Here is a 55,900-nt window from a genome sequence, read left to right as displayed (position 1 = left end):
TGGGCGGCGGTGTTGATGCGGGTCAGCGCGCGGTGGAGGTTCTCGAGTTCGTCCAGATCGCCGCCGAGACGGGCGACGACGGCGGGTGGGATGCTCAGCGCCCGTTCGCGCAGCGCGATGCCGGCGTCGGTGAGTTCGACGTTCATCGCCCGCTCGTCCACGGTGCTCCTGGTGCGGGTGATCAGCCCGAGGGTCTCCAGCCGTTTGAGCATGGGTGACAGCGTCGCCGAGTCGAGCTGCAGCGCCGCGGCGATCTGCTTGACCGACAGCGGGGCGTCCGCGGTCGAGGTCTTCCGGTGGTCCCACAGCGTCAGCATCACCAGGTACTGCGGGTGGGTCAGGCCCAGCGGCTCGAGCAGCGGGCGGTAGACGGCCAGGACGGCGCGATTGGCGACCGCGAGGGCGAAACAGACCTGACGCTCCAGGGCGAGCGGATCGAGATCCGTGGCGGTCGTGGTGGACATACTTGAAGAGTACGCAAATTGTTAGGGCACTAACAATATGGCAGCGGTCACACGTGCCTCTATCATCGGTGGTCGACTGCGTATCGGTGGAGGTGAGACACCTGGCGGGTTTGCCCGATATCGCCACGCTCGAGCGTGTGCTGGACGCCGCCGCGCATGCGCCCTCCGCGCAGAACGCGCAGCCCTGGTCCTGGCGCGTCACGCCGAGCGGCATCGACCTGTTCGCCGACTGGAGTCGCCGCCTCGGCGACACCGACCACGATCGCCGCGACGTCCTGCTCAGCTGCGGTGCGGTCCTGCACCACTGCGTGGTGGCGTTCGCCGCAGGCGGATGGACTCCACGGGTCCACCGGTTCCCCGCGCGGGACGACAACGACCATCTGGCGTTGATCGAGCTGATCGAGGCGCCGCCGAGCGTTCGCGACGCCGAGTTGTTCGGGGCGATCGCCCAGCGGCGGACCGACCGGCGTCCGTACCGTGCGGAGTCGCTCCCGGAGGGCTCACTCGAATTCCTGCACGTGCGGACGGAGCGCGACGGGGTGCGGTTCGGTGTGGTGCCGAAAGCCGCGTGGGGACGGTCGTCCGCAGGTGACGTCGTCCTGCAGTACGGCAGTGCCGCCGACGCGCCGGCCGATGACGCGGTACTGCTCGTGCTCGGCACCGAAGGTGACGGCGATCTCGCACGACTGCGCGCCGGTGAGCTGATGAGCGACCTCGTGCTGGCGGCCACGTCGATGGGCTTGGCGACGTGCCCGGTGACGACGCCGCTGACCGACACGCGAAGCCGCCTGTCGCTGGCGTGTGAGGTCTTCGACGGTGATGCCTACCCGCAGGTGATGGTCCGGGTGGGGTGGGCGCCCGAGGGCGGCGAGCCGTTGCCGGTGCTCGAGCGGCGTTCGGTCCGGGAGACGACGGTCTGGGCGCTCTGAGGGCCGGTCCGTCAGTCCGGGGGGTGGTTCCACGGTGAGTGCACCAGGAGCGCAGGCACCGGAAGACGCGACTCCGGCAGGGGCGGAACGGCTTTGAGGACCGGGTTGCGATCCAGCGACGCTCCTGCGGTCCGCCCGCGGCCCCAGCCGAGCATCTCGCGGTATCCGCCCAGCAGACCGTGGCGAGTCACCGCGTCCTCGTCCGCGTGCGGACTGCCCGTGCCGACCGGCGCCGACACCGGGGAGACGTAGAGCGCATCGACCGGGCAGTACGCCTCGCACATGAAGCAGGTCTGGCAGTCGGATTGGCGGGCGATCACCGGGATGCCGTCCTCGCCGCGTTCGAAGACATCGGTGGGGCAGACCATGACGCACAGGTCGCAGGCGATGCAGGCGGCCGCGGCGACGATCTCGATCACGCCACCGCCTCCGCCGACATCCGTTGTGGCAGGACCGGATCGGCCGCGGTCCACACCGCCTCGAGCCCGCCGACCAGGATGCGGTGTCCCAACCGGTGGTCGACGTCGGGAAGATCCTCCCGGCGGTGCAGGCCGCGGGACTCCGTGCGCGCCAGCGATGCGGCGGTGATCCACCGCGCCGCCGCGACCATGGCGACGGCCTGCCGCTGCTTGTACGCCTCGCGGGCCGGTACCGGCGCCAGGCCGCCGGCGATCTCACGCCACAACCGTTCCAGCGCCTCGGCCGATTCGGTCAGCCTCTCGTGCGATTTGAGGTGACTGCGCATAGGTGGCAGAACGTGCGCCTGCGCAGCGCCCACCACGTCGTCGACGGTCGGCGCGTCGCGGGGCCCGGGCCGCAGGCCCACCCGGTGGGTCTCGGCGGCCTTGCCGGGGCTGCGCCGCCGACTGAACTCCGCCGCGCCCCGGCCTGCGAACGCACCGGAGGCGATCGCCCACGAACCGTTGTGACTGCCGCCCCCGCTGATCGCACCGGTGATGAGTTCGCGGGTCGCGGCGTCACCGGCGGCGAACAGACCGGGAACCGTTGTCGCACAGTCGGGTCCGGTCAACCGAAGACCTCCGGTGCCGCGCACGGAGCCCTCGTAGACCATGCGGACCGGGTAGGCGGTCACGAACGGGTCGATCCCGGCCTTGTCCAGGGGCAGGAAGTAGTTGGGCTGGGCCTCGCGCATGGTCCGCCGGATGTGCTCCGGTGCGCGGTCGAGCCTGGCGAACACCCGCTCACCGCGGGCCAGCGCCCATTGTGCGTCCCTGCGGCCGCCCAGGCCGCGTTCGGTGGGGAAGGGTCTGCCGTATTGGTCGTAGAAACTGGCCCACTGCAGCATGCGCCCCTTGGTGTGGGTTCCCCACTCGGGCGCCAGCGCGTAGGCGGTGCAGAACTCCATGCCGGACAGATCGGCGCCCATCTCGGCGGCCATCAACAGCCCGTCACCGGTGTCGACGTTGGTGCCGAACGTCCCGGACAGGAATGCGGTGCCGCCGGTGGCCAGGACCACCGAACCGGCAGAGATCCGCCACGGCCGTCCGGCGTCCTGGCGAGCGATCCCGATCGCGCCGTTCACGATTCCGTCGGTGTCCGCGGTGAGTGCGGTGGCCGGGTGATGGTCGAGAATGCGGACCCCGCTGCGGTGCGCCTTGCGCCGCATCCGCCGCATGTACTCGGGGCCCTGAAGGCTGCTGCGCAATTGCCTGCCGTCGTCACCGACCGGGAACGGATAACCCCACCGCGCCAGTTGTTCGATCCGTTCCCACGACGAGGCCAGTACCCGCAGCATCCAGTCGGCATCGGTCAGCCCGCCCGCCGCGGACTCGCGTTCCCTGACGGACTCCTCACGACGCGGCCCTGGTGGAAGCAGCCACAGGTTGTTGCCGCCCGCGGCGGTCGCACCGCTGGTGCCGCAGTATCCCTTGTCCACCAGCGTGACTCGGCATCCCGCCTCGGTGGCCGAGATCGCCGCCCAGGTGGCCGCCGGGCCGCCGCCTATCACCAGGACGTCGGTGACATCGCTGTCCATGTCACCCGCTGCGGTCATGGCCGACCTCCTCCCGCACACCGAGTTCCGCCAGCAGCGCCCGGCGCAGATCGTCGAAGCCGTCGTCGCCCCGGCTGCGGGGGAACGGCAGATCGACGCGGCGATCCAGCGTGACCCGGCCATCGGAGAGCACGACCACCCGGTCGGCCAGCAGGATCGCCTCGTCCACGTCGTGGGTGACGTGGAGGACGGCCATGTGACGGCGCGCCCACAGATCGTGCAGCAGGCGGTACATCTTGAGCCGAGTCAGCGCGTCGAGTGCGCCGAACGGTTCGTCGAGCAGTAGCAGATCCGGTTCCCGCACCAACGCCCGTGCCAGCGAAACCCGTTGCGCCTCACCACCTGAAAGCGACAGCGGCCATGCGCGCGCCTTGTCCGACAGGCCCACCTCGTCAAGGGCGGCATGCCCGCGGGCGGTCCGGCTGGGTGCGTCGGGGCCGGCGTCGGGCAGCGCGAACGTCACGTTGGCCAGTGCGCGCCGCCACGGCAGCAGTCGCGGATTCTGGAACACCACCGCGCGCGACCGGGGCACCACCACCGAACCCCGGGCCTGGTGGTCCAGCCCGGCCAGGATCCGCAGCAGCGTGCTCTTACCCGACCCCGACCTGCCCAGCATCGCGACGAACTCGCCGTCGGCGATGTCCAGGTCGAGACCGTCGAGAACCTGTTGCGCTCCGAATGCGCGCCGTACACCGCGGACCGAGACCGCGCTCATCCCGCAGCCTCGAAACCGGTGAACCCGTTTCGCCAGGACAGCAGCAGGCGTTCCAGGAGCCGCACCAGCGAGTAGGACGCCAGACCGGCCACCGCGTAGATGACGATCACCAGCAGCGAGATGTCGAACTGCAGGTTGGTCTGCGCCCGCGACATCAGGAACCCGATGCCCTCGGTGGTGTTGATCATCTCGGCGAAGATGAGACTCAGCCACGCGCTGGACAGCCCGAGACGCAGCCCGACGAGGAAGTTCGGCATCGCGCCGGGCAGGATCACCTGCGTGATCAGCGTGCCGCGCCGCGCCTCGAGCGTCTGGGCCATCTCCACCAGCTGCTGATCCACGCCGCGGATGCCGGAGTAGGTGTTGATGTAGACGGCGATCGCGACGCCGAGCGTGATCAGCACGATCTTGGGACCCTCGCCGATGCCCATCCAGATGATCAGCAGCGGGGTGAGCGCGAAGTTCGGCACCGCCTTGAGGATCTGCATGGTCCAGTCGAGCAGATCCTCACCGGTGCGGGTCAGCCCGGCCAGCACCGCCAGTGCCACCCCGAGCAGGATGCCCAGCACGGTGCCGGTCAGCACCCGGGTGGCCGACGCCCCGACGTGCAGTGCGAGTTGGCCGTCGGTCAGCAGCCGCCACGCGGTGGTGGCCACGTGCGCCGGCGGCGGAAACAGGTCGGCGTTGAGGAGCCCGGTCGCCGAACCGATGGCCCACGCCGCCAGGATCAGCACGGGGCTCATCATCCTGCGCACCGGTCGCGGAATCCGCGCCCACACGCTGCGGCGGCGGCGGTGCCCGGCGACGACGTCGATCAATTCCGGCGTGCGGACACCGTGATGTACCGGTGCGGCGACGGCCGTCACGACTTGGCTCCGGCCCATTCCCGCACCGAGTAGTGGTTCTCCAGGGAGCCGTCGGCGTTGAGGAATTCGTAGGCGGCCTCGAGCTGGTCGACGCCTTGTGCGGGGAACGGTTCGGTGTTGAACTCGTCGACCTTGGTCGACTGCTCGACGAACTCCAGATCCGTTCCGTCGGTCTGCGCGACCCAGGCCGTGTAGTCGTCGAAGTTCTCGGTGATGTCGCGGTTGACCGCGGTCACCGCCTGGCGCCAGGCCTCGGCGAACTCCGGGTGCTCGTCGGTGAAGGTCGACAGCGCGATGTTGGTGCCCGTGCTGCCGAGGCCGTGCCGGGACAAGCTGTCGATGATGGGGAAACCCTTGTCCTGCAGCTCGATGGCGCTGGCGCCGGTCACGACGGTGGCGTCGATCTGGCCGGAACTCAGACCGGCGATCGATTCAGGAGTGGGTACGTCGCGGACCTGGATCTTGCCGGTGAGACCCGCGGCGTCGATCAGCTGTTTGGCCGCGCGGTCCCGGATGGTGCCCTGCGGGGCGGTGACGTTCTTGCCCACCAGACCCTGAATGTCGGTCGGGCCGCCCTTGGCGCCGACCAGCCAGGCGTCGCTGTTGATCGAATCCAGGGCGAGCAGAACGACTTTCGGGTCCCGGCTGCGAGCCCTGAGGGCGGGGTTGTCACCGATCGCGGCGACGTCGACGGCGCCCGCGAACAAGGCCGACGCGACGTCGCTGCCGGACTGGAAGAACGAGTACTCGATCTTGCCGACCCCCGCGTCCCGGAGTTGCTCGGCGAGGATGCCCTGCTTGTCGCCCCACCCGAGTGAACCGGCCGGGGTTCCGGTCGGCGAGGTGGCGCCGATGCGCAGGGTGTAGCCACCTGAACTGTCGTCGTTGCTGCTGCACGCGACGGCCGAGGCGAGGACGGCGAGAGTCAGTGCGGTGCGGACAAGAGGGCGAAGCATGAGGGGCCTCCGGGAGGTTCGCGTGAAAAGCACGATCGCACTCCAGTAGATCCGAAGGCCTGCGAGGAGGCGACGGTTCGGATCAGTCTGACCGGAAGGCGCCGGTACGGCCGCGCTGATTAAAAGTCAGCCGACGCAAAACGATTGGCGAGATCGGGAGTCGCGGGCACAGTGTCGCGCATGACGACAATCGCCGAACGTCCCGACTCCCGCCTCACGCCGACCCGGATCTCGCGACTCGAGGTGCCCGAGGTCGAGGCGCTGCGCAATCCGGCGGTGAAAGGCTTCTTCACCCGTCAGCGGCGCGAGGAAGGCCTGACCTCGAACTGGTTCCGCGCGCTGTCGCTCAACGAGGACGATCTCGGCCGGCTCAACGGCTACCTGTTGCCACTGCTCGGCGCAGACGGTCGCGGGGGACTGACACCCCGGGAACGAGAGGTGATCGCCACCGTGGTGTCCGGCGAGAACCGTTGCGCATACTGCCATACCAACCACGCGAACAAGCTGGGGAAAGTCGCGGGGGACTGGTCGTTCGGGCAGCGCGTGGCCATCGACCATCACCAGGTCGCCGAACTGACCGACCGGGAACGTGCGCTCGCCGACTTGGCGATCGCGGTGAACAACGATCCGCAGTCGCTACGCGACGACGACTTCGATCGGTTGCGGCAGTTGGGGCTCGACGATCATCTGATCCTGGAGGGGATCTCGATCGCGGCGTTCATCGGCGCGACCAACCGGATCGGTGTCGCGCTGTCGGTGCCGCCCAACCCGGAATACACGGGCGTGCCGCAACATTGACCCACCGCGAGTCGGGCTACCACGTCCCGTCGATCACCGCATCGCTGCCGGCCCCGCCGATGGTGATCACTGTGTTGGGGTCGACAGGGACGAACGGGTTGTCGTCGGTGCCGAGCTTCTCGCCGACACTCTTGACCCGGGACAAGGTGTCCGATGGGGCGAGATCGCGGGCGTCGGCGTCGTAGAAGTCGAACCAGGGCAGGCCGGCGCGCACGTACTCGTCGCGGTCGACCGGTGTCGGGGGCGGCACCTCTCCGGTGATGGCCGTCCACTGAGCCGCCGAGCACAGGTGCACGAACACCCGCCGGGCACCGCTCTCGTCGTAGTCGGCGAGCGGGCGGTCGTCGGCGTACACCTCCTGCCGCATCCGCCCGCCGGCCCCGAGTCCCATGTCCGCAGACGTGGCCAGGAGCGGGCCGCACGGCAGCGCGTCCTCGCAGATCTCAGCGCGCCGGGTCTGTTCCGCGCGCCACTCGGCGAGCGCCTGCTCGGTCAGACCGACGGCCCGCAGTTGCACCCCGCCGTGGGTTTCCTGCCCGGTGACCTGACCTTCGACGGTGGCGCCGGAACCGAGTGGCACGGCGACGAACTGGCGGATGAATCCGTCGCCCGCGTTGATGCCGTCGAGCCACGGCTGGTCGGGCAGCGCCACGTAGTTCTGCGGCTCACCGACAAGACGGTCGATCCAGGGCAGGCCGCTGACCGCACACACCTTGCCCACGCCGACCTGCAGAGCGGCGGGTTCGGAAGCGCTGAACGACAGCCACATCGCCTCACGCTGGTAGATCGGCAGCATGACACCGCCACGAGCCAGCCACTCGGCCGGTGCGGTGTCGGGGTAGTCCGCGACCCGCCGCAGCGGGAACCGGCCGAGGCCGGGCGGCAACGGATGCAGACCCGTCTCCGGGATTCGCAGTGTCCGCTGGAACTTCACCGTCGCAGGGCCCAGCACCAACTGGTCCCTGACGATCTTCACCGGCGCGCTGTGCGTCATGACTACCTCCATCTCGGCTGCGATATGGATAGCACCGGGCACCGACATGTCGAGGCTGCGCGGTGGTCGGGGAGTTCTACCTTTCCGTGGTGGTTTGCAGCGGCGACCGCCGCCGCCGAGCCAGGCGTCGCACCTGCTGAGCAGTTCCCAGCCGATTATCAGAACGATCCGGAAAGCAGGTCCAGCAGTGCCTGGTTGACCTCGTCGGGCCGCTCCTGCTGAACCCAGTGTCCCGCGCCGTCGATGATCAGCTCGCGGTAGGGGCCGCTGATCACCTCTGCATAGCGATCGGTGCGGGTGAATGACAGCACAGGGTCGTCGGCACCGGCGATGAACAACGATGGAACCGTGATCGTGGTGGCCGGCGTGTTCGCGGTCAGTTCCCAGTTCCGGTCGAAACAGCGATACCAATTCAGCGCGCCGGTGAACCCTGTACGGCTGAATTCGCGTATGTAGTGGTCGAGTTCGTCTTGGCTCAACCAGTCCGGCAGGCCCTCAGGTTCCGGTAGTCGCTCGACATAGCCCTCTGGTCCGGGCCGCAGCATTGAAGCGGCCAACTCCTCGCGCGTTGCCTGCCCGGCGAGCACGCGCCGCATCGTTGTGGCCGGGTCGCGCCCCAAATCAGCGTCGGCGACACCGGGCTCCTGAAAGTAGAGAATGTAGAAGAAATTGTCGCCGAAAATGTTGCGCCAGGCCGTTGTCGGCGGCTTGCGTGACCGGGGAACCGGTGGCCCGCTCAAACCTGCGACCGTGGCGACCCGGTCCGGATACAACAGCGGCATGTGCCACGCGACGATCGCGCCCCAATCGTGGCCCACGAACGCAGCGCGTTCGGCGCCGGCGTAGTCCAGCAGGCCGACCAGATCGCCGGTCAGCGCGGAGATGCTGTAGTCATCGACTGCTTGCGGTCGCGACGACCCGCCGTAGCCACGCTGATCGGGCGCCAACACGTGGTAGCCGGCCGCGGCGAGTGCCGGTATCTGGTGCCGCCACGAATAGGCCAGCTCCGGAAAGCCGTGAGCCAGCACGACAAGTGGGTCACCGGTCCGGCCCGCCTCCAGAGTGCGCAGCTGCACACCGTTCGTTTCAATGACGCGCTCAGTGACGATTGCGCTCATAGGTGCACTGAATCACACAGTCAACGGCCCAACAAGCAGTTCAGTCGAGCACGGCGGCTGCCACGGTAATGAAGAGGTGTGGGGCGCCACAACGTCATTAACGTCACGGTGACGAATTGAGTGAGAGGCGCAGGGCTCCGAGGGCACCGGTTGTCCGCCGGTGTCAGGTGGTTCTGGACCGCCAATCGTCCCGGTGCGGCGCTGTCAGATAGTCGCGGGCTCGGGCGCAACGCCAGGGGTCGTTGGGCGCTGTCAGGTTTTCCCGGATCATTCTCGATGGCCAGTTCCGGATCGGACACCGGTGTAGGCAGACGTGCCTGGCGTTACCCAACTACCGATAAGCCACATTATGTCAAGTCGAGTCTTTTGCGGTAAAAGTTGCCCGTTCCCCCAGCGGGTCATCGCGCCGGCTTTCGCTGTGAGGCACGCGCAATAGCGGTGACGAGGCGGCCGGCGGTGTCGACCAACGTGTCACGCTCGACGCTGAGCCGACCGTCGATCCATTCGAGGTAGAGAGAGATCAGAGCCCCAGAAAGCGCGGTCGCCATCACCTCGAGTTCCCGTGAGTCGGGTGGTGCCAGTTTCCTGCCCGTGCTCTCCAGCGCAGGTATCAACGATCGGATGAAGACGGGTTTCTTGCCGGACTGGTGCACGCGCAGCGTCTCGTCGGACATGGGCTCGCGGAGCAGGATGCGTGCCCGGCGAGGGTCCTCCTCGAAGTACTGCCCACAGATCTCGAGGACCGATCTGATCGAGCGCTTCTGCCGCCCTTCCCCTGCTTCGACGAGGCGTTCGAACAACTGTCTCTCCACCTGGTCGTAGGTGGCGATCAGCAACTCCTCGCGGCTGGAGAAGTTTTCGTAGAAGTAGCGCGGGCTCAGCTCCGCCGCTCGGCAGACAGCGCGGAGAGTGACCGACGCCGCGCCGGCGGTCCCGAGGAGGTCCATACAGACGTCGACGAGTTGTTGCCTGCGTTCGGCTGAGCGGTCATCCATCGTTTGACCACGCCAGACCCTTGCGCCACTCACACGGCAATGATGCATGGAGTTGGCCTCCATGGCCGACAGGCACATCGCGCCACGGCACGCCGAGCGGTCTACGTGGGCGTCTGACGGTTCGAGGCGTCGGCGTACGCCGACACAGATCGGGCGATCGCGTCGACATTCTCCGCTCCGATGTAGGCACCGGTGATCAGCCGCCCGACGGCCGGGATCTGCAGAAGTCCGAACAGCGGTAGAACAGCGACATGCACCATCTCGAGCAACGGGTCGGCCACCACCGGTATGTGATGCAGGCGGCGACACGGCCGCGGGATCGCAGAGTAGGCGAGGAACGTGCTCGCCAACAGAACGAGGTCAGCGGCTACGGTGACCGCCGAATCCGCGGACGTGAACCTGAATTGAGTTGCCGCGGTGCGCAATTGATTGCCGAAGTAGCCTTCGCGCGTATGATACTTGTGGGTTTGACCGCGATAGTACTCGTCGACCTTTCGGGCGGTGACCGGTATCCGCTCGCGCGGGACACCCATCAGAACCGCGAGTTCGGCCGTCTCGGCGAAGAACCGGTCCCGCATCTCGGCGGGCAGCCTGGCCGGTAACTTCGATCCACGAAAAGCGTATCGCTCGTAGGCGATCAACGCACCGTGCGAGATCGTCACTGCCGCAAACAGCATCGTGTCCGCGTCGGCTGCCGAGTACGGCCGGCCGTCGTCAGCGTTGATCCCCCGCATGGGCCGGTGGTAGGCGGTGAGACGGTCAGCGCAGCGACGGGCCGCCTCCCGGTCTCCGAAGATGATCGGCAACGGACCGACGACAGTGCGGCGTAGTCGGTCCGTGAGGCGACCACCCTTTCTCGTCGGATCGCCGCGCCATGAGCGTTGCTTCTTCGCATTGGTGGGATACAGCGGATCGTGATCGAGCAGGATCGACTGGAAATCGATGTGCGGCGCCTCGAGCAGGTTGGTGATCTGGGCGATCATCAACGAAACCGCCGGTGCGGCCAGGACTCTCCAGGAGATCGAGTCGGGCCCGAAGAATCCGAAGTCGGTTTGATTGTCGATTGCCCACTCCGAACGGCGCTTCGTGCTCGGCGGTTCGTGTACTGGGTGTTTCGGCGAGGAAGTCGACGCGGTCGTCATAGGAAACGAGTGTTTCCTATGGGTGCGAGGATGTCAAACATGTCGATTCGTCGCTGCGGATCGACCACATAGGCGTTGAACGCACGGGAATGTGCTCGGACCGGCCCGCCGTCGCGCACACTGGGACCCGCGCCCGACGGCAAAGGGAGGAACGGTGCCGGGAACGAGCCCTGTGGCCGACTACGACTTCATCATCGTGGGAGCAGGCAGCGCCGGTTGCCTGCTCGCCAACCGGCTCAGCGCCAACCCCGATCACCGCGTGCTCCTGATCGAAGCCGGCGGCAAAGACAACTGGTTCTGGATCAAAGTGCCGGTGGGCTATCTGTACACCATTGCCAACCCCCGCACCGACTGGTGCTTCACGACCGAACCCGACCCGGGCCTGGCCGGCCGCAGCATCATCTACGCGCGCGGCCGCGTGATCGGAGGCTGCTCCTCCATCAACGCCATGATCCACATGCGCGGGCAGGCCAGCGATTACGAGCTCTGGGCGCAGGCCACCGGGGACGAGCGGTGGCTGTGGGGCGGTCCGGACCATACGGGCGAGACACTGAATATCTACAAGGAGTTGGAGAACTATTTCGGCGGAGCCGACGACTGGCACGGCGCCGATGGCGAGATCCGGGTCGAGCGGCCACGGGTGCGCTGGAAGATCCTGGACGCCTGGCAAGCCGCCGCGGCCCAGTTCGGCATCGCTCCGATCGACGAGTTCAACCGCGGCGACAACTCCGGCAGCGCGTACTTCCACGTCAACCAACGGCGTGGCCGGCGCTGGTCGATGGCCGACGCCTTCCTCCACCCCATCAGGCACCGCCCCAACCTCACCGTCTACACCCACGCCCAGGCTCTACGGCTGCTGATGGACGATCAGGTCCGCGGGGATCAGCGTCGCGGCGCCTGGACCACGGCGCAGCACCGCGTGACAGGCCTACAGCTGCTCAAAGACGGCCAGATCATCGATGTTCGCGCCCGCAGAGAAGTGATCCTGAGCGCCGGCGCCATCGGCTCGCCCCATCTGATGCAGGTCTCGGGTCTGGGCCCGGCCGAACTGCTCACCCAGCATCACGTGCCGGTGGCCGTCGACCTGCCGGGGGTCGGCGAGAATCTCCAGGACCATCTCCAGCTCCGAACGGTCTACCGCGTCCGGCGCGCTCGAACGGTCAACACGCTGTACCGCAACTGGATCACCCGCGCGGGCATGGGAATTCAGTATCTGCTCCTGCGATCGGGGCCGTTGACGATGCCGCCGTCCACTTTGGGCGCCTTCGCCAAGAGCGACCCCGCTCTCGCCAGCCCGGATCTGGAGTGGCATGTGCAGCCCCTGTCGCTGGTGAAGTTCGGCGAACCTCTGCACCCCTTCGGAGCCATCACTCCCTCGGTCTGCAACCTGCGGCCCACCTCACGCGGCCATGTGCGCATGGCCGATGCGGATCCGCTGACCCACCCGAAGATCATGTGCAATTACCTGTCCACCGATGCCGATCGTGACATTGCCGTGCGTGGCCTCCGGATGACCAGGAAGATCATGGCGGCGCCGGCCCTGGCCCGCTACCGCCCGGAAGAGATGCTCCCGGGCTCGCACCTGGTGAGCGACGACGACCTGCAGGCGGCGGCCCGCGGACTGGGGACGACGATCTTCCACCCGGTGGGCACCTGCGCGATGGGCGCCTTCGACACACGCGGGCTGCCTCGGTCGGCCACCACGGTGCTCGACACCGACTGCCGCGTGTTCGGCGTCGCCGGCCTCCGCGTGGTTGACGCATCGGCGATGCCCACCATCACGTCTGGGAACACCAACGCGCCGGTCATGCTGATCGCAGAGCGCGCGGCGCGGGCGATCCTCGGCGTGACTCCACCGCCGCTGTCTGTTTGAGCCCTAGGACGTCAACAGGAGTGCGGCAGTCACGAGCATGACGGCGGCCGTGGCGCCGTGGACGCCCAGGGCGATCGACTTCGAGCCGCCGTTACCCAGCACGATGGCGGTGTCGGCGAGCGGAATGACGGTGGCGGCGAGGATCACCCAGCCGAGCAGGTGGGTCGCGCCCGCGATCATCAGGACCGCGACGAACAGTCCCGACGCGATGTCGCGAACGCCCTTGACGGCCAGATAGGCCCGCGCCGATCCCCCGCCGACATCGATCGGGACCCCGTAGCCGGCTGCGGCGACGCGCGGCGCGACGACGAACCGCGCCCCGATGACCATGATGGCCGCGGCGATGAGTCCGGCCAGTGAGTAGGCGATGGTCGTGGCGCTCATGACAAGCCTTCCGAGATCGGTCAGTGGATCGGTGAGAACGGTGTGGCGTCCAACGGGACCGCTTGCACGTCGACGATCTCGTCGACATCGAATCCGGCCATGTCGGCGGCGAATTCCGGGCTGGCCATGCAGCGCCGCGTGAGCTGATCCGGGTCGGCGTCCCGCGGGTAGCGGATGAGGGCGACGAGCCGGTTCGCGCCGCCGCCTCGCTCGGTCCACACGCCGTGGGTGGTGATGCCGAAGAGTTCGAAGGTCGCCACATGCCGGGCCCAGTGGATCGACGCATACTGCTGCAACGCCCCCGGTGATCGCAGGGTGTAGATCCTGAGCTGGAACATCGGCGTGTCAGACCGTCAACGCCACGCACAGGGCGCCCACTGCGAGGCCTTGAAGAAGTGCGCGAGCGCCGATGACCCTGTCCCACTTCGCCTGCAGTGCACGGCCGTCCGGCGGCATCCGGTCCCCCTCGGCGGCCTCGGTCAGCTGTCGATTGATCGGTGCGCTCACCCGCACGTAGAGGACGGTCCAGATCGCCAGCAGGACCAGTGCGGCACCCGCGGCGATTGCCTGCGCCCACTGCGCGGCGATCGTGGACAGCACGGCGCTCGTCGCGGCGGCCAGGATCCCCAGCACCCCGGGCACCGGCATCCGCCGGTCTCCATAGCGGTGCACCCGTCCGGTCACCGAGACCAGCGTGCGGTCGTCGACCGAGGCCAGGGCCGGGCGCAGCACGATCGCACAGAACGCGTCGGTGCCGTAGACGATCGCGGTGCCCAGCACCGCGATCACGGCCGCGGCACGGGCGACGAGTTCCCACGTCATGAGAGGCCTCCTTCGCCGTACTGCTAGCAACGCTAACCCCCGGCTGAGAGCGTGTCAATAGCGGCGCTAGCGTATCTAGCGGTGCTAACATCGGGCATGGCCATCGACGACCGCCGCGAACGCGAGCGCGCCGCCCGCAGGCAGCTGATCATCACGACGGCCCGCCGGTTGGCCGAGGCCGAAGGCTGGGATGCGGTCACCACGCGCCGGTTGTCCGCGGAGATCGAGTACAGCCAGCCGGTGTTGTACAAACACTTCGCCGGCATGCAACAGATCGCGGACGCCATCGCGGTCGACGGTTTCGGCGAGTTGGCGGAGTTGACCCGGGCGGCGCGGTTGAGTGCCGGAACCTCCGGCGAGGCCATGGCCCGAGTCGCAGACGTCTATCTCGCCTTCGCCCACGACAACCCGGCCGTGTACGACGCGATGTTCACCCGTGCGACGACGTTGCGCTTCGCCGCCGACGACACACCCGCCGAGCTGACCGCGGCTTTCGCCGAGCTTCGCGAGGCGGTCGCCCCGGTCGCCGACGGACAGGACGCGGACACGCTGACAGAACTGTCGTGGGCGGCACTGCACGGACTGGTCACCCTCGGCCGGGCGGGCCGACTGCGCCCCGGCCACGACGTCGACCGTCTGCTACTTCTCCTCGACCGATTCACGGGCCGACGGAGAGAAGTTCACTAGGGCGAGCCGAAGCGGGTACTTCCGAGGTGCACTCACGACACCGCACTCAGGAGATAATGCGACATGGCGAACGGGCGACCGAAGGTTCTGATCATCGGCGGAGGATTCGGCGGTCTGTTCTGCGCCCGGCGCTTCAGACGCGTGGACGCCGACGTCACGCTGCTCGACCGCGCCGCCTGTCACGTCTTCCAACCGCTGCTGTACCAATGCGCCACGGGCACCTTGAGCATCGGTCAGATCAGCCGCTCGCTGCGCGAGGAGCTGGCTGAACACCGCAACGTCACCACATTGCTCGGCGAGGCCGTGCGACTCGACCCCGACGGCCGCCGCGTCACCGCCCGCCGGCCCGACGAGTCGACGTTCGAGCTCGAATACGACTATCTGGTGATCGCGGCGGGTATGCGCCAGTCCTATTTCGGGAAGGAGCATTTCGCGGCGTGGGCGCCCGGGATGAAGACGCTCGACGACGCCCTCAGCATCCGCCGCCGTGTGTTCGCCGCGTTCGAGATCGCCGAAACGCTGCCGCCCGGTCCCGAACGTGACCAGTGGCTGACCTTCGCGGTCACCGGCGGGGGTCCCACCGGTGTCGAATTGGCCGGACAGATCCGAGAACTGGCCACCAGGGCGCTGGCCAACGAGTTCCACAGTATCGAGCCGGAGGAGGCGCGGGTGCTGCTGTTCGACGGCGGTGACCGAGTGCTCAAGAGCTTCGCGCCCGGGCTCGCCGAACGGGCGTCGCGGACGCTCGAAGACCTCGGAGTGGAGCTGCACTTCGGGGTGCACGTCACCGACGTCCGGCGCGACGGGATCACTGTGAGCACCAAAAGCAATGGCGCGAAACAGGATTACGCCACCCGCACGGTGCTGTGGACCGCCGGTGTCGAGGCGGTGCCCTTCGCCCGTCACGCCGCGGAGGTGCTCGGGGCCGAGACCGACCGTTCGGGGCGCATCTCGGTCGACGCCGACCTCTCGGTGCCCGGCCGTCCCGAGGTGTTCGTGATCGGTGACCTGGCGGGCCGCGACGGCCTGCCGGGGGTGGCGGAGAACGCGATGCAGGGCGGTCTGCACGCCGCGGCCTGCATTCGGCGTGAGCTCGCCGGGAAACGCCGGAAGAACTTCAGGTACCGCGATCTCGGATCCGCGGCGTACATCAGCCGAGGGCATGCCCTGCTGCAGGCCGGGCCGGTCAACGTCGCCGGCCTCCTCGGCTGGCTCGGTTGGGGTTTCATCCACATCGCGTTCCTCACCGGCGTGCGCAACCGATTCAGCACGGTGGGAACGTGGTTGGCGACGATCGTCCGCGCCAACCGCAGCGACCGCACCTTCATCCTGGGCGGTTCCGGTCATCCAGAGGAGCCCTACACCTGGGAGTCGCCGGTGCACCAGAGCAACAACTCAGCGCGCGACGACTCACGCGACGACCGGAGCGCGTGACCGCGGTCAGAACAGGTCCGGCGTCACCGGCGGCACGTCGTCGAGGAAGTCGCTCACCATCGGCACCAGAAGCTCGTTCGCACCCGAGACGCCGATGTGCGACATCGCCGGCAGCACGACCAGCCGAGCGGACGGAACGTCCTGCAGGACACCTGTCGCCGCCGCCTGCTCGTCTCCCCCACCGCGCAGCGTGAACATCTGCACCGCATGTTCGAGCGTCACACCGTCTGCGTCCCCGACGATGACCATCGTCTTCGCCGGGATCGAGCGCATCGCCTCGTCGCTGATGTCCTGGTCGTCGATGTTCAACACCTTCATCTTCTCGAGGTAGGCCTCGAATCTCGTGGCGTCGGGGGTGTGCTCCCAGAACATCTTCTCGACCGACGTCCCGGCGAACGCGTCGGCGCCCAGTGTGGCGATCGATTCACCCACCACCGGATACCAGCCGTCCCGGCGAAAGGTCGCCGACATCGAAACCAGCTTGTTGACAAGAGATCCGTGCCGGACGGCGAGTTGCAGCGCGACCCCGCCACCCTGCGAATAGCCCATCACGTCCGCGCGCTCGACGTGCAGAGCACGTAACAACGCCGCGGCGTCGTCGCCGAACTGCTCGTAGGACATGGGGCGCGGCGTGTCGGCGGTGCGGCCGTGGCCCTGCTGGTCGAACACGATCACGGCGCGGTCGCGCGCGAACGCCTCCGCCCACACCGTCATCGAGTCGGTGGCCATGAACGCGCCGGGGATCAACAGCAGCGGCACCTCCCCGGCGCGGAGCTCGCCGTAGATCTCGTAGTAAAGGTTCAGCCCGTTGATCGGTAGGTACCCTCCGCGCGCAGACGTCCTCGTCATCACCACTCCATTCTCGTGTGTGGTCCTGTTTCATGGCAGACACGTCCGGCACCGAGAAGTCATCGCCGAGCCTGATCGGGCCGAAGTGAAACGCCGCCGCGGGGCGGCCGTCGGACGGAGGTCCGTGCGTCTGTACCGTGACCACGGTGAACTCACTTCGCATGCCTTCTTCTGTTGCGGTCGCCACCTGTGCCGCGTCGCTGGTCATGACGCTCGCCGCGTGCGGTTCCGACACGGAGACGTCGTCGACGAGTTCGTCGCCGAGCACCTCCGCGATGGCCGACCTGCTCCCGCCCTCGGCGCCGGTCACGCCGGCGGCGGCCAGCACCTGCCCCACCGCCGCGCCCCCGGCCGGCGGCGCACCCGAGTGGACGTTCCCGGGCGCCACCGGCAGCGTCTCGGTCACCGGATCCACTGATGCGGCGGCGCCCTCGGTCGAGGTGCAGCCCCCGTTCAGCGTGACCGAGACCCAGGTGCAGACGCTGAAGGCCGGCGACGGCCCGGTCGTGGCGGACACCGCGGCGGTCACCGTCTGCTATATGGGGGTCAACGGACGAGACGGCTCGGTGTTCGACAACAGCTACGAACGCGGTGAACCGGTGGACTTCCCGCTCGACGGCGTGGTTCCGGGCTTCCAGAAGGCCATCGCCGGACAGAAGGTGGGCTCCACCGTCGCGGTGGCGATGACCTCCGCCGACGGCTACCCCGAGGGTCAGCCCGCCGCGGGCATCCAGCCCGGCGACTCACTCGTCTTCGCGATCAAGATCCTCGACGCCTCGGGATAGCGGCGTTCACTCCGAGTAGGTCCATGCTCGGTCGGCGTTCCCCCCGCGGAGGCGGCGTCAACCCACCTCCAGCGGGACGGCCATCTCCCTGCCGCCGCCGCGGGCGGCGCCGATCCCGGCGGCGACCACCGCGGCGATGCCGAGAACGCCCGCGACTCCCGGCTCCTGGTCGAGCAGCAGGAATCCGACGACCATCGCGAACGCCGGCTCCAAACTCATCAATGTGCCGAATGCGGCCGTCGTCAACCTGCGCAGGGCCAACAACTCCAGGACGTAGGGCACCACCGGCAGCAGCACCGCCATGCCGAGCCCGATCAACAGCAGTTGCGGGGTCATCCGTTCGAAGACCGCGGTGCTCACGAACAGGCTCGACACCACCCCGGCAACGGGCATCGACACCGCGAGCCCGTTCATCCCGGCCACCTCGTCGCCGACCCGCTGAGTGAGCAGGATGTAGATCGCCCAGCAGATTCCGGCGGCGATCGCCAGCAGCGCACCCTTGAGATCGATGCCGCCGTCGAACGGCTGACACAGCAGCACCACCCCGATCGCGGCGAGGCCGGGCCACACCACCCGGTGGCGGCCCCTGCCGTGCATGACCGCGACGGCCAGCGGGCCGAGGAACTCCAAGGCCGTGGCGGTGCCGAGCGAAATGCGGTCCAGGGACGCCATGAAGAACAGCGTGATCGCCGCGGTCACACATCCCAGCACGACGCACATGCCGAAGGTCCGCCAGGTGAACGCCGACGGCCGCGGGCGGACTACCACGAGGAGCAGCACACCGGCCCACGCCAGCCGCAGCCAGGCGGTGCCGTCCGAGCCGATCCGATCGATGAGGCCGACGGCGACGGCCATCCCCATCTGAACCGAGACCTGCGCGGTGATGGCCATCAGGACGCCGCTGCGGGCCTGGTCTGCGGTCACCACTGCATCTAACTGATCATGGTGCAATGCTGTCTGCCGGTTAACGATAGCCGGATAACGTGTAGCACATTGCTACACTCGTAGCATCCTGCTACGAAAGGTGTGCCATGGCTGACGTCGCCGACCGCGTGACCCGTGTCGCCGCGGATCTCATCGAGAGCGCGGCGGCTGAGGGCGCACGCCAGAGCCGTTCGGCCAAACAACAACTCGACCACTGGGCCCGCGTCGGCCGGGCCGTCTCGAGCCACCACACCGCTGCGCGCCGCCGCGTCGAAGCGGCACTGGCGGGAGAGGCCGATCTCACCACGCTCAGTCACGAAGAGGGCGTGGTCTTCAACGCCGAGATCTCCGCGGCGATCGAGGAGCAACTGGCCGGCGCCGACTACGGTGAACTGCTGGCCGGCCGCGGCATCACCACTGTCGCCCTCGACGACGCCGGGCGGATCGTCGAATACCGGCCCGACGGCACGTCCGTCGTCCTCGACGACCCCTCGGCCTGACCCGGCCGCGCAGGATGCGCCGACTCGACCTCGTCATCGGACCGAACGGGGCCGGCAAGTCCACTTTCGTCGCGTTCACCCTGGCCCCGCTGCTGCCGGGCAGCCCGTTCGTCAACGCCGACGAGATCGCCCGGCAGCGCTGGCCCGACGACGCGGAGCGCCACTCCTACGAGGCCGCGCGGATCGCCGCCGCCACGCGAACCGCCCTGATCGATGCGGGCCGCTCCTTCATCGCCGAGACGGTGTTCTCCCATCCCTCCAAACTGGACCTCATCGCGGAAGCGCACGACCGCGATTTCACCGTCGTTCTGCACGTCCTGCTGATCCCGGAGGATCTGGCGGTCGAACGCGTCAGACACCGGGTGCTCGCCGGCGGCCACCGCGTCGCCGAAGACAAGATTCGCGAACGCCACCGCCGGCTGTGGGACCACGCGGTGCAGGCCATCGGCTCCTGCGACAGCGCAACCGTCTACGACAACAGCCGCCGCCAAGGCCCGCGCATCGTCGCGCAGTTCGCCGGCGGCGAGTCGATCGGGTCTCCGGCGTGGCCGCAGTGGGCGCCGGCGGTGCTGACGCGAAAGCGGTGACCACCATCCACCCGTGCCCGTCATTACGATTGCCGACATGGCCGACGACCTGCTTATCGGTGACGTCCCCTTCACCCACGACCCCTGGGTGGCCAGGCGGGACCGGTACGCCACGATGCCGTACCGGCGGGTGGGCACCTCCGGGCTGCTGCTGCCGGCGATCTCGCTGGGCCTCTGGTACAACTTCGGCGACAACCGGCCCTTCGACGTGCAACGCGAGGTGTTGCGGTACGCGTTCGACCGCGGCATCACCCATTTCGACCTCGCCAACAACTACGGCCCGCCGTACGGGTCGGCCGAGGAGAACTTCGGTCGCATGCTGCGCCAGGACTTCAAGCCGTACCGCAACGAGCTCATCATCTCCACGAAGGCCGGCTGGGACATGTGGCCGGGGCCGTACGGTCAGCTGGGCGGGCGGGCCTACCTGCTCGCCAGCCTCGACGAATCGCTCGATCGTCTCGGCCTCGACCACGTCGACATCTTCTACTCGCACCGCATCGATCCGACGACCCCGCTCGACGAGACCATCGGCGCACTCGACACCGCGGTGCGCGCAGGCAAGACCCGCTATGTCGGCATCTCGTCGTACTCGGCCGCCAAGACCGCCGAAGCGGCCGCGATCGCGCAACGTCTCGGCACTCCCCTGGTGATCCACCAGCCGTCGTACTCGCTGTTGAACCGGTGGATCGAAGGTGACCTCACCGCGCAACTCGGCAAGGCGGGGATGGGTGCGATCGCGTTCACCGCGTTGGCGCAGGGCCTGCTCACCGACCGCTACCTGCAGGCGCCGCCCGCCGACGTCGACCGCGCCACGAGCCGCCCCTCCTTCGACGACGAGCTGGTCACCGACCAGGTGCGCGAGCAGTTGCGCGGCCTCGCCGGCATCGCCGAGCGCCGTGGGCAGACGCTGGCCCAACTCGCGCTGGCGTGGGTGCTGCGCGACCCCACCGTCGCGTCGACCCTCGTCGGCGCGTCGAGCGTCGCGCAGTTGGAGGAGAACCTCGGAGCGCTCGACAACCTCGACTTCACGGCGGACGAATTGGCCGAGATCGACCGGTACGCCACCGAATCCGGGATCGACCTCTGGCGGGAGAGCTCCGATGTCTAGCGGGCTGGCATGGATTCGACCCGCATAGACCGCTGGCTCTGGGCGGTCCGGCTGACCAAGACGCGGCCGGACGCCGCGGCGGCGTGCCGGGGCGGGCACGTCCGGGTCAACGACCGGCCCGCGAAACCGTCGACGACGGTGGCTCCCGGCGACCAGGTGCGTGCGCTGGTCGGTGACCGGACGCGGATCGTCGAGGTCGTGCGGGTGATCCAGAAGCGGGTGGGCGCCGCCGACGCGGTGACCTGCTACCTGGACCGGTCGCCGCCCGTGCCGCGGACCACCGAGGTCCCGGTGGCGGTCCGCGACCGCGGCGCGGGACGGCCGACGAAACGGGACCGCCGCAGGCTCGACAGGTGGCTCTCGGGACAGTGAGCGCGCGCTCGGTCGGAAACTAGGGTGCAGGCATGACCCTCGTCACCTATGACGTCGCCGACCACGTCGCCACCATCACGCTGAACCGGCCCGAGGCCCGCAACGCCATCAACGGAGCGCTGCGCGAAGACCTCAACGCCGCCTGGAACCGGTTCCGGGAGGACGAGGACGCCTGGGTCGGCATCCTCACCGCGAACGGAGACGTCTTCTGCGCGGGAGGTGACCTCAAGGACGGCGAAGGGTCCGTGGGCACCTTCGCCGGAACGTTCTGGGAGAAGCCGACGATCAACTCCTTCGAAAGCGGGATGGAGTTGTTCAAGCCGACGATCGCGGCCGTGCACGGGCCGTGCGTCGGCTACGGCGTGACCGGAGTGTTGTTCTGCGACTTCGTGATCGCGAGCACCGACGCGACGTTCTCATTTCCCGAGGTGTCGCTCGGGGTGCCGACCATCGTCGGTGCGATCCGGCTGCCCGAGCGGGTGCGCTGGGCCGATGCGATGGAGCTCCTGCTCACGGGTAAACCGATGACCGCGCAGCGGGCCAAGGAGATCGGGCTCGTCTGGCGGCTGGTCGAGCCGGCCGACCTGCAATCCGAGGCGCAGGCCTGGGCCCGCACCCTGACCGAGGCGGCGCCGCTGGCTCAGCGGGCGACCAAGGAGGTGGCGTGGCGCACCGCGAACATGGGGTGGATCGAGGCCGTCCGGTTCGGGGAGACCATGCGCAAGGTCGCCGCGGCCACCGAGGACGTGGGCGAAGGCATCCAGGCGTGGCGCGACAAGCGCAAGCCCCGGTGGCGAGCCCGCTGACGCCAAGGCTCAGAACGCGTAGCGGATCCGGCAGTCCGGCAGTCGGTCGCCGATCAGGTCGGTGAGCTCCTGCACCCACCTGCCCTTCCACGGGCTCTTGTAGCGGACGTTCCACTGGCCGCTCTGGCTGCGTTTGAGCTGCTGGAGGTCGGGCCGCCACAGCAGCTCCTCCCCCTTCGGGTGCCAGCCGAGATTCACGTCGTGCAGCCCCTCGTTGTGCGTCAGGAAGATGATCTCCGCCGCCAACTGCCGTTTGGTGCGATCGGTGGTCTGGTCGGCGATCTGATCGAGCAGATCCGCCCAGTCGGCCAGCCAGTTCTCGTGCACGATCACCGGGCTGAAGTTCAGGTGCACCTCGTAGCCGGCCTCGACGAAATCGTCGATCGCCGCGATGCGGTCGGCGATCTTCGAGGTCCGGACGTCGACCTGACGTGAGGTCTCGGCAGGCATCAGGCTGAAGCGCACCCGGGTGCCGCCGCGGGGCTCGTAGGTCAGCAGGTCGCGGTTGACGAGTTTGGTCGCGAAACTGGCCTTGGCGTTGGGAATCCGTCCGAACAGGTCAACCAGGTCGCGCACGTTGTCGGACACCAGCGCATCGGCCGAACAGTCGCTGTTCTCGCCGATGTCGTACACCCAGTCGACCGGATCGCACTGGTTGGGTTCGGGTTTGACGCCCTGGCGGGCGGCGTGCCGCTCGAGGTAACCGGTGATCTTCTCGATGTTGGCGAACACGGTGATCGGATTCGCGTACCCCTTGCGCCGCGGGACGTAGCAGTAGGAGCACGCCATCGCGCACCCGTTGGCGGTCGACGGCGCGATCCAGTCGCTGGACCGTTCGTTGCGGCGGGCGCTGAGGCTCTTCTTCTCACCGAGGACGAGCACCTCGCGCTTGTTGCGCACCCAGTCCTCGACATTGCCTTCGTTGCCGTACAACCCCGGGATCGCCTGATGGGAGAGCACCTCGATGCGCTCGGCGTCGGGGTAGCGCTCCAACACCGCGCGGGCACGCGGGAACCGCTCGATGTCGGGCTCGTGATAGATGCGCCTGATGTCGAGGAGCCGGTCGGACAGGTCGGCCGGCGTCCGGTGGGCAGGGTCGCCGCCGCCCAGAAGGGACGTCATGGCCCGTTCAACGTGTGTGTGACAGCCGCTGTTCCTCCGCCCGCGTGTGACCTGGGCGACTTGATCGGAGAGGATCGGCAGATGATCCCGCCGCGTCCCACGATCCCGGCTCTGCTGGCGCAGAGCGTCCGCGATTTCGGTGACCAGACCTACGTGGTCAGCCCGACCGGGCGGCTCACCTACCGTGACGCCGAGCAGCGCTCGGCGGATATCGCCCGCCGATTGCTCCATCAGGGCATCGGCAAGGGCGTGCGGGTGGGCCTGTTCTTCCCCAACGGGGTGGAGTGGATCGTGTGGTGGCTGGCGGTCTCGCGCATCGGGGCGCTGGCCGTGCCGCTGAGCACGATGTACACCCCGGCCGAACTGGCCAAGGTGGTGCGGCTGGCCGACGTCGCGATGGTGGTCGGCCCGTCGGAGGTTCTCGGCACCGACGTCGCCGACCGATTCGAGGCCGCCTTCCCGGCGCTGTCCGGTCAGCCGGCCGGCCGGCTCGCGCTGACGCAGGCGCCCTACCTGCGCACTATCGTGCTGACCGGCGGGACCGATCGCTCGTGGGTGAGCGCTCACGGCGTCGCGCCGGAGGCGCAGGTGCCCCGGGAGGTACTGGCCGCCGTCGAGGACGAGGTGTCGCCGGCGGACCTGGCGGTGATGGTGCACACCTCTGGATCGACGGCCGACCCGAAGGGTGTGCTGCACACCCACGGCACCGTGGTCCGGCAGACGTCCGGGTGGCCGGCCGCGGTGCGCGCTGTCACCAAATCCGAAGGGGCCGTGCGCATCCTGTGCGCCATGCCGTTCTTCTGGATCGGTGGCCTGCTGGCGGCGACCGGTGCGCTGCACGAACCGGTCACCGTGCTGGTGTTGCCACGTCTCGACGCGGAGACCGCGCTCGACCTGATCGAGCGCGAACGGGCGACCGGGCTGGTCGGATGGCCGGCGTTCACGCAGCGGTTGCGCGACCACCCCTCCTTCGCCACCCGGGACCTGCGCAGCGCACCGATGCTGCGCGACGGTCCCCTCGACATCGCGATGGTCGACGTCCCGGACGGCTACCCCGTCCACCGGACGATGTCGGAGACCGCAGGGGGGTTCGCGTTCACCGAGATGACGATCGTCGACGACGAGGGTCGGCCGGTTGACGACGGCACCGTCGGCGAACTCCTCGTCCGGGGCGTCGGCGTGATGGCCGGCTACAACAAACGCGAACGCGCGGAGACCTTCGACGCCGACGGCTGGTACCACACCGGCGACCGGGTCTACCGCAGAAACGGAGACCCGCGCCTGTTCTACGTCGGCCGGACCAGCGAGCTGATCAAGGCCTCAGGCGCGAACGTCTCGCCCCTGGAAGTGGAGGCGGTCGTCGAGCAGTTCCCCGATGTGGCGCAGTGCGTGGTCGTCGGTGTCGACGACCCCGAACGGGGCGAACAGGTGTGCGCGGCCGTCGTCCCCGCGCGAGACGGCATCGATGTCGCCGACCTGTCGGCCCGGGTGCGCGCTGAGCTCTCGTCGTACAAGGTGCCCACCCGCTGGGCTGTCGTCACGGCCGACCAACTGCCCGTCCTGGCGAGCGGCAAGCTCAACCGCAGGGCGGTCAAGGAGATGCTCAGCGAGGGCGCGCCGGCCTCGGTGACACCGGGACCCGCCTAGCGCTCGTGCGGTGCGGGCGGGGCCGCTCCCCCGTCTTCGGGCTGGAACTCGGCGGACCCGTCGTCTTCGGTGGCGTCGACGTGGTCCCCGGCTTCAGGCATGTCAGGTGCGGTCACGGTGGCTGGCTACCCGATGTGCGGCGCGGTCAATCGCCCGCGGGCTCCGGCTTCGGGTCGGCGTGGGAGTCGGCCGGGGACCCGGCGTGGGAGTCGGCGTCAGAATGCTTGCGGCCGAACGGCAGGACGTGCACGACGGCCACCACCACGGCGCCGACGATCAGGCCGATCACCGCCGATGCCGCGGTGTTGACCAGCCAGGCCAGCACACCGCCGGCCACACCGGTGGCATGGTGCACGGACTCCTCGGCGTGGTGCACCAGCCCGTACAGGGTGTGCCATCCCAACTCGTCGGTGCCGACGAGCAGGATGTGGCCGCCGACCCAGAGCATCGCGACCGTGCCGATCAGCGACAGGGCGGCGAGCAGCTTGGGCATCCCGGCGACCAGGCCGCGCCCCACCGACTGCGCGATCCGCGACGTGCGTTGCGTGAGCCGCAGCCCGATGTCGTCCATCTTGACGATGCCCGCCACCACGCCGTACACCGCGGCGGTGATCACCAGCGCGACGACCACCAGGATGATCAGCCGCGGCCAGAAGGACTCGGAGGCCACCTCGTTGAGCGCGATCACCATGATCTCGGCGGACAGGATGAAGTCGGTGCGGATGGCGCCGGTGACCATGTACTTCTCGGCGTCCTCCCCCGCCTCGGTCACCGGGACGGCATGGGTGTCGTGACCGCGGATGCGCCCCCACACCTTCTCGGCTCCCTCGAAGCACAGATAGGTGGCGCCCAGCATCAGGATGGGGGTGAGCAGCCACGGCACGAACTGGCTGAGCAGCAACGCCGCCGGCAGGATGAACACCAGCTTGTTGCGGAGCGAGCCGATCGCGATGCGCTTGATGATGGGCAGTTCCCGCTCGGCGGCGATCCCGTGCACGTACTGCGGGGTGACCGCGGTGTCGTCGACGACGACGCCCGCGGCCTTGGCCGTGGCACGGCCGGCGGCAGCACCGATGTCGTCCACCGATGCCGCGGCCATGCGCGCGAGCACCGCGACGTCGTCGAGCAGTCCGAACAGCCCCGCGCTCATCGCATCTCCTCCATGGCGCGAGGGTACCCGCAGAACCCGGTCCGACTCCTCCGCGGTTCCGCGTCAGGCGGCGACGAAACGCCGGCGGTAGTCGCCCAGCCGACGGGCCACCTCGTCGACGTCGAGGCCGAGGTCGGCCGGGCGGTGGAGGACGCCGCCGTGCATGCCGCGTGGGTGATCGGCCCGAAACCGGGCCATCGCGCCCCGGGCACGATCGTCGAACGGCTGGCCGGCGCGTTCGTAGATCAATGCCAGCGTGGCCTCCTCGTCGGCCATGAAGTCGTCGAACCGGATGTCGACGGACCGCTCGGCGGGTAGCGCGTCGCGGTCGCGCACACAGGCGGTGAGCAGGTCCGCCGACCGCTCGACCCAGTACCGGGTGAGCGCCACCGGGTCCGGACGCTCGCACGACATGCGTGCGGCGTAGCAGATCATCGTCGCCATCGACTGGATGACCTCGGTCGGATCACGGTGCGTCAGAACGAAAGTCGCGTCGGGGAACGTCGCCGCCAGCGTCGGGAACTGTTCGAGGTGTTGCGGGGACTTGAGCACCCACCGGGTCCCGCCGCCCTGCCACTGCAGGGCCTGCAGGGTGCGCCGGAGGTGGGCGTAGGACGGCGACTGGTCGTGCGCCTTGTAGTGGTCGGCGAAGCGCGGGACGTGAAAGGTCGTCTCGAACAGCATGCCGCCGATGTCGTTGGCCAGCAGCTGGATCTCTTCGTGGGCGTGGTCGACGGTCATGTCGTGCATCCGCCGGAATTCCGGCATCACCGTGTGGACCAGTTCGAGGCCGGCCGCGCACCGCTCCCGCCTGCCCTGCGGGCCCTCCCCCGGCGGGGGCACGGGTTCGAGGCTCTCCCAGTAGGGCAGGTACCGGATCGCCGGGTCGGCGGCGATCATGTTGTGCAGGTGGGTGGTCCCCGTGCGGGGCAGGCCGCAGATGATGATCGGCCGTTCGATGCGGACGTCGAGGATCTCGGGGTTCCGCGTGATCAGGTCCTGCAGCCGCAGCCGGTTCACCAGGTGCTGCGCCAACTGCTCGAAAGCCAGTGCGCGGCCGACGTCGGACAGCGACGCCTCGGAGTTCAGCGACGCGCACAGCACCTGCAGCCGGTCGCGGAACCCGAGGTCGCCGAAGTCGGTCAGACCCGAGCGGTCCACTGCCGTCGCCTGCAGCGCCTCCGGGGACAGGTCGAGGGCGGCGCCGTAGGCGGCCAACCCCTCCCGCATCGGCCGTGCCGCCTCCGGATAGACGGGAGCGGCGAGGTCGTCCAGCGCGATCGGCGCCGGACGCGCGACGCGGGCGGTCATCTCGAGATCTCCGCGAGGTCGACCACCCGGCACCGCGGCCGCGCCGGTGTCTCCTCGGGCAGGAACCAGCGCAGCCAGATCAACCCGGTACGCCGCCCCGCGGTCGACACCCAGTTCGGGTGTCCGGGATCGCGGTCGGCGATCACGATCTGCCACGACCCGTCCGGTTCGTAGGTGAGTTGCGCGCCGTTGAGGGTGACCCGTTCGTAGGTGTAGTCGTAGGTGTGCAGGAACGGGTTCCACAGGCACAGATTCCAGAACACGCACTGCGGTGACGTGCCCTCCACGACGAGCGCCTGATCGGGTCCCAGCTCGTAGGCTCCCATGGCGTAGGCCGCGTCGGCCGCCGACCAGCCGTAGGCGTGCTGCGGCACGGGGAACGGCTCGAGGATCTCGTTCGGCGGCTCGATCCGCGTCGGCAGGAACGAACACTGTTCCCGAATCCAGGTGCGGGCGGCGCGCATTCGCCGCGTCAGATCCTCGGCGTCGTCGAGGCGCCGGGCGGGCGGATCGATGCTCTGGATCGTCCACTGCGTGCGCCGCCCGGTCTGCGGCGCGGTGAGATAGTCGCGCGTCAGCGCGGTCACCGCATCGTCGTCGAGTTTGAGCCATGTGCCCGGCTGCGGTTGCGGGCTCATCGTGAACTCGAAGTTGCCGTCGGCGTCGAACTCCAGGTCGCGGTCGTTGAGCGTGCCGACGATCCGGTTGCTGTACCGGCCGTCGTCCGGGCCGCCGTACACGGTGATCGACAGGTATACCGCGTCACCACGGTTGCCGCGCACCCGGTAGGTGCGGCGGGGGTCGACGGGCGCGATCTGATAGAACGCGTCGGAGTTGTCGCCGCCCCACTTGAGGTAGGGCCCGATCACGTCGACGAACCGGGGGTTGTCCTTGTCGCCCCAGACGTAGGCGTCGACCGCCACCCGCAGGAGGCTGAAGGTGAGTCGGTAGCCGTCGAGCAGGTCGGCGTCGTCGAGTGGTGGATCCGTTGTGAGCAACTTGTCCTCGACGGCACGCAGTTCGTCGAGCAGTTCCCCGAACGCCGTCGACAGGTCGGGGTGGCGTCGATCAGCCTGGGTCATCTCGGTTCTCTTCTCTGTCGGGTGCTCCCTGGGTGACCAGGAAGCAGAGATGGGCGACGAATGCGTCGATGCCGGAGTCGCTGATGTCCCGGACGTACACGGCGTAGAAGGTGCTGCCGATCACGGTGTCGTACAACGATTCCGCGTCCATGCCCGCGGCGACGGCGCCCTGACGGACACCGTCGCGGACCAGCGCGGTGAACCGGTCCTGGGTCGCCTCGTCGAGCAGTTGCTGGGCCTTGATCCGCAACTCGGGAGACCCGTGGCGTTCGGCGAGGATTCCCAGAGCGGCGGCGTAGACCACGGGTTCGCGCCAGAACTCGACCACGGCCCGCAGGAACCGGCGCAGGTCGGCGACGAAATCGCCGGTGCGGGTGAAGATCTCGTCCGACGAGTCGGTCTGGAAGGCGGCATCGAAGACGATGTGGGCTTTTGACGGCCAACGGCGGTAGACGGTGGGCCGGCTGACACCGGCCTCCCGCGCCACGGCGTCGACGGTCACCTGGTCGTAGCCGTCTCGAGCCAGGATCCGCCGTGTGGCCTCGAGGATGTCCGACCGGGTGCGCGGGTCACGGCGGCGCCCGCGCGAAGGGGTGGCCGCCGCAACGGCGCCCTTGGGGTCTCCCACAGCGCAAATCGTTACACGGTGTCACGTAAATATGTCCGGAACGCGGAAGCCGGGGTCCCGGAAATTTGAGAAGTGAAACACTCCGGTGCGCAGCGGCGATGATCAATCGGAATTGACGCCGCCGACGACAAGGGGATTCGGTCGATGAGATCCAAGACGAGCGCTGCCGCACACGTGGGCCGGATCGGCGCTCTCGCCGTCGCTTTGGGCGTGGGCGCCGCCGTGACACTCGGCAACGGTGTCGCCGCGGCGGACCCGGGTGGGTCGACCTCGTCGTCGGAATCCTCGTCGTCGCCGTCCGGGGAGTCGTCCCCGGCGGCGGATTCGCCTTCCCCGGCGTCCGAGCGCGACCAGGAGGCGGCCACGGACGACGACGAGGGCGAGGAGACCGCCGACGACGACTCCGCTCTCGAGGACGAGGCGGCGCCGGACGAGGACAGCGCCGAGGACGAGGACGAGGACACGGTCGAGGACGAGCACGAGGTCGACGAGGACACGGTCGAGGACGAGCCCACCGACGAGACCGGGACCGCATCCGGCACGAGCCGGCCCGCCTCGTCGTCGGACCGGGACGACGAACCGGCGGTCGAACCGGCCGACGAGACCACCGCCGTGACCGAGACCGAGGACCTCGAGCGGCCCCCGGCCGTCGAGACCCCGGTCGAACCGGGCACGGAGCCCGCGGTCCTCCCACCGCTCGAGGCTGATCCGGCCGACGACGTCCTGCGCACCGACTCGCCGCGCACCGCTGCCGCCCCGGTGTCCGCGAGGGCCGCCGCGCCGTCGCCGCCGCCGCTGCCGTCGGCCCCGCCGGACCTGCCCAAGGCGTTCTCCGCACTGCTCGCCGCCGTCGGTCTGGCGCCGCTGATCGCCAACCTCCCGGCCGCGCCCGCGCCCCCGCCGGCGTTGTGGGCGCTGCTGGCCTCGGCGCGGCGGGAGTTCGAGCGCGCGTTCACTCGACCGGTCATCACCGCTCCCGCGCAGTCGACCATCGTCGCCGCCGCCGCGGTCACCCCCTACCCCACCACGCTGCCGTCCGTGAACAAGGGCTGGGTGACGGGCAAGGTGCCCAACAACTTCGGGATCGGTGGCACCGACCTGGGCATCATGTGGGACGGCGGTGTCCGGCTGGGTGAGCGCTTCGTGCACGTCGCGTTCGGCGATACGTTCAAGAATGCGACCATGACCGGGGACTGGCGGTCCAACGTGCTGCTGGTCAGCACCGACCAGAACCTGACCGACGGTCTGCAACTGGTCCAGACCGGATATGCCGGACGGTTCATCGGCCCCTTCCGCGGCCGGCTCGGGCTCTTCGGCTCGGAGGTGACCCAGATCCCGACCTCCGGCATCCAGATCGACGGCAGGCAGTTCGTGAACTTCATGTCGGTGAAATCCTGGGATACCCCGGGCCGTTGGACCACCAACTACTCGGCCGTCTCCGTGTACGACCCGCTCACCGACACGTGGGTCCTGGCACCGTCGACGATCCGCTCCGCGGGCTGGTTCCGGTCGGCCACGCGCTACGTCCCGGGCAGTCAGAACTTCCAGCAGGCGGCCTACGTCCTGCAACCCGAGGAGCAGGTCGGCGAGGACGGCGTCCGCTACCTCTACGCGTTCGGCACCCCGTCGGGCCGGGCCGGATCGGCTTACGTCTCCCGGGTGGCCGAGGGTTCGGTGACCGATCTGTCGAAGTACGAGTACTGGGACGGGTCGAAGTGGGTCCGCAACCGGCCGGCGGTCGCCGCGCCGATCATCGGTGACTCGAAGCGGTCCACCGGACTGTTCGGCTTCGTCGTCGACTGGGCCAACGATCCCAACGTGTTCGGCGGCTACCTCGGCGGGCTGTTCGGCGCCAAGACCGGTGGCAACGTCAGCGAGATGTCGGTCCAGTACAACGAATACCTGGGCAAGTACATCGTGCTCTACGGCGACGGCGACAACAACATCCGTCTGCGGACCGCGGACAGTCCGGAGGGTCCGTGGTCGGCACCGGTCACCGTCGCGACCTCGAAGCAGTATCCGGGCCTGTACGCGCCGATGATCCATCCCTGGTCGGGGACAGGCGATCTCAAGGACGAGAACAACGAGCCCGACCTGAACAACCTGTACTGGAACATGTCGCTGTGGGGTGACTACAACGTCGTGCTGATGCAGACCGACCTGTCACCGCTCAAAGCGGTGTACGTCTGAGCTCTGCTGTTTCAGTCGATGTAGCGCACCAGATACGGCGCCATGTTGTTGGTGCGCACCGGCGAGACCTGCACGACGGGGGTGGTGGCCTCGACCATCCGGCCGCCGCCGATGAACATCGCGACGCTCTGGGTTCCGTTGGGCCCGTAGAAGATCAGGTCGCCGGGCAGCGCCTGCGACGGCAGCACCTTGCGGCCGGCCAGGTACTGGTCGCGGGAGGTCCGCGGGATCTTGAGCCCGGCGCCGGCGAAGGCGTAGACCATGAGACCCGAGGCGTCGAAACCGACGACCTGGGGCTTCGGCGGCTCGGGCAGGGTGAGGGCCGGCGCCGCACCGGGCAGGCCGGCGATCGGGATGGCACCGGTGGTGCCGTCGACCGGGATCAGCCCCGGCGGTGGCGCGGCCGGCGCGGGAGCGCTGGGTCCCGCCGGGTTGCCCAGCGTCGGACCCGCGGTGTTGCCGCCGCCGTAGGCGAACGGGACGCCACGCTGTGACAGCGCACGGGCGACCACCAGGTCGACGGCTTGTTGGTTGCGGGTCGGAAGCGGGAAGAGTTCCGCGTTCGCGGTGCCCGCAGTCGCCAACGACAGCGCGACACAGATGACGACGGCGTAGATGCGCCTCATCTCACATTCACCTCTCGACCGATTCGACCCGACGGTGGGCAATTCCCACCAGCATCACTTGTACCTCTAGTAACACGCTTCGTTCCATCTCCGACCGCTCACCGGGGCGAAGAGATGCAGGAGTGAGACACAACGGTGACCGAGCGGGGTCGAGGCGTGTGAGCCGGTGGAGACGGGGTACGCGGTGGCCGACGACGAACCGATGACGGGAGCCGAACGCACCGATGACAGCGATACCGCCAGACCCGGATCCGGCGCAGACGCCGGACCTCGAACCCGGCGGCGGGGTGACGCCGGGAGCGACGCCGCCCGACTCGGATCAGGTGTCGGGCGTCGGGAAGGTCGAGGAGAATCCCCGGCACCGCGTCACCGCGGGGTCGGTCACCACGATCGTCGCGGTCGCGGTGTTCGCGCTGATCTTCCTGGCCATCGCGGTCGTGATGGTGCTCAACATGACCGGCGTCATCGACTGATCCGGGCAGGAATCGCAGTACATACGCCGGTGTTGAACCACAGACGATGACGTCGACGACTGCTGCTGCGACCCCCCGGACCCCGACGCTGTGGACGCCCGCCCGGGTGCTGGTGACCCGTTCGGCCGCCGACCTCCCCCACGGCGCCGAGATCATCGCACGGTGCGAGGCCGCCGGGGTCGAGGACATCACCGTGCTGCCCGGTGACCGCCTGCCCTCTCTCGGCGCCGACACCGACCGCGCCGCGTACGCGCTGGCCAAGCGGACTCTCGCCGTGGTGGTCGCCCCGCCGAGCAAGCGTCGCCTCCAGCCGATTCCCCCGAGCGCCGACTGGCGCATCGATCTGGCGCAGGGCTGCCCCGGGCACTGCCAGTACTGCTACCTCGCCGGGTCGCTGGCCGGTCCGCCCATCACCCGGGTGTATGCGAACCTGCCCGACATCCTCGCCGAGATGGACGACCACGTCGGGCGCGGCACCATCACATCGTCATCGGCGGAACGGTCCGGCGAGGGCACCACGTTCGAGGCGTCCTGCTACACCGACCCGTTGGCGCTCGAACACCTGACCGGTTCGCTGTCGGCGACGATCGCCCACGTCGGCACCCACGACTGGTCCGGGCCGGTCGGACTGCGCTTCACCACGAAATACGACAACGTGGGCCCGCTGCTCGACCTGCCGCACGCCCGCCGCACCCGGGTCCGGGTGTCGGTCAACGCCGACGAGATCGCCGGCCGCTTCGAGGGCGGGACGGCGCGATCACCGCAACGTGTGGCCGCACTGCGGGCGCTCGCACAGGCCGGATACCGCGTCGGCCTTACCATCGCGCCGATCATGCCGGTCCCGCAGTGGCGCGAGCAGTACGGCGCGCTGCTGCGCGACGTGGCGCACGCCGTCGGCGACATCGACGACCTCGACCTCACCGTCGAGTGCATCACCCACCGGTTCACCGCGAGCAGCAAAGAGGTGCTGACCGGCTGGTATCCGCGCACCAAGCTGGACATGGACGAGGCGGCCCGGACGCGCAAGTTCGGCAAGTACGGTTCGGCGAAGTACGTCTACCCGAAGGACGTCATGGCCGAACTGCGGTCGTGGTTCGAATCCGAGCTCGCCGAGACGCTGCCGGCCGCGCGGACGCTGTACTGGACCTGACCGGCTCGCTCGCGGAAAGGTTTGTCGGTCAACTCTTTTCGTCGACAGCCACGGTCGGTTCCCCGACCTTGACGAGCATCTTGCCGATGTTGGCCCCGGCGAACAGCCCGTTGAGCGCGGCCACGCACGCGCCGATCCCGTCGACGACGTGCTCGCGGTGGACGAGCAGCCCCTGCTCGTCCCACCGGTGCAGCGCGGCGAACGCCTCCTCGAACCGACCCCACTGGTCGAGTGCGTTGAACCCCTGCATGAGAGCGGTCCGCGACAGCAGGTTGACGTAGTTGGCCGGACCGGGGTGTTCCCCGGTGAGATAGCTCGAGATCACCCCGCACAGCACCACGCGGGCGTTCCGGGCCAGCCTTCCGAGCACCGCGTCGAGGACGGAGCCGCCGACGTTGTCGAAGTACACGTCGACGCCCTTCGGGCAGTGCTCCCGCAGGGCCGCGGCCAGATCCTCGCCGCGGTAGTCGATGCACGCGTCGAACCCGAAGTCCTCGACCACCGCGCGACACTTGTGCGGACCCCCGGCGATGCCCACCACGCGCGCACCGGCGATCTTGGCGATCTGACCCGCCACCGAACCGGTCGCGCCCGCCGCCGCCGACACCACGACGGTCTCCCCCGGTCGCGGCCGCCCGATGTCGGTCATCCCGAAGTACGCGGTCGCGCCGGTCGGCCCGTACACCGACATCACCGCCCGCTGATCCACCTTCTCCCGCCCCGGGATCGGCGTACTGAACAGATCGTCGCGGATAATCACGTACTCCTGGAACCCGGACAGCGTCGTGACGACGTCGCCGACGGTGAAGGCGTCACACCGGGACTTCACGACCTCCCCGATACCCGCCGCGCGGATGACCTCACCGAGTCCCACCGGGGGCAGGTAGCCGCGCTGGTCGTTGAGCCACGTGCGGATCGCCGCGTCGATGCCCACGTATGTGGTGCGCAACAGCGCCTCGCCGTCGGCGGGCTCCGGCGCCGGCGACTCGATCAGCTCGGTGTCGCCGGGTTCGACCGGGCCCACCGGGCGGCGGCGCAACACGATCTGGCGGTTCATCAGGTCCGGCACGTGCCCGAACCTACGGCACCGCACCGGGTTTCGGGCCGAGACTCCGTACAATCGCGGCGGTGAACGTGGTCGCCCTGCACACCGCCAAAGCCCGTCGGCTGCCCGTCCGGGCGGTCGATGAGCTCGTCGCCGAGGCGGGTAAGGGACTGGTCGGTGACCGCTACCACGGCACCCGGCACCGACACGTCTCCATCCAGTCCGCGGAACTCGTCGACCTCGCCGCCCGCGACCTCGGACGCGACGTCGACTACGGGGCGACCCGGCGGAACATCACCGTCGACGCCGGCGCCATCCCCACCCGGCCCGGCACCCGGGTGACCATCGGCGAGGTCGAGCTCGAAGTGGTGCGCATCCTCGCGCCGTGCCGGTTGCTCGACGACGACATCGGCGCCGGCGCGGCCGCGGCGCTGCGCGGGCGCGCGGGCTCGGCGTGCCGGATCCTGCGCTCGGGCACGATCCGCATCGGCGATCCGGTGGTCATCGCCGCCCCGCCTGCCGCGGACTGAAGCCCGTTCAGCGGCGCCGTTCGCGCACCCGGTACGTCGCGGGCCACGACTGCCGGGACTCGTCGCCCACCAGCGGGGTGCCCTTACCGCCGACGCGCACGTCGTAGGCCTCGTGTCCGGGACCGACCTCGCGGTTGACGTGTTCCTGGGCCAGGTAATACAACTCGTCGATCGCCGCCTCGCTGTAGGCCACGAACGTCGTCTTCCTCGTGATGTCGCCCGCACCGGCGGTCATCCGCTCCGGCAGCACGCGCGAGGCGAGCGCGCCGGCGGCGACGAGGAGGAACGGGATGAGCCAGTAGAAGACGAACGTCACCGGGGTGTCGGTGTCAAGGATCGACGCGTCGCTGCGGATCAGCGGCGGCACCGCCGACGACACCGCCATGGCCGCGAACACACCCACCCAGATCCAGGTGAGTCGTACGGTGATCTGCTCGAACAGGTCGGTGTCGATGATCTCCTTGGGTTGCCCCGCCGCGGCGAACTCGCGCACGAAGGGACGTTTGATCAGCACGCCCACCAGCGCGGTGACGAAGATCCCCACGAAGCTCAGCGGCGCGAACCAGCGCTCCGCGAACGAATCGCTCAGCACGAGCGTGAGCACGGTCAGGACGGCGAAGGTGGCCACCGCACCGATGTCCAGCGTCCGGCCGGGGGCGTGCCGCGCGGGGCCGAGCATCAACGCGGCGACGGCGACCACCAGAGCCGCCACGGCCGCCACGAGGAACGGCACGTTGCCCATCAGGATCCAGTACACAACCCACGGCGCGAAACCCAAGACGATGCCCACGGGCGGTCAGTCTATGGGCTTACCGTGAGACCGACGGCAACTCGTGGGGGCGAGTTGTCCGATGCGGTGGTACAACGGCGGGTGATGAGGTATCTGCTCATCGCCCTGTACTTGGGCGGATGGTTGCTGACCACCGTGGTGCTTCTGCGGCGGCAGTTCGGCGACGACAACCGCGGCCGGCGCGACCGCCTCGTCTTCAACACCGTGAGCGTGTTGTGCGCGGTGGCGCTCGCCGCGGTCTGGCCGCTGTCCGGGTGGTTCCTCCCGATGATCCGCGCGGCACTCGGCCGGCACGACGAGGACTGACCCGGCGCCCCGGTCAGGGTGTGGTGGCCGTTCCGTCGGAGGTGCCGGTGTCGGTCGACGTGCCTGTCGACGTGTCGCCCGAGGTGGTGCCCGTCGTGTCGCCGGTGGTGGTGTCGCCGACGGTCGTGTCGGAGGTGGACTCCTCGGCGGTCGACGGTGCGCTGCTCGGGGACTCCGCCGCGGTGGTGGGCGCCGCCGAACTCGCCGTCGCGGACTGCGTGGCGGTCGGGCTCTGCACCGCCGTGGCCGCCGTCGACGGTGCCGGTGCCGATGTGGTCCCGAAGGTCGTCGGCGCGACCGCGGACGTCGTCGGGGCGACGGTCGTGGACGTCGCGACGCTCGTGCTCGTGGTCGGCGGCGTGGACGTGCCCGAGGTCGTCGGAATCGTTCCCGGCTGATCCTTCTCGACGATCGCCATGATCCGGGTCGTGTAGCCGTCGAGGCGCGCCTCGATCTGATCGGGAGGCACCTTGCCGGCCTCGATGTCCTTCTCGAACTGGGCCAGCTCGGCCCACACCGCGTCGAGTTCCTTCGTCGCCTCCTCCGACAGCGGTTCGTCGAGGGTGATGAAGACCTGCCGGGCCAGGGCGTAGGTCAGGCAATTCGCGCACTCGTAGTTCAGCGCGCCGGCCAGGTTCTGGGGCGCCACCACGTTGTCGTCGGCGGGGTCGCTGTCGATGACGAACACGACCTGATAGGCCACGGCGACCGCGGCGCACGAATCGCACGACGCGTACGCCTGCGCCTCGTTGACGTTCATCGCATCGCTGTTGTCGGTGACATAGACCATCGCGAAAGCCGCTTCGTAGACGGCGGTTCCGTCCGTGGTGTTGACGGCGAGCGCCTGGTTGTCCCCCGGTTCCGGGGCGAGCGGCCGGTCGACCGGGAAGACCCATCCGTCGTCGGGGGCGGCGGCGCTCCCCGCTGGCACGGCACCCCCGCCCGAGATGCCCGCGCTGCCGCTGCTGCCGGTGTAGTCGGTCTCCTGGCGGGGCACCATGATCAGAGCCAGCTGCGGTGACTGCTGCGTCGGCATCGCGACGTCGGTGTCCCACACCGCCTGCAACACGCCCTGCTGACCGGTGACGAACGTGGGCGCCGAGACGAGCTGTGGGTCGGCCTCGCGCCGAACGGGCCCGGACCCGGACAGATCGTTGGACTTCAGCGCATAGACGATGTCTCCGATCGTCCCGCGCTCCCATGGCTGGATCGGCCGGTAGGTCGCCTCGTCCGGCCACCACGCATAGGCGACACCCGCGCAGATCGCCGCACCGGCGACCGTCGCGAGCATCCGCATGACCGGTTTACCGTCGGTGCCCTTCCACACGCCCGCGGCGGTGCGGCGAACGAACCGCACCAGCATGTACGTGACGCCCGCGACCGGGATGACGATCGCGATCATCGCCAGCACCCGGGCGACCGCCTGGATCATGTCGCCGTCGGCCCATGCGGTCAGCAGCACGTCCTGCTGTTTGTTCAGGCTCGCCCACGCGGTGCCCACCAGGCGCGGCAGCGTCCACACCGCGAGCACCAGGGTGGCGAGCAGAAGCGGCACCACGAGGACCACCCAGAGCGTCACGACGATGCGTGCCCACGGCTTCAGGAGGCGGGCGTGCGGATCACCCCACCGCCACGGCAGCGCGCCCAGCAGTGTCGGTTTGATGCGCGAGTACAGATCGGGCACCCCGGTCACGTCGGCGAGCACGTGGTAGCCGTCGAACCGCACCAGCGGCGCGAGCTGGCGCAGCATCTGCAGGATCTGCGTGGCGACGATCAGGAGCAGTGCGTCGTAACCGATCCACAGCCACAGTCCGGTGATCGCGACCGCGACGAGCGCGTTGAAGTACAGGCCGCCGAGGTCGGTGCGGATTCGGCCGGCGCGGCCCAGCCGGTAGGAATCGGTGACGTCGGTGTAGAACGCCGGCCAGACCAGGTAGACGCCGAAACCCATGACGCCCGGGGTCGCTCCGCCGTAGCGTGCCGCGGCGGCGTGACCGAACTCGTGGAAGCCCGCCGACACAATGGTGACGACGAAGACCAGGATCAGCAGCCCCGGCCGCTCGAAGGCGTCGTGGGCCGCCGACGCGAGGCCCTTCTCGAAGAACACCCACCAGCACACGGCGGCGAACGCCGCGAGCGCCGGGACGACCACCCACGGTCTGAAGAGCGCCCGGAACGGGTCGGTCACCCGCCGGGTGCGGTCGGGGTCGGTCACGGCATATCGGAACCGCAACCCCAACAACGGATTCTGCTTCTTGAGCTCGGGCTGGGCGCCGTCCGCCCGCACCAGCAGACCGAGCGGCCGGAGCTGTTTGGCAACGAGGTGGTCGACGTTGTCCGCGCTGACGGTGCGGCCGGTCGTTTCCGAGACCTCCTGTGCCACCTCGGCCGCGGTCCGGTGACCGTCGATGGCGCGCAGCACGGCATAGAGCAGCGGCGTCAGCTGGACTGTCTGGCCGTCGGCGCGGCGGACCAGGGAGGGTGGGACCCGGTAACCGGATCCCACCATCTCCCCGATCAGCTCGACACCGTCGGCGCGCTGCAGTCCGGCCTGCGTCGGCTCGGCGCCCATCGTGGTCACAGGAGTGCTTCCCCTCGCGTCTCAGGCGGCTCAGGCCGCGGTCGAACCCCCGCTGTCCCCGCCGGAGCTGGAGGTGCCGGAATCGCTCGAGCCGCCGGAGTCCGTGCCGGAGGTGCTGCTCGTGCCACTGGTGCTCGACTCGGTTCCGGCGTCGGCCGTACCGGTGTCGGTTCCGGTGTCGGTGTCCCCGTCACCCTGCGAGATCTCGGAATCCTGATTCGACGTCGCGACGGCCTCACCGGTGAGGTTCTGGGTGATGATCGCGTCCTGGGTCGCGACCGAGATCGCATCCGAATCGACCGACCCGATGTTGGCGGCCACACCGGCGTTGATCGGCGCCGCGACGTTGGCGTTGGCGGCCACAGCGCCGCTGATCGGAGCGGCCAGGTCAGCGTCGAGGTCGACGTTGACGTTGACGTTGAGCAGGTTGCCGTCGAGCAGAGCAGCCGGGTCGGCTTCGACCGCGGTGTCGGTTCCGGTTCCGCCGGTACCCGTGTCGGTACCGGTGCCGTCGGTCGGCACCTCGTCGCCGTCGGTGTCCATACCACCCTGGTCGATCCCGCTGACCTGGTTGGACGTGGCGTAGGCGTCCGCGTCGAGGTTCTGGGTGAGCATCGTGCCCTGGTCGCTGACCGCCTGCGCGCCCGAACCGTAGGAGAGCACGTTCGCGCCGGCGGCGGCGTCGATCGGCGCCGCGACGTTGAGGTTCGCCGCCGCAGAGAGGTCGATCGGGGAGGCCGCGTCGATGGCGACGTCCACATCGGCGTTCAGGTCGAGGATCGACACCACTTCCTTGTCGGGCAGTGCGATGGCGCTCTCGGCGGAGAGCTCCTCGGGGGTCAGTCCTTCGGTGGTCATGTCGTTCACCTTCCGTCCGCTCGATTCGTCAGCATTGCTACCGAGCCACAAACGCCCGGCTGTGGTGTCGAGCCGAGTACCCCGCCTGCGCCATGATCAATACACAATTTTTTTCGGCACCCGCCTTGATCAGCGAAAACAGCAGAAGTCTAATTAACTCCAACGTCGAAAAATGGGCTGGATCACGCAGGTCAGCGGGGTTATGGCGGTCCGTGCCCAGTCAAGTGGGTTTGCTGTCACGATCTGCGAGCGGGCGGTCAGTCCGAGGGCGCGGGCGACCAGTGCACCACCTTCATCGCCGTCATCTCGTCGAGCAGTTCGGGCCCGAAACCGAAACCGCTGCCGCTGGCGCGGCGCGGCTCCGAGGCGCCGCCGGGCGCACCGCCGAAGGCGGCGTTGATCTTCACGGTGCCGACCGGAAGCGATCGCCAGGCCTGCTGGGCGTGGGCCATGTCGTTGGTCAGCACCGTCGCCGCCAGCCCGTACCGATCCGTGGCGGCCTCATCGAGCGCGGTGTCGAAATCGGGAACGACGCGTACGGGCGCCACCGGGCCGAACGTCTCCTCCCGCATCACCAGCATGTCGGGGGTGCAGCCGGTGAGCACGGTCGGTGGGTAGAACGACCCCGGGCCCGCCGCCGGTTCGCCACCGGTGCGCACCTGCGCGCCCGCGCCGACGGCGTCGGTGACGTGCTGGTGCACGGTGTCACGCTGTCGCTCGTCGACGAGGGGGCCGATGCGGTCGGCCCAGTCGCGCGCCTCGTCGACCAGGGCGTCGACGAATGCGTCCGCGACCGCGTCGACGACATAGATGCGCTCCACCGACACGCAGATCTGTCCGGCGTTGGCGAACGCGCCCATCGCCGCCTGGTGCGCCGCCCACCGCGGTGGCACGTCGGCATCGACGATCAGCGCGTCGTTGCCGCCGTTCTCGAGGATCACCTTCGCACCGCGGTCCGCGCAGGCCCGCGCGATGGCACGGCCCGTGGCACTGCTGCCCACGTGCGCGACGACGTCGACCTCCTCGGCCCCCGCCAGCATGGCGCCCACCGATCCGTCGCCGTCGACGATCTCGAGCACGCCGTCGGGCAGGTGCGCGGCGAGCAGTTGGGCGAACCGCCTACCGGTCCCGGGGCAACGCTCACTGGGCTTGTGCACCACGGTGTTCCCGCTCACCAGCGCGGCGCCCAGCAGACCGGCCGCCACGGCGACCGGATCGTTCCACGGGGTGAGGACCGCGACGACACCGCGCGGTTCGGGGACCATCAGGTCGGTCGCCGTCCACTGACCGTGCAGGCTGCGGCCGCGGTGCAGGGGGCCGAGCTCGGCGTACTGCACCAGCGTGCCCGCACCCGCCTCGACACCGCCGAGGGAATCGTCGCGCAGCTTCCCCGTTTCCCGTTCGTTGAGTTCGGCCAGTTCGTCGGCGGCCTCCCGAACGGCGGTGGCCGCGGCCGTCAGTGCCGCGGCCCGCTCCGCGGCGGGTGTGCGGGCCCAGGCGGCCCCTGCCGCCCTCGCCCGTTTGATCGCCTCGGCGCAGGCCGCGGCGTCGGTGACGGGCACCCGGCTGACGGTCTCGCCGGTGCGGGGATCGGTGACGGTCAGTTCGGTGGTCTGTGGCACGGCGTTGGAGTTACCCCGGGCGGCGCCGGTCAACCACGATCGATCACCAGGTGTCGACGAACCGCCGCCGGTGCCTCTCGGGCGGCGCGGCCGATGCGGCGGCCAGTGTCCCGGCGATCAGCCCGCGGGTCTCCGCAGGGTCGATCACGTCGTCGATCTCGAACACCGCGGCAGCGTTGAGCGCCTTCGCGTTGTCCTGTGCCGCGGCGGTGGCGCGACGCACCGCCTCCTCGCGTTCGGCCTCGTCGGCGATCGCCTCGAGTTCCTTGCGCAGACCCAGCCGCACGGCGCCTTCGAGCCCCATCGGACCCAGGTGAGCACCGGGCCACGCGACCGTCAGCAACGGTTCGTGCAGGCCGCCGCCCGTCATTGCCTGCGCACCCAGGCCGTAGCCGCGGCGCAGCACCACCGCGATCAGTGGCACCCGCAGCGCCGCGCCGGCGACGAGGAGTCGAGAACCCCTGCGTACCAACGCTTCTGCCTCGGCGGCCGGACCCACCATGTAGCCGGGGCAGTCGACCAGCGACAGCACCGGGATGTCGAAGGCGTCGCAGAGCTGCAGGAAGCGCGCCGCCTTGTCCGACGCCGCCGCGGTGATGGCACCGGCCATGTGGCGGGTGTCGTTGGCCAGCACACCGACGGGCCGGCCCTCGATGCGGATCAGCGCGGTCACCATCTCCCTGGCGAAACGCTCACGAAGGAACGTGGCCGAACCGTCGTCGGCCAGTGTCCGGATGATCGGTGTGACATCGTAGGCCCGGCGTGCACGCTCGGGAACCGCTGTGCGCAAGACACTCTGGTCGGGCGCCTCACCCGCTGCGGCGGGTCCCCGGAAGTAGCCGATCAGCGTCCTGGCCACGGCGACGGCCTGCGCCTCGTCGTCCACCACCACGTCGACCACCCCGTTGGGGGCCTGCGTGGAGATGGGGCCGACCGCGTCGGGAGGAACGTCTCCGAGGCCGCCGCCGGCGATCATGGCCGGACCACCCATGCCGATGGAGGTGTCCGACGTCGCGAGGATCAGATCTGCGCAACCCGCGATGACCGCGTTGCCCGCGAAACACCTCCCCTTGACCACCGCGATCCGCGGGACGAGCCCCGACAGGCCGGCCCACAGCTTGAACGCGCGGACGTCGAGCGAGGACACCACGGGATGATCGGTGTCCCCGGGGCGGCCGCCGCCGCCTTCGGCGAAGAACACCGTGGGCAGCCGCATCCGCTCGATCAGGTCGAAGAGCCGGTCCTTCTTGCGGTGCCCCAGCGCCCCCTGGGTGCCGGCCAGCACGGTGTAGTCGTACGACAGGACCGCACACGGGGCACCGTCGATGCGCGCCGTCCCGGCGACCAGACCGTCGGCGGGAGTGCGGGCGATCAGGTCGTCGAGGTCGCGGCGCGCGCGCTGAGCGGCGATCGCGAACCGGCCGTACTCGATGAAGGAGCCCTCGTCGACCAGGTCGGCGATGTTCTCCCGCGCGGTGCGCCCACCCGCATCGTGCCTGCGGGCGACCGCCTCTGGGCGCGCGGCGTCGTCGGTCAGCGCGCGGCGGCGCACCAACTCGGCATGGTCCGCCCGCGGCACCGCGGGCGGACCCTCAGACGTAGAGCTCCTCGAAACGGCGGATGGACCGATCGATGTCACCCTTGACCGCGCGGGCGGCCGCGGCGCCGATCGGTCCGAACAGCGGCGCACCCCCGAGTTCGAGGGTGACGGTGAACGCGCAGCCCGACGAGGTGGGGCGCACCGCCATCCTCATGCCGTATCTGGTGCCGCCGACCCCCTTGCCGTCGACCTCGAGCAGCGTGGGCGGATCGACGTGCTTGATCGTCCAGGTCACCCGGTTGCGCATGCCCTTGGCGCCGGCCACGCCGACGATGGTGGTGCCCACGACGAGTTCGTCGGGTAGCTCGCTTCGCCAGCCCTCGTGCATGACGAGCCAGTCCCCCAGTTCGGCGAGGTTGGACGCGTGCGCCCAGGCGTCGTCCGGATCGAGAGACAGCTCGCGGGTCAGCTCGAGTTTGGCCACCCCGCGATACTAGTGGCGACCCGCCGCGGGCATCCGCCGAATGAAGTGAAGGACGCGACGCGCCGTCCACACCCACCGATGTGCTTGGCGCAGGGACGAATTGGGTGATCGCGCGAAACACCCGCGACCAACTCTTGACTTATTCCAAAAAAGCGGGTGATATGGCTGTCGTGTCGTCGTCGTCCGAGTACGTAGGCCAGTTGCGGGGCGCCGATCTGCGCGTGACCCGTCCTCGGGTCGCCGTGCTGGAAGCGGTCCACGCCCACCCGCACGCGGACACCGAGACCATCTTCGCCACCGTCCGGTCCAGCCTGCCGGACGTCTCGCGGCAGGCGGTCTACGACGTCCTGCACGCCCTGACCGGAGCGCGCCTGATCCGGCGGATCCAGCCGTCGGGTTCGGTCGCGCGCTACGAGACCCGCGTCGGCGACAACCACCACCACGTGGTGTGCCGCTCGTGCGGGACGATCGTTGACGTGGACTGCGCGGTCGGCGAGGCCCCGTGCCTGGTGCCGTCCGAACACGATGCGCTCGACGGCTTCGTCCTCGACGAGGCCGAAGTCATCTACTGGGGTCTGTGCCCCGCCTGCGTGCCCGAGGGTTCCACCGATAGTTCCTGATCACAACCGTGATCGCAGCCCCATCACCACCTTGATGTATGGATATGAAGGGAAACACCGTGTCATCCGATACCTCCGATGCCCGCCCCCCGCATTCGGACAGCAAGACCGACAGCCACAGCGAGTCCGAGAACCCGATCATCGACTCGCCCGAGCCGAAGGTGCACGCACCGCTGACCAACAAGGACTGGTGGCCCGAACAGGTCGACGTGTCCGTGCTGCACAAGCAGAACGAGAAGGGCAACCCCCTCGGCGAGGACTTCAACTACGCCGAGGCGTTCGCGCAACTCGACGTCGAGGCCTTCAAGCGCGACGTCATCGAACTCATCCAGAGCTCCCAGGACTGGTGGCCCGCTGACTACGGCAACTACGCCGGTCTGTTCATCCGGATGAGCTGGCACGCCGCCGGCACCTACCGCATCTTCGACGGCCGCGGCGGCGCCGGTCAGGGCGCCCAGCGCTTCGCCCCGCTCAACAGCTGGCCCGACAACGCCAACCTGGACAAGGCGCGCCGGCTGCTGTGGCCGATCAAGCAGAAGTACGGCAACAAGATCTCCTGGGCCGACCTGATCGCCTTCGCCGGCAACGCCGCGCTCGAGCAGTCCGGGTTCAAGACCGCCGGTTTCGCGTTCGGCCGTGAGGACATCTGGGAGCCCGAGGAGATGCTGTGGGGCCAGGAGGACACCTGGCTGGGCACCGACAAGCGCTACGGCGGCACCAACGAGGACAAGCGTGAGCTCGCCGAACCGTTCGGCGCCACCACGATGGGCCTGATCTACGTCAATCCCGAAGGGCCCGAAGGCAAGCCGGATCCGTTGGCCGCCGCCCACGACATCCGCGAGACCTTCGGCCGGATGGCGATGAACGACGAGGAGACCGCCGCTCTGATCGTCGGCGGCCACACCCTGGGCAAGACCCACGGCGCCGCCGACGTGAACGTCGGGCCCGAGCCCGAGGGCGCGCCGGTCGAGGATCAGGGGCTGGGGTGGAAGTGCCCCTTCGGCTCCGGCAACGGCAACGACACCGTCACCAGCGGTCTGGAGGTCATCTGGACCGGTTCGAACTCGCAGTGGAGCAACCGCTACCTGGAGATCCTGTACGGCAACGAGTGGGAGCTGACCAAGAGCCCCGCGGGCGCCTGGCAGTTCGAGGCCAAGGACGCCGAGGCGACCATCCCCGATCCGTTCGGCGGTCCGCCGCGCAAGCCCACGATGCTCGTCACCGACGTCTCGATGCGGGTCGACCCCATCTACGGTGAGATCACCCGCCGCTGGCTCGACCACCCCGAAGAGATGGACGCGGCGTTCGCCAAGGCCTGGTACAAGCTGATGCACCGCGACATGGGGCCGATCAGCCGCTACCTGGGTCCGTGGGTCGCCGAGCCCGAGATCTGGCAGGACCCGGTGCCGGCCGTCGACCACGAGCTGGTCGACGACGCCGACGTCGAGAACCTCAAGGCCACGGTGCTCGACTCGGGTCTGACCATCCAGCAGCTGATCAAGACGGCATGGGCGTCGGCGTCCAGCTTCCGCGGCACCGACAAGCGCGGCGGCGCCAACGGTGCCCGGGTGCGCCTGGAGCCGCAGCGCAACTGGGAGGGCAACGAGCCGGCCGAACTGGCCAAGGTGCTGCCGGTGCTCGAGCAGATCCAGCAGGACTTCAACGCGTCGGCCTCCGGCGGCAAGAAGATCTCGCTGGCCGACCTGATCGTGCTCGCCGGGTCCGCCGCGGTCGAGAAGGCCGCCAAGGACGCCGGATACGAGATCGACGTGCACTTCGCGCCGGGTCGTACCGACGCCTCCCAGGAGCAGACCGACGTCGAGTCGTTCGCGGTGCTGGAGACCAAGGCCGACGGCTTCCGCAACTACTCCCGGTCCGGCGAGAAGGGTCAGGTCGAGAAGCTGCTTGTGGAGAAGGCCTACCTGCTGGACCTCACGGCGCCGGAGATGACCGCACTCCTCGGTGGTCTGCGGGTGCTCAACGTCAACCACGGCGGCACCAAGCACGGTGTGTTCACCAACTCGCCGGGCGTCCTGACGAACGACTTCTTCGTCAACCTGCTCGACATGAACACCGCGTGGAAGCCGTCGGAGAACACCGAGAACGTCTACGAGGGCCGGGATCGCGCCACCGGTGAGATCAAGTGGACCGCAACGGCGAACGACCTCGTGTTCGGCTCGAACTCGGTGCTGCGCGCCGTGGCCGAGGTGTACGCCCAGGACGACAACAAGGGCAAGTTCGTCGAGGACTTCGTCGCCGCCTGGGTCAAGGTCATGAACAACGACCGGTTCGACCTGACCTAGCAGCTGACGTAGCAGCACCATCAACTCGACGGGGACACCCCGCGAACCGGACACCGGTTCGCGGGGTGTCCCGCGTCTGGTGACGTGATCGACCTGCCCGCCGGGGTGACGGCGATGTCCGCCCGGGGCCCGGACTGGGCGGGGTGGGTCGAGTCACTGCCCCACGCGGCGCAGACCCAACTGCGGGAGTGGGACCTGCGTGTCGACGGTGCGCCGACGCACGGCACGACATCGCTTGTCCTGCCGGTCCTCACGCCGCGTGGGCAGTCCGCGGTGCTCAAGATGGGGTTCCCCGACGACGAGTCCGAACACGAGCACCTCGCGCTGCGTCGCTGGGCCGGCCATGGGGCGGTGCGCCTGCTCGGCGCTGCGCCCCACCGCCGTGCGCTCTTGCTCGAACGACTCGACGACCGAGACCTGGGCACCGTCTCCGACGTCGAGGCCTGTGCCGTCGTCAGTGACCTGTACCAGCGCATCCATGTTCCGGCGCTTCCCCAATTGCGAACGCTCACAACGTGGTTGGAATCACGCACCGCCGAACTGGCGGTGCTGCCCCGCAACACCCCGCTGCCGCGCCGACTCGTCGAGCAGGCACTCACCCTGGGCCGCGACCTGATCACCGACCCCGCCAGTCGCGGCACCCTCGTCCACACCGATCTGCACTACGGGAACGTGCTGGCCGGCCATGCCGGCCCAGCGTATTCGTGGGTGGCCATCGACCCGAAACCGCTCGACGGCGACCCGCACTTCGAGGTCGCGCCGATGCTGTGGAACAGGTGGGACGAACTGGCCGGCGACGTCCGCGGCGGGGTGCGGCGCCGCTTCCACGCACTCGTCGACGCTGCCGGCTTCGACGAGGACCGGGCGCGCGCCTGGACCGTCGTGCGGATGATGCACAACGCGGTGTGGGAACTGCAGCGCGCGGCGCATCCCGACCCCGGCCGGCTCACCGTGTGTGTCGCGGTGGCCAAGGCGGTGCAGGACTGAGCGCCGAGCTCACACCCGGCGGGTCAACTGGGTGGCGATCAACGGCGCGATCTTGTCGGCCATGTACACGTGCCCCGCGTCGGTCGGATGGACGCCGTCCGCGCCGATGAGCGCGGGGTCGTCGACGAACCACCGCTCGGCGATCGGGTCGACGAACGTCGCCTTGGCCAGACCCGACTGATACCGCAGGGTGTCGCGGATGCGGAGGATCGCCGGCGGCGGATCGGCGGTCGGCCAGGGCGGTCCGATCACCAGGAAACGCGCCTCCGGTGCGGTGCGGCGGGCGAGTTGGAAGACGCCGTAGACCATGATCGACAGCAGTGTGGGCTCGACGTTCTGGTCGTTGCGCGACCCGTAGAACACCACGAGGTGGTCGTCTGGTTTGACCGCGCGGGCGGTGAGATCCTCGAAGACGCTGCCCCGGTTGCCCCGGGCGCCGTACCCCGCCCCGCCTTCGGCCGCCACGTCGGCGCGCACCGGAAGCCCCTGACCCGCCAGCAGCTGCCACGCCCGCGTCGTCCAGCCCCTCGGCCCCTCGCCGCCCTCGGTGCTGCCGGTGGTGTACGAGTCGCCGACGACGGCGACGCGGCTGCCCGCGAACTGCAACGTCACCATCTCGTCGCTGCGCTGCGGCAGCGGACGGGCGACCACCAGGCCCACCAGCAGCGCAACGGACACCACCAACGTGACCAGGCGACTCACCGTTTACCTCCACAGTCGACGGCACCGAGACGCCGCACCTCACGATGACTGAAAGGGTAAGTGTCGGCGAAGCCGCCCGCGTTCTGCGACGCGCTTCCCCGTTTGTCACGAAATCGCGTCATCCGACCCGCACAGGGATGTGGTCGGCGCGCTCCGCGCGTTCGACGTCCGGTGCCGGGGCGGCCCGACCGCCGACGGTGCTGTGCGTCGAATCCCTGACGTCGACCATCCTGCGCATCCACAACCGGGCCGGCTCCTCGACGCCGTGGTACAGCGCGACCGAGGCGAGCACCGCGATGCCGATGAGACCGGTGACCACCGCACTGGCGGACCAGCCCGGCGTGAGGGTGATCTGGAACTGGACCACCGCCCAGTTCCAGGCGGTGTGCACCAATTCGTGGACCATGTAGAGCCCGAACGAGATGTGGCCGCAGTAGACCATCACACGGGTGGACAACAGCCGCGGCAACGTTCCCGCCCCCACCGCCAGCGCCACCACCAGCGGGACGAACAGGACGTCCACCAGTCCGCCGGCGTCCCGGACGGACGCCGGCGGATCGGCGTCGAGGTAGTACAGGGCGCCGACGATCGCGGTCGCGATCAACACCGACAACCAGCCGAACGTGTGGCGAGTCCGCGCGGTGGGCCGCAGTTTTCGCACCGCGGCACAGGCGAGCGCGCCCGCGCTGAACTGCATCACGATGCGCGGCAACCAACTCCAGGGTGTGTAGAACTCGCCGGTCGCGAGCAGCAGCAGGGTCGGCGGCAGCGACACCGCGACCGCCAGCCACAGCAGTACACGCGCCCGCGACACGCGCGCGACCCGGAAGACCACCAGGATGAGCACGCCGAACAGCAGGTACGCCAACCACTCCGCGCTGATCGACCAGGCCGGACCGTCCCAGCTGGTGCCGTCGAAGTACGGCTCGAACCACAGTTGCACGAGCAGCAGCTGACGCAGATAGCTGGTCGCGGTGAGCTGGTCCACCGCGGGCGACGGGACATGTCCGACGTTGCGGGTGAAGATGATCCACGCCGCCGCCAGGTGCATGGTGACCAGGTAGACCGGCCACACGCGGGCCAGCCGCAACCAGAGGAAGCGCAAAGTGGTTCGGGTGGACCAGGACTGGCCCATGCGGTCGAGGTAGTTCCACGTCAGCACGAAACCGCTGAGGATGAAGAACAGGTCGACACCCTGCGCGCCGGAGTCCAGCAGCGGCGCCAGCGCGGCGGTGAAATCCGGTGCGGCCTGCGCCAACAGCGGCCGGAAGTGGAACAGGACGACCCAGACCGCCGCGACGATACGCAGACCCGACAGGGCCTTGATCTCTGCGCTGCGCACAACACTCTTTTCGTGAGGGAGTCTGCTGGTGTCGTCCTGGCCGGTTTCGTACGCCGCCTCTGCGCTCACCGGGCGGCGTTAGGCAGGGTAGCAGCGACCCGGAGCGCTGTGCGCGTCCGAAACCCATGGCGCTGATGCCAACTCAGTTGATCGGGCTGGTCACCGCTGCTCGAAGTGCTGGTAGTCCTTGGGTGTCCGCCAGTCCCCGCCCCAGCGCCAGCCCCGGTCGGTGAAGGCGAGAACCGCCGGGTCGCCGGCGTGCAGAATGCCCGGATCGGTCCGCCTTCGGTCGACGTAAGGCCCGGCGTTGGCGGGTTCCACTGCGCCGCTGCGGCCGATGTAGGGGTTGAGCAACGGGTTGAGGTCGATCGCCCGGCCATAGGCGTGGTACGACCAGCTCTGCGAGCCCGGGATGCCGCGGCAGTTGAAGGCGGAGGTGTTGTTGTCGGCCATCGACAGCTCGTCATCGGCGCGCGGGTACGCGTCGACCGTGCGCATCTTGTCGATGGGATAGCCCATCCGGTAGAGGACCTCGAAGACCTCGATGACCTGTGGCACCAATTCGTCGTGGACGACGAGCGCGCCGCGGTGGGTGCGGCCGTCGAAGCCGATGTGGTTCAGCTCGACGCGCCGGAGCCGTTCCGGGCCGAGGGGGCAGCCGGGACGCCACGTCGTGCCCAGATCGGCGGCGGTGACGGTGGTGACGGTCGGCGGGGGCGGCACCGGGGAAGTCGAGGGTGTCGTCCTGGTCGGCGTCTTCGAGGTGGGAGTCGCCGCTGTGGGCGGTGTCGACGACGACGGGGGTTCGTTCTGCCCGGGTGTGCCCGCGCCGCACGCGACGAGCGTCGCGGCCACCGCGGCGAGGGCCAGCGCCGGCGCCCGACGCAGGCCCGAACCGTGTCGGAATCGCAAGAATGACACCACCATCTCGGGTGCCGACGCTACCCGTTGCCGGCGCCTGTCCCGGGTCCCGGACGCCCGGGATGGACGCCGCCGGCGGCGACCTTCGGTATTGTCAGGGGGCTATCACTGAAGAAGAGGTCAGCGCGGCCGCGGTGAAGAAATTGAAGGACTGATTTGTCGATGCTCGCGCCGCATGACTCAGAACTGAGGCCTGTGCCTGATTCAGCCGTTGCTCCCATGACGCAGTTCGACACGTTGACGGTGCTCCTCGTGGAGGACGACCGTGGTGACGCGTTGCTCGTCGAGGAGTTGATCGTCGACGCGGTGGCCGACATCCGGCTGCGGTGGGCCGAATCCATGGCGCACGCCGCCCGGGAGATCCGGGCTTCTCGCCCGGACTGTGTGCTCCTCGACCTCAACCTGCCCGACGCCAGCGGAACCGACGCCGTCGACCGGATCTGCGACCTCGATCCCACCCTGCCGATCGTGGTGCTCACCGGCAACGTCGACGACCGCTACGGCGTGTCGGCGGTCGCATCCGGCGCACAGGACTATCTCGTCAAAGGGCGTGTCGAATCGGAAATGCTGCGGCGCTCGCTGCTGTACGCCATCGAGCGGAAACGCTCCGAGCTTACCGCCGTCGACCTGCACGCCAGCCATCTGCGCGCCCAGGAGAACGCCCGACTCGAACGCGGGCTGCTGCCGTCGCCGCTGCTGCTCGAGAACCCGGGCGTCGACATCGTCGCCAAGTACCGGCCGAGCCGGCCCAACGCGCTGCTCGGCGGCGACTTCTACGATTTCGTGCAGACCCCTGACCGGACCGTGCACGTCATGGTCGGCGACGTGTCCGGCCACGGACCCGACGAAGCCGCCCTCGGGGTAGCGCTGAGGATCGGATGGCGCGCGCTGACTTTCGCGGGACTGCGCGGTAACGAGCGCATGCGGCAGCTCGAGCGCATTCTGCGCGCCGAGAGGCCGGGACCCGGGATCTTCGCCACCGTCATGAGCCTGGCGTTCTCGCCCACGGACCTCAGCTTCAACGCCGTGCGCGCCGGCCATCCCGGGATGCTTCTGCACGACCGCCACGGCAACACCGTGAGCTGGGTGGAACCGCCCGCCGGGCCCGCGCTCGGGCTGGGCGGGTCGGGGTGGCCGCTGACCGAACTGGAACTGCCCCCGGGGCACGGCCTGCTGCTGCTCACCGACGGGCTGTTCGAGGGCCACTCCGGTGAGGGCAACGAACGCCTCGGCGAGGAGGGGCTGCTGCGCCTGGCCCGCTCGATGGCCGGTCTGCCCGGTCCCCAGTTCGTCGAAACCCTGATCGACCGCGCCGAGGACCGTGCTCGACCGCACGGGGGTCTGACCGACGACATCGCGGTAGTCCGCGTGGAGCGCACCACGTGACGGCTCCCGCCCGCCGGCGGGGACGCCACTTGACGGTGCAGGGCTGGTTGAACGTCGTGCTGGCCGTCATGGGCATCCTCGTGCTGGCCGGCGCGTTCGCCGGAGCGATCCTCATGAACCGCACCGACGCGGTGTCGCGCGAGCTGATCGAATCGATCCAGCCCTCGCGGGTGGCGGCCTACCGGTTGCAGGCCGCCCTGCGCGATCAGGAGACCGCGGTGCGCGGTTTCGCGATCGCCGCCGACAAGCAGTTCCTCGAGCCCTACTACGAGGGTCAGCAGACCGAACGGGAAGCGGCCGAGGAGATTCGCCAGCACGTCGGCGACCACACCAACCTGATCGCCGATCTGGACGCGGTCGAACAGGCCACCGCCGAATGGCGCGCGGAGTACGCCGAGCCGTTCATCCGCAGCGTCACCCCGGGCAATCCGGGCGTCGTCGGCAACGACCTCGTCCAACGCGGCAAAGAGGGCTTCGACAACATCCGCGCGCTCTTCCACGTGCAGAACGTCGACCTTGCCGCCGCCCGCACCGCGGGGGTCAAAGAGCTCGAGCAGGTGCGCGGATGGCGCGACCGCGTGCTCGCCGGCATCATCATCACCTTCTTCGTCACCGCGCTGCTGCTGGCAATCCTGGCGCGCAGTGCCCTGGTGCGCCCGCTGTCGGCGCTGGCCGCCTCCTGCCGCCGCATCACCGAAGGTCACTTCGAGGAACGGATCGTCGCCGGTGGCCCCCGCGACGTGCGGGACATGGCCTCGGATGTCGAGGACATGCGGCAACGCATCGTGGAGGAACTCGAGGCGTCGCGGGCCGCGCGCGAACAGCTCGACGAGCAGACCGTGGAGTTGCGGCGGTCGAACGCCGAGCTCGAGCAGTTCGCCTATGTCGCCTCGCACGATCTGCAGGAGCCGCTGCGCAAGGTCGCCTCGTTCTGTCAGTTGCTCGAGAAGCGCTACGGCGACCAGCTCGACGAACGCGGCGTCGAGTACATCAAGTACGCCGTCGACGGCGCCAAACGCATGCAGGTGCTCATCAACGACTTGCTGACCTTCTCCCGCGTCGGGCGCCTCAGCACCGCGCACACCGACGTCGAACTCGACGAGGTGCTCGACACCGCGCTGTCGAACCTCGACACCGCCATCGAGGAGTCCGGTGCCGTGGTCGTGCGCCCGGAGGAGCCGTTACCCGAGGTCCTGGGCGATCCGACACTGCTGGCGATGCTCTGGCAGAACCTGATCGGCAACGCGGTGAAGTTCCGCAAACCCGACACCACCCCCCGGATCGTGATCGAATGTGAGCGCGGGACCGACGACCGGGACGGGCAGTGGCTGTTCACCGTGTCGGACAACGGCATCGGCATCGCCGAGGAGTTCTCCCAGAAGGTGTTCGTCATCTTCCAGCGGCTGCACGGTCGCGACGCCTACAGCGGCACCGGCATCGGGCTGGCGCTGTGCAAGAAGATCGTCGAGTACCACGGCGGCACCATCTGGATCGACAACAGCTACACCGAAGGCACCCGGTTCCGCATGACCCTTCCGGTCGCCGTCCATGAACAACCCGAAGTGGTTCTGGAAGGAGCCCAATGATGACACCCTCCACGAGGCCGATCGACGTTCTGCTCATCGAGGACGATCCGGGCGACGAACTGATCACCCGCGAGGCGTTCGAACACAACAAGATCAGCAACACCCTGCACGTCGCCCACGACGGGCAGGAGGGTCTCGACTTCCTCTACCGCCGCGGCGGGTACGAGGACGCGCCGCGGCCCGACCTGATCCTGCTGGATCTCAACCTGCCGAAGTACGACGGCCGTCAGCTCCTCGAGACCGTGAAGTCCGACCCCGACCTCAGTCACATCCCGGTCGTCGTGCTGACCACCTCCTCGGCCGAGGAGGACATCCTGCGCAGCTACAAGCTGCACGCCAACGCCTACGTCACCAAACCGGTGGACCTCGACCAGTTCATGAACGCGGTCCGGCAGATCGACGAGTTCTTCGTCCAGGTCGTCCGGTTGCCGCAGGGCTGAGCCCGGTCCGTGCAGACCCTCGAATACGCCCCCGGCCGATCGCTCGACCTCTACGGCGACGACGACGCCCCGGTGGTGCTGCTCTGGCACGGTATGCAGACCGATGCCAGGGCCGCGGTCCGGCCACTGGGTGAGCGCATCGCCGGGCACGGCTTCGCGGTCGTGGCGCCCGACTGGAATTCCCACGCCGACGACAACGGCCGCTCGGATCTGCTCGGCTCGGCCCGGTTCGCGGCGGGCCGGAGCGGCCCGGCGGACGGTCTGGTGGTCGTCGGCTGGTCGCTGGGCGGCGCAGCCGCGGCCGGTCTCACGTTCCGCGCCGCCGAGTACGGGCTGCGCATCTCGCGGACGGTCTGCCTGGCCGGTGCGTTCATGGCGCCCGATCCCCTGTCCGGCGAACCGTTGACCCCGCGTCCGGAGGCCGGCGCACGCGTGCCCCTCACCCTGGTTCACGGCAGCGCCGACGACGTCGTCCCGGTGAGCGCGAGCCGGGACTTCACCGCTGAGCTGGGTGACGCCGGTTGGCGCGTGCAGTACATCGAGCTGGCGGCCGACCACGCCAACATCGTGGGTGCTCGCTACGACTCGGCCGCCGACCGCTATGAGCCCTCCGACGATCCCGCGAGCCTCGCGGTCGCCGCCGAAGTCGCCAGGATCATCGCCGAACCGGCCGCCTGAGCGCCTAGCGGTGCTCCAACCCGCTCTTGAGGTCGGCCAGCTTTTGCGGCCAGATTCGCGAAATATGCTGCTGCACTGAGCTTTTCGGACTGAATTCGTCGTGGACGACGGTGAGCTCCACCTGGTCGTCGTGCGGGGCGATGTCGAATGACACCCGCGAGTGGGGCTCCGATGCGAGGCGTTCGGTGGGCGCGTCGGTCATCGACGCAACGGCGGCGGGAAACGTGAAGGCCAGCCGCTGGTAGGGGTCCGCCTCGAGGATCACCTGACCGGGGTCGTCGAGTTCCCGATCGCCGTCGATCCACGTGTAGGTCGCCCCCTTCTGCCACGTCGACACCACGGCATGGCCCATGTAGCGCCCCGAGAACGACGGCCCGGTGATCGCCTGCCACAACCGCTCCGGTGTCGTCCGGATATAGGTGGTGTACACGAACGCCTGGCGGTCGGGGGGCATCGGCGGGGCCTGGGGCGCGGTGTCGTGACCGCTCGGCGCCGACCGCACACGGTCGTACTGACGGATCCAGCGGTCGAAGAGCGCGTTGATCGGTTCGGCGTCGAGGTGGTGGAGTTTCTCCCGGCCCCGTCGCACCGTCGTGACGAGGCCGGCCGCCTCGAGCACGGCGAGATGCTTGGTCACCGACTGGCGCGTCATGTCCAGATCCGCGGACAGTTCCCGCAGCGTCTGCCCGTCACGAAGGTTCAGGGCGTCGAGCAGACGGCGCCGGCTCGGATCGGCGAGCGCCTTGAACACCTCATCCATGACCACGTCTCCAACAGGCAACCGGCCGGTTGCGTCAGTCACCATATGCAACCGGACGGTTGCCCGTCAACGGATTTCGTCGACACCGCGTCGTCAATTCCCGCTCGCCGGGCGCATGATTTGCCGGAAATGACGGCAGGCGCAGCGTTCACCGAGTTCGGCGCACGTATCGCAGTGCCCTTCGGAGTTAGACGGGCACCGCCTCGATTCGGCGTGTGCTCGCAAACGCGCACGTCGTGGCCCTGACGGATTCGTGTTCTGCGTCATACAAATGTTCAAACGTGAACGCACACACAGGTTTTGGACGGCCCGGAGGACTCTGCTACCGTCCGTCGGCATGTTTGCTCTAGTCACGTTGATGTCACTGGTCAACTCGGTTTCGGGCACGCCCTACGTCTCGGGCGGCGACAGTCCCGCCGGCACCGATTGCTCCGGTCTGGCCTCCTGGGTCAGCAATGCGGCGACCGGGCGACCCGTGTACGGCGACCGGTTCACCACCTCGAACATGGAAAGCGAACTGCTTGCCCGCGGCTTCCAGCACGGTTCGGAACCCGGCGCGCTGGTGATCGGCTGGAACAGCGGTCACGCGGCCGTGACCCTTCCCGACGGCACGCCGGTGTCCTCCGGTGAGGGCGGCGGCGTCAAGATCGGGGGCGGCGGCGCCCACCAGGCCCAGTTCACCAACCGGATGTTCCTGCCCGCACCCCCGGAGGCTCCCGTTCCGGCGCAACCGCCGATCAACGTGCCGCTGCCCCCGCCGCCCGGCGCCCCCCCCCCCCCCCCCTTCGCCCCCCCCGCGGGGGGGGGCCCCACCCATTTCGTCCTCCACCCCGCCCCCCCCGCGCCACCCCGGGCCCCCCCCGGGGGCCCCCCCCCCCCCCCCCCCCCCCCCCCCTCTTAAACCCGGTGGCGCGAGGC

Annotated in this window: 56 protein-coding genes (1 of these 56 cut by a window edge); 24 read left to right on the top strand and 32 right to left on the bottom strand. The window is 69.0% G+C overall.

The window, feature by feature from the left end; genetic code table 11:
• Positions 1-464 carry the 5' portion of a MarR family winged helix-turn-helix transcriptional regulator gene (locus AU196_RS02285; protein WP_059093462.1) on the bottom strand. Its footprint begins 25 nt before the window's first position, so only the first 464 of its 489 coding nucleotides appear in the window; it begins with the start codon at positions 462-464; the stop codon falls past the left edge of the window.
• Between the two features lie 86 nt (positions 465-550).
• On the opposite strand from AU196_RS02285, the gene AU196_RS02280 reads away from it, so the two are divergent.
• Positions 551-1,393: a nitroreductase family protein gene (locus AU196_RS02280; protein ID WP_231737297.1), complete on the top strand. Its 843-nt coding sequence runs from the start codon at positions 551-553 to the stop codon at positions 1,391-1,393.
• Between the two features lie 11 nt (positions 1,394-1,404).
• Here AU196_RS02280 and AU196_RS02275 read toward each other — a convergent pair whose 3' ends face one another.
• The 5 genes from AU196_RS02275 to AU196_RS02255 are packed head-to-tail and all read right to left on the bottom strand — an operon-like array spanning position 1,405 to position 5,944.
• Positions 1,405-1,812 (bottom strand): 4Fe-4S dicluster domain-containing protein, encoded by a 408-nt coding sequence (locus AU196_RS02275; RefSeq protein ID WP_059093461.1) that lies wholly within the window; start codon positions 1,810-1,812, stop codon positions 1,405-1,407.
• Positions 1,809-3,407, bottom strand: a complete 1,599-nt coding sequence (locus AU196_RS02270) for an FAD-dependent oxidoreductase (RefSeq protein WP_059093460.1) — start codon at positions 3,405-3,407, stop codon at positions 1,809-1,811. The genes AU196_RS02275 and AU196_RS02270 overlap by 4 nt, the downstream gene beginning before the upstream one ends.
• A complete protein-coding gene (locus AU196_RS02265) occupies positions 3,391-4,122 on the bottom strand; it encodes an ABC transporter ATP-binding protein (protein WP_059093459.1) in 732 nt (243 codons plus the stop codon). Before AU196_RS02265 ends, AU196_RS02270 begins: the two co-directional genes overlap by 17 nt.
• On the bottom strand, positions 4,119-5,006 hold the full coding sequence (locus AU196_RS02260) for an ABC transporter permease (protein WP_059093458.1): 888 nt from the start codon (positions 5,004-5,006) through the stop codon (positions 4,119-4,121). The genes AU196_RS02265 and AU196_RS02260 overlap by 4 nt, the downstream gene beginning before the upstream one ends.
• Positions 4,985-5,944, bottom strand: a complete 960-nt coding sequence (locus tag AU196_RS02255) for an ABC transporter substrate-binding protein (RefSeq protein ID WP_059093457.1) — start codon at positions 5,942-5,944, stop codon at positions 4,985-4,987. The genes AU196_RS02260 and AU196_RS02255 overlap by 22 nt, the downstream gene beginning before the upstream one ends.
• Before the next feature lie 180 nt (positions 5,945-6,124).
• Between AU196_RS02255 and AU196_RS02250 the strand changes: the two genes are divergently transcribed.
• Complete coding sequence (locus tag AU196_RS02250) at positions 6,125-6,742, top strand: peroxidase-related enzyme (protein ID WP_059093571.1); 618 nt, start codon at positions 6,125-6,127, stop codon at positions 6,740-6,742.
• 16 nt (positions 6,743-6,758) lie between these two features.
• Here the strand turns inward: AU196_RS02250 and AU196_RS02245 are convergent, their stop codons facing one another.
• From AU196_RS02245 to AU196_RS02230, 4 genes are all read right to left on the bottom strand, one after another.
• Entirely contained in the window at positions 6,759-7,736 is a 978-nt protein-coding gene (locus AU196_RS02245) for a hypothetical protein (RefSeq protein WP_059093456.1), read from the bottom strand.
• Between the two features lie 158 nt (positions 7,737-7,894).
• The gene (locus AU196_RS02240) at positions 7,895-8,854 is read right to left on the bottom strand and encodes an alpha/beta fold hydrolase (RefSeq protein ID WP_059093455.1); all 960 of its coding nucleotides are present in this window, start codon (positions 8,852-8,854) and stop codon (positions 7,895-7,897) included.
• A 398-nt stretch (positions 8,855-9,252) separates the two neighbouring features.
• The gene (locus AU196_RS02235; protein WP_231737292.1) at positions 9,253-9,849 is read right to left on the bottom strand and encodes a TetR/AcrR family transcriptional regulator; all 597 of its coding nucleotides are present in this window, start codon (positions 9,847-9,849) and stop codon (positions 9,253-9,255) included.
• A gap of 101 nt (positions 9,850-9,950) precedes the next feature.
• Entirely contained in the window at positions 9,951-10,991 is a 1,041-nt protein-coding gene (locus tag AU196_RS02230; protein WP_082695593.1) for an oxygenase MpaB family protein, read from the bottom strand.
• Between the two features lie 172 nt (positions 10,992-11,163).
• Here AU196_RS02230 and AU196_RS02225 point away from each other — a divergent pair, with 172 nt between their 5' ends.
• On the top strand, positions 11,164-12,864 hold the full coding sequence (locus AU196_RS02225; RefSeq protein ID WP_157545979.1) for a GMC family oxidoreductase: 1,701 nt from the start codon (positions 11,164-11,166) through the stop codon (positions 12,862-12,864).
• A 3-nt stretch (positions 12,865-12,867) separates the two neighbouring features.
• On the opposite strand, the gene AU196_RS02220 is transcribed toward AU196_RS02225, so the two are convergent.
• The 3 genes from AU196_RS02220 to AU196_RS02210 are packed head-to-tail and all read right to left on the bottom strand — an operon-like array spanning position 12,868 to position 14,070.
• Entirely contained in the window at positions 12,868-13,248 is a 381-nt protein-coding gene (locus AU196_RS02220; RefSeq protein ID WP_059093452.1) for a DUF4267 domain-containing protein, read from the bottom strand.
• 20 nt (positions 13,249-13,268) lie between these two features.
• Positions 13,269-13,586, bottom strand: a complete 318-nt coding sequence (locus AU196_RS02215; RefSeq protein ID WP_059093451.1) for an NIPSNAP family protein — start codon at positions 13,584-13,586, stop codon at positions 13,269-13,271.
• Between the two features lie 7 nt (positions 13,587-13,593).
• Positions 13,594-14,070, bottom strand: coding sequence for a DUF1772 domain-containing protein (locus tag AU196_RS02210; RefSeq protein ID WP_059093450.1), 477 nt, complete (start codon positions 14,068-14,070; stop codon positions 13,594-13,596).
• A 96-nt stretch (positions 14,071-14,166) separates the two neighbouring features.
• On the opposite strand from AU196_RS02210, the gene AU196_RS02205 reads away from it, so the two are divergent.
• Both AU196_RS02205 and AU196_RS02200 read left to right on the top strand, forming a co-directional pair.
• Positions 14,167-14,757 (top strand): TetR/AcrR family transcriptional regulator, encoded by a 591-nt coding sequence (locus AU196_RS02205; protein ID WP_059093449.1) that lies wholly within the window; start codon positions 14,167-14,169, stop codon positions 14,755-14,757.
• A 63-nt stretch (positions 14,758-14,820) separates the two neighbouring features.
• Positions 14,821-16,191, top strand: coding sequence for an NAD(P)/FAD-dependent oxidoreductase (locus tag AU196_RS02200; protein WP_059093448.1), 1,371 nt, complete (start codon positions 14,821-14,823; stop codon positions 16,189-16,191).
• Positions 16,192-16,197: 6 nt separating this feature from the next.
• Here the strand turns inward: AU196_RS02200 and AU196_RS02195 are convergent, their stop codons facing one another.
• Entirely contained in the window at positions 16,198-17,040 is an 843-nt protein-coding gene (locus tag AU196_RS02195; protein WP_059093569.1) for an alpha/beta fold hydrolase, read from the bottom strand.
• A 146-nt stretch (positions 17,041-17,186) separates the two neighbouring features.
• Here AU196_RS02195 and AU196_RS02190 point away from each other — a divergent pair, with 146 nt between their 5' ends.
• Entirely contained in the window at positions 17,187-17,825 is a 639-nt protein-coding gene (locus AU196_RS02190) for an FKBP-type peptidyl-prolyl cis-trans isomerase (RefSeq protein ID WP_231737290.1), read from the top strand.
• Between the two features lie 57 nt (positions 17,826-17,882).
• On the opposite strand, the gene AU196_RS02185 is transcribed toward AU196_RS02190, so the two are convergent.
• A complete protein-coding gene (locus AU196_RS02185; protein WP_197415682.1) occupies positions 17,883-18,749 on the bottom strand; it encodes an EamA family transporter in 867 nt (288 codons plus the stop codon).
• A gap of 107 nt (positions 18,750-18,856) precedes the next feature.
• Between AU196_RS02185 and AU196_RS02180 the strand changes: the two genes are divergently transcribed.
• The 5 genes from AU196_RS02180 to AU196_RS02160 are packed head-to-tail and all read left to right on the top strand — an operon-like array spanning position 18,857 to position 22,122.
• A complete protein-coding gene (locus AU196_RS02180; protein WP_059093447.1) occupies positions 18,857-19,249 on the top strand; it encodes a TA system antitoxin ParD family protein in 393 nt (130 codons plus the stop codon).
• A gap of 14 nt (positions 19,250-19,263) precedes the next feature.
• Positions 19,264-19,836, top strand: coding sequence for an ATPase (locus AU196_RS02175; protein WP_059093446.1), 573 nt, complete (start codon positions 19,264-19,266; stop codon positions 19,834-19,836).
• Between the two features lie 37 nt (positions 19,837-19,873).
• The gene (locus tag AU196_RS02170) at positions 19,874-20,944 is read left to right on the top strand and encodes an aldo/keto reductase (RefSeq protein WP_059093445.1); all 1,071 of its coding nucleotides are present in this window, start codon (positions 19,874-19,876) and stop codon (positions 20,942-20,944) included.
• A gap of 9 nt (positions 20,945-20,953) precedes the next feature.
• Entirely contained in the window at positions 20,954-21,316 is a 363-nt protein-coding gene (locus AU196_RS02165; protein ID WP_059093444.1) for an RNA-binding S4 domain-containing protein, read from the top strand.
• A gap of 32 nt (positions 21,317-21,348) precedes the next feature.
• On the top strand, positions 21,349-22,122 hold the full coding sequence (locus tag AU196_RS02160) for an enoyl-CoA hydratase/isomerase family protein (RefSeq protein WP_059093443.1): 774 nt from the start codon (positions 21,349-21,351) through the stop codon (positions 22,120-22,122).
• Between the two features lie 9 nt (positions 22,123-22,131).
• Here AU196_RS02160 and AU196_RS02155 read toward each other — a convergent pair whose 3' ends face one another.
• Complete coding sequence (locus tag AU196_RS02155) at positions 22,132-23,244, bottom strand: spore photoproduct lyase family protein (RefSeq protein ID WP_059093442.1); 1,113 nt, start codon at positions 23,242-23,244, stop codon at positions 22,132-22,134.
• Between the two features lie 81 nt (positions 23,245-23,325).
• Here AU196_RS02155 and AU196_RS02150 point away from each other — a divergent pair, with 81 nt between their 5' ends.
• Positions 23,326-24,891, top strand: a complete 1,566-nt coding sequence (locus AU196_RS02150) for a class I adenylate-forming enzyme family protein (RefSeq protein ID WP_059093441.1) — start codon at positions 23,326-23,328, stop codon at positions 24,889-24,891.
• Between the two features lie 145 nt (positions 24,892-25,036).
• Here AU196_RS02150 and AU196_RS02145 read toward each other — a convergent pair whose 3' ends face one another.
• From AU196_RS02145 to AU196_RS02130, 4 genes are all read right to left on the bottom strand, one after another.
• Entirely contained in the window at positions 25,037-26,041 is a 1,005-nt protein-coding gene (locus AU196_RS02145) for a DUF808 domain-containing protein (RefSeq protein ID WP_059093440.1), read from the bottom strand.
• A 63-nt stretch (positions 26,042-26,104) separates the two neighbouring features.
• Positions 26,105-27,352 (bottom strand): sulfotransferase family protein, encoded by a 1,248-nt coding sequence (locus AU196_RS02140; protein WP_059093439.1) that lies wholly within the window; start codon positions 27,350-27,352, stop codon positions 26,105-26,107.
• Positions 27,349-28,434: a DUF1214 domain-containing protein gene (locus tag AU196_RS02135; protein ID WP_059093438.1), complete on the bottom strand. Its 1,086-nt coding sequence runs from the start codon at positions 28,432-28,434 to the stop codon at positions 27,349-27,351. Before AU196_RS02135 ends, AU196_RS02140 begins: the two co-directional genes overlap by 4 nt.
• Positions 28,421-29,062: a TetR/AcrR family transcriptional regulator gene (locus AU196_RS02130; protein ID WP_059093437.1), complete on the bottom strand. Its 642-nt coding sequence runs from the start codon at positions 29,060-29,062 to the stop codon at positions 28,421-28,423. Before AU196_RS02130 ends, AU196_RS02135 begins: the two co-directional genes overlap by 14 nt.
• 144 nt (positions 29,063-29,206) lie before the next feature.
• Here AU196_RS02130 and AU196_RS02125 point away from each other — a divergent pair, with 144 nt between their 5' ends.
• Positions 29,207-31,252: a glycoside hydrolase family 183 protein gene (locus AU196_RS02125; RefSeq protein WP_059093436.1), complete on the top strand. Its 2,046-nt coding sequence runs from the start codon at positions 29,207-29,209 to the stop codon at positions 31,250-31,252.
• Between the two features lie 11 nt (positions 31,253-31,263).
• On the opposite strand, the gene ripD is transcribed toward AU196_RS02125, so the two are convergent.
• Entirely contained in the window at positions 31,264-31,878 is a 615-nt protein-coding gene (gene ripD, locus AU196_RS02120; protein ID WP_059093435.1) for an NlpC/P60 family peptidoglycan-binding protein RipD, read from the bottom strand.
• Between the two features lie 224 nt (positions 31,879-32,102).
• Between ripD and AU196_RS02115 the strand changes: the two genes are divergently transcribed.
• On the top strand, positions 32,103-32,351 hold the full coding sequence (locus tag AU196_RS02115) for a DUF6480 family protein (RefSeq protein WP_059093434.1): 249 nt from the start codon (positions 32,103-32,105) through the stop codon (positions 32,349-32,351).
• A 46-nt stretch (positions 32,352-32,397) separates the two neighbouring features.
• A complete protein-coding gene (locus AU196_RS02110) occupies positions 32,398-33,501 on the top strand; it encodes a spore photoproduct lyase family protein (protein WP_059093433.1) in 1,104 nt (367 codons plus the stop codon).
• 28 nt (positions 33,502-33,529) lie between these two features.
• Here AU196_RS02110 and AU196_RS02105 read toward each other — a convergent pair whose 3' ends face one another.
• Positions 33,530-34,570, bottom strand: coding sequence for an NADP-dependent oxidoreductase (locus AU196_RS02105; protein ID WP_157545970.1), 1,041 nt, complete (start codon positions 34,568-34,570; stop codon positions 33,530-33,532).
• Between the two features lie 59 nt (positions 34,571-34,629).
• Here AU196_RS02105 and AU196_RS02100 point away from each other — a divergent pair, with 59 nt between their 5' ends.
• Positions 34,630-35,076 (top strand): MOSC domain-containing protein, encoded by a 447-nt coding sequence (locus AU196_RS02100; RefSeq protein ID WP_059093432.1) that lies wholly within the window; start codon positions 34,630-34,632, stop codon positions 35,074-35,076.
• Positions 35,077-35,083: 7 nt separating this feature from the next.
• Here the strand turns inward: AU196_RS02100 and AU196_RS02095 are convergent, their stop codons facing one another.
• Entirely contained in the window at positions 35,084-35,866 is a 783-nt protein-coding gene (locus AU196_RS02095) for a hypothetical protein (protein ID WP_059093431.1), read from the bottom strand.
• An 84-nt stretch (positions 35,867-35,950) separates the two neighbouring features.
• Here AU196_RS02095 and AU196_RS02090 point away from each other — a divergent pair, with 84 nt between their 5' ends.
• Complete coding sequence (locus AU196_RS02090) at positions 35,951-36,172, top strand: hypothetical protein (RefSeq protein WP_059093430.1); 222 nt, start codon at positions 35,951-35,953, stop codon at positions 36,170-36,172.
• A 13-nt stretch (positions 36,173-36,185) separates the two neighbouring features.
• On the opposite strand, the gene AU196_RS02085 is transcribed toward AU196_RS02090, so the two are convergent.
• The 5 genes from AU196_RS02085 to AU196_RS02065 form a co-directional block, all read right to left on the bottom strand.
• The gene (locus tag AU196_RS02085) at positions 36,186-38,744 is read right to left on the bottom strand and encodes a zinc metalloprotease (RefSeq protein WP_231737304.1); all 2,559 of its coding nucleotides are present in this window, start codon (positions 38,742-38,744) and stop codon (positions 36,186-36,188) included.
• 39 nt (positions 38,745-38,783) lie between these two features.
• A complete protein-coding gene (locus tag AU196_RS02080) occupies positions 38,784-39,611 on the bottom strand; it encodes a hypothetical protein (protein WP_059093565.1) in 828 nt (275 codons plus the stop codon).
• 257 nt (positions 39,612-39,868) lie between these two features.
• Positions 39,869-41,233 carry an aldehyde dehydrogenase family protein gene (locus AU196_RS02075; RefSeq protein WP_231737289.1) on the bottom strand — a complete coding sequence of 455 codons (1,365 nt, stop codon included), beginning with the start codon at positions 41,231-41,233 and terminating at the stop codon, positions 39,869-39,871.
• A gap of 43 nt (positions 41,234-41,276) precedes the next feature.
• On the bottom strand, positions 41,277-42,812 hold the full coding sequence (locus AU196_RS02070; protein WP_197415681.1) for an acyl-CoA carboxylase subunit beta: 1,536 nt from the start codon (positions 42,810-42,812) through the stop codon (positions 41,277-41,279).
• A gap of 13 nt (positions 42,813-42,825) precedes the next feature.
• Positions 42,826-43,257 carry a type II toxin-antitoxin system Rv0910 family toxin gene (locus AU196_RS02065; RefSeq protein ID WP_059093428.1) on the bottom strand — a complete coding sequence of 144 codons (432 nt, stop codon included), beginning with the start codon at positions 43,255-43,257 and terminating at the stop codon, positions 42,826-42,828.
• 161 nt (positions 43,258-43,418) lie between these two features.
• Here AU196_RS02065 and AU196_RS02060 point away from each other — a divergent pair, with 161 nt between their 5' ends.
• The 3 genes from AU196_RS02060 (at position 43,419) to AU196_RS02050 (ending at position 47,167) form a co-directional block, all read left to right on the top strand.
• Positions 43,419-43,877 (top strand): Fur family transcriptional regulator, encoded by a 459-nt coding sequence (locus AU196_RS02060; protein ID WP_502687201.1) that lies wholly within the window; start codon positions 43,419-43,421, stop codon positions 43,875-43,877.
• Positions 43,878-43,936: 59 nt separating this feature from the next.
• Positions 43,937-46,180, top strand: a complete 2,244-nt coding sequence (gene katG / locus AU196_RS02055; RefSeq protein ID WP_059093561.1) for a catalase/peroxidase HPI — start codon at positions 43,937-43,939, stop codon at positions 46,178-46,180.
• Positions 46,181-46,264: 84 nt separating this feature from the next.
• Complete coding sequence (locus tag AU196_RS02050) at positions 46,265-47,167, top strand: aminoglycoside phosphotransferase family protein (protein ID WP_059093427.1); 903 nt, start codon at positions 46,265-46,267, stop codon at positions 47,165-47,167.
• Positions 47,168-47,176: 9 nt separating this feature from the next.
• Here AU196_RS02050 and AU196_RS02045 read toward each other — a convergent pair whose 3' ends face one another.
• The 3 genes from AU196_RS02045 to AU196_RS02035 all read right to left on the bottom strand — a co-directional run bounded on the left by AU196_RS02045 (position 47,177) and on the right by AU196_RS02035 (position 50,138).
• The gene (locus AU196_RS02045) at positions 47,177-47,869 is read right to left on the bottom strand and encodes an Rv0518 family GDSL lipase (protein ID WP_059093426.1); all 693 of its coding nucleotides are present in this window, start codon (positions 47,867-47,869) and stop codon (positions 47,177-47,179) included.
• 118 nt (positions 47,870-47,987) lie between these two features.
• Positions 47,988-49,211 (bottom strand): acyltransferase family protein, encoded by a 1,224-nt coding sequence (locus tag AU196_RS02040; RefSeq protein ID WP_059093425.1) that lies wholly within the window; start codon positions 49,209-49,211, stop codon positions 47,988-47,990.
• A gap of 159 nt (positions 49,212-49,370) precedes the next feature.
• Positions 49,371-50,138, bottom strand: a complete 768-nt coding sequence (locus AU196_RS02035; protein WP_059093424.1) for a M15 family metallopeptidase — start codon at positions 50,136-50,138, stop codon at positions 49,371-49,373.
• 156 nt (positions 50,139-50,294) lie between these two features.
• On the opposite strand from AU196_RS02035, the gene AU196_RS02030 reads away from it, so the two are divergent.
• Genes AU196_RS02030 through AU196_RS02015 form a run of 4 tightly spaced genes read left to right on the top strand, consistent with a single transcriptional unit; the run spans position 50,295 to position 54,222 of the window.
• Complete coding sequence (locus tag AU196_RS02030; protein ID WP_082695591.1) at positions 50,295-51,518, top strand: SpoIIE family protein phosphatase; 1,224 nt, start codon at positions 50,295-50,297, stop codon at positions 51,516-51,518.
• Positions 51,515-53,104: a sensor histidine kinase gene (locus tag AU196_RS02025; RefSeq protein WP_059093422.1), complete on the top strand. Its 1,590-nt coding sequence runs from the start codon at positions 51,515-51,517 to the stop codon at positions 53,102-53,104. Before AU196_RS02030 ends, AU196_RS02025 begins: the two co-directional genes overlap by 4 nt.
• A complete protein-coding gene (locus tag AU196_RS02020; protein WP_059093421.1) occupies positions 53,104-53,544 on the top strand; it encodes a response regulator in 441 nt (146 codons plus the stop codon). The genes AU196_RS02025 and AU196_RS02020 overlap by 1 nt, the downstream gene beginning before the upstream one ends.
• 9 nt (positions 53,545-53,553) lie before the next feature.
• Positions 53,554-54,222 carry an alpha/beta hydrolase gene (locus tag AU196_RS02015; RefSeq protein WP_059093420.1) on the top strand — a complete coding sequence of 223 codons (669 nt, stop codon included), beginning with the start codon at positions 53,554-53,556 and terminating at the stop codon, positions 54,220-54,222.
• Between the two features lie 4 nt (positions 54,223-54,226).
• Here the strand turns inward: AU196_RS02015 and AU196_RS02010 are convergent, their stop codons facing one another.
• Positions 54,227-54,982, bottom strand: coding sequence for an ArsR/SmtB family transcription factor (locus tag AU196_RS02010; RefSeq protein WP_059093419.1), 756 nt, complete (start codon positions 54,980-54,982; stop codon positions 54,227-54,229).
• Between the last annotated feature and the right edge of the window lie 918 nt (positions 54,983-55,900).

Origin of the sequence: Mycobacterium sp. IS-1742 (assembly GCF_001500125.1) — a bacterium.
In the GTDB taxonomy this organism is placed as follows: Bacteria; Actinomycetota; Actinomycetes; order Mycobacteriales; family Mycobacteriaceae; genus Mycobacterium.
This window is presented reverse-complemented; position numbering and strand designations above follow the sequence as displayed.

Bases quoted from the DNA above. Each gene is read 5' to 3' on its own strand.
- AU196_RS02140 (WP_059093439.1), bottom strand. From the start codon at position 27,352: ATGACCGCCCGCGTCGCGCGTCCGGCGCCGATCGCGCTGGACGACCTC.
- AU196_RS02235 (WP_231737292.1), bottom strand. From the start codon at position 9,849: ATGGATGACCGCTCAGCCGAACGCAGGCAACAACTCGTCGACGTCTGT.
- AU196_RS02085 (WP_231737304.1), bottom strand. From the start codon at position 38,744: ATGGGCGCCGAGCCGACGCAGGCCGGACTGCAGCGCGCCGACGGTGTC.
- AU196_RS02160 (WP_059093443.1), top strand. From the start codon at position 21,349: ATGACCCTCGTCACCTATGACGTCGCCGACCACGTCGCCACCATCACG.
- AU196_RS02200 (WP_059093448.1), top strand. From the start codon at position 14,821: ATGGCGAACGGGCGACCGAAGGTTCTGATCATCGGCGGAGGATTCGGC.
- AU196_RS02250 (WP_059093571.1), top strand. From the start codon at position 6,125: ATGACGACAATCGCCGAACGTCCCGACTCCCGCCTCACGCCGACCCGG.
- AU196_RS02210 (WP_059093450.1), bottom strand. From the start codon at position 14,070: ATGACGTGGGAACTCGTCGCCCGTGCCGCGGCCGTGATCGCGGTGCTG.
- AU196_RS02260 (WP_059093458.1), bottom strand. From the start codon at position 5,006: ATGGGCCGGAGCCAAGTCGTGACGGCCGTCGCCGCACCGGTACATCAC.
- AU196_RS02010 (WP_059093419.1), bottom strand. From the start codon at position 54,982: ATGGATGAGGTGTTCAAGGCGCTCGCCGATCCGAGCCGGCGCCGTCTG.
- AU196_RS02245 (WP_059093456.1), bottom strand. From the start codon at position 7,736: ATGACGCACAGCGCGCCGGTGAAGATCGTCAGGGACCAGTTGGTGCTG.
- AU196_RS02240 (WP_059093455.1), bottom strand. From the start codon at position 8,854: ATGAGCGCAATCGTCACTGAGCGCGTCATTGAAACGAACGGTGTGCAG.
- AU196_RS02170 (WP_059093445.1), top strand. From the start codon at position 19,874: ATGGCCGACGACCTGCTTATCGGTGACGTCCCCTTCACCCACGACCCC.
- AU196_RS02205 (WP_059093449.1), top strand. From the start codon at position 14,167: ATGGCCATCGACGACCGCCGCGAACGCGAGCGCGCCGCCCGCAGGCAG.
- AU196_RS02165 (WP_059093444.1), top strand. From the start codon at position 20,954: ATGGATTCGACCCGCATAGACCGCTGGCTCTGGGCGGTCCGGCTGACC.
- AU196_RS02150 (WP_059093441.1), top strand. From the start codon at position 23,326: ATGATCCCGCCGCGTCCCACGATCCCGGCTCTGCTGGCGCAGAGCGTC.
- AU196_RS02255 (WP_059093457.1), bottom strand. From the start codon at position 5,944: ATGCTTCGCCCTCTTGTCCGCACCGCACTGACTCTCGCCGTCCTCGCC.
- AU196_RS02125 (WP_059093436.1), top strand. From the start codon at position 29,207: ATGAGATCCAAGACGAGCGCTGCCGCACACGTGGGCCGGATCGGCGCT.
- AU196_RS02020 (WP_059093421.1), top strand. From the start codon at position 53,104: ATGACACCCTCCACGAGGCCGATCGACGTTCTGCTCATCGAGGACGAT.
- AU196_RS02155 (WP_059093442.1), bottom strand. From the start codon at position 23,244: ATGACGTCCCTTCTGGGCGGCGGCGACCCTGCCCACCGGACGCCGGCC.
- AU196_RS02175 (WP_059093446.1), top strand. From the start codon at position 19,264: ATGCGCCGACTCGACCTCGTCATCGGACCGAACGGGGCCGGCAAGTCC.
- AU196_RS02265 (WP_059093459.1), bottom strand. From the start codon at position 4,122: ATGAGCGCGGTCTCGGTCCGCGGTGTACGGCGCGCATTCGGAGCGCAA.
- ripD (WP_059093435.1), bottom strand. From the start codon at position 31,878: ATGAGGCGCATCTACGCCGTCGTCATCTGTGTCGCGCTGTCGTTGGCG.
- AU196_RS02110 (WP_059093433.1), top strand. From the start codon at position 32,398: ATGACGTCGACGACTGCTGCTGCGACCCCCCGGACCCCGACGCTGTGG.
- AU196_RS02135 (WP_059093438.1), bottom strand. From the start codon at position 28,434: ATGACCCAGGCTGATCGACGCCACCCCGACCTGTCGACGGCGTTCGGG.
- AU196_RS02090 (WP_059093430.1), top strand. From the start codon at position 35,951: ATGAGGTATCTGCTCATCGCCCTGTACTTGGGCGGATGGTTGCTGACC.
- AU196_RS02060 (WP_502687201.1), top strand. From the start codon at position 43,419: ATGGCTGTCGTGTCGTCGTCGTCCGAGTACGTAGGCCAGTTGCGGGGC.
- AU196_RS02230 (WP_082695593.1), bottom strand. From the start codon at position 10,991: ATGACGACCGCGTCGACTTCCTCGCCGAAACACCCAGTACACGAACCG.
- AU196_RS02220 (WP_059093452.1), bottom strand. From the start codon at position 13,248: ATGAGCGCCACGACCATCGCCTACTCACTGGCCGGACTCATCGCCGCG.
- AU196_RS02115 (WP_059093434.1), top strand. From the start codon at position 32,103: ATGACAGCGATACCGCCAGACCCGGATCCGGCGCAGACGCCGGACCTC.
- AU196_RS02035 (WP_059093424.1), bottom strand. From the start codon at position 50,138: ATGGTGGTGTCATTCTTGCGATTCCGACACGGTTCGGGCCTGCGTCGG.
- AU196_RS02030 (WP_082695591.1), top strand. From the start codon at position 50,295: ATGCTCGCGCCGCATGACTCAGAACTGAGGCCTGTGCCTGATTCAGCC.
- AU196_RS02145 (WP_059093440.1), bottom strand. From the start codon at position 26,041: ATGAGCGCGGGGCTGTTCGGACTGCTCGACGACGTCGCGGTGCTCGCG.
- AU196_RS02215 (WP_059093451.1), bottom strand. From the start codon at position 13,586: ATGTTCCAGCTCAGGATCTACACCCTGCGATCACCGGGGGCGTTGCAG.
- AU196_RS02180 (WP_059093447.1), top strand. From the start codon at position 18,857: ATGGCTGACGTCGCCGACCGCGTGACCCGTGTCGCCGCGGATCTCATC.
- AU196_RS02080 (WP_059093565.1), bottom strand. From the start codon at position 39,611: ATGACCACCGAAGGACTGACCCCCGAGGAGCTCTCCGCCGAGAGCGCC.
- AU196_RS02270 (WP_059093460.1), bottom strand. From the start codon at position 3,407: ATGACCGCAGCGGGTGACATGGACAGCGATGTCACCGACGTCCTGGTG.
- AU196_RS02195 (WP_059093569.1), bottom strand. From the start codon at position 17,040: ATGACGAGGACGTCTGCGCGCGGAGGGTACCTACCGATCAACGGGCTG.